Source organism: Endozoicomonas sp. Z74 (assembly GCF_057680865.1).
The window spans coordinates 57,672-102,540 of the sequence record NZ_JBLYZI010000006.1; the positions used below are offsets into that span (position 1 = coordinate 57,672).

Sequence of the window (44,869 nt, forward strand, 5' to 3'; positions counted from 1 at the left end):
GGTGACTTTTCAGAGGGGATATGCCCTGGATCACGTCAGACAGCCGGGCCTGCTGGCGCGCCATCTGGGCCTGCAGCTGGCTCATTCCTTCCTCAAGAGCGGGCTGGCTCTGCTCAAGGGGCATGGCTCGCCAACCAATATAGCCACTGAGTCCCAGGGCGCCAACAGACAGGAGCAGGGCCATTACTGCCAGGCCGCGGCCAGGTCTGGCAGTGCGTTTTACTGCTTTTCTGGCTGATTTTGAAGAGGGCTCAGCATTACCACTGGCAACGTCGGGCTGACTTTTGGTGTCGCTTTTTATGTCGTTTTCAGCAATGAAATTCTGGTCTGGTTCGCTCACGATGGGGCCTTCCGAGCTTTTCAGGGTTATGCCTGCTTAAAGGCTGCCCGATATGTCCGATATGGGCTGCCTGCCCAGAGCCTTCAGCTGATGTTTTGCGTTCAGCTGTTCAAGAGCCATCAACATTGCGGGGTTGCTGGCACCATTGGCACTGTATACCTGCTGGAAACCCAGTGCCTTCGCCTGTTGAGCGACCCGGTCACTGGGGACTATCAGCCGGTGGCTTGCCCGGTGGGGTTCGGGTAGATAGTACCCGAGATTCTTTACTGTTTCTCCGCTACCACAGAGGATGACATTGATTGGTTTGCTTTCCAACTCCTTTACCAGGACATCAGAAGGGTATTCTGGCCGGTTGCGCTGGTATACGGAGAGGCTGTCGACGGTAGCCCCCCGATCCTGAAGGCGCTCTTTCAGTAGAGTCCGGCCCCCGGCACCTTTAAGGATAAGAATGCGTTCCCCCTCAATATGGATCAGTTCTTCCAGTTCAAGCAGAGCTTCGCTGTCGACCCCTGAAGTGGGTGGAGTGGCCTGTATGTGGTAATGCTGGAGTTCTGTGGCGGTACTGCTGCCTATGGCATACCAGGCCTTTCTGGCCATAAGGTTGATGGGGAGCTGTGGCCAGTAATGGTCAATTCGGTCCAGGCCCAGTCTGGCAGCCGGGCGGCTGGTGACGATGACACGGTCATAACGGTCCAGGGAGAGCAGGCAGTCCTTCATGGTCTGGGTTTCAGCCAGGGGCTGAATCACCAGCATGGGTTTGACCCATGTCTGGCCACCGGCCTGCCGGATGGCATCCGCCAGCTCCTGAGCCTGAGGCTCAGGCCGGGTGATCAGGGCATAGACAGAGGCCAGGGTCATAGGTGTTTTTTCTCAAGTCTTCGTCGTTCAAGCGTTCAGTCGTGCATTAGAGCAGCCAGAATTTTATCCGCTCCCTGGGAGAGGAGTGACTCCGCCACTTCAATACCCGCCCGTTCAAAATCCGATGCCGGGCAGGTGATGTCGCTGCGATAAATAGTGGTGCCATCGGGATTGCCCACCAGTCCCCTGAGATGGAGGCTCTCCCCCTGCAGTTCAGCATAGCCGGCAATGGGAACCTGGCAGCCGCCGTTGAGTCGTTTGTTCATGGCTCGCTCCGCCCCCACGACAATGGCTGTTTGTTCATGGTGGAGAGGCGTGATGAGTGCACGGGTCTCAGGGTCATCGCTTCTCAGCTCAATGCCAACGGCTCCCTGACCTGCAGCAGGCAGGCTGATGCGGGTACTCAGGGCAGAACGGATGCGGTCTTTCATGCCCAGGCGTATCAGGCCAGCGGAGGCCAGGATGATGGCGTCATACTGGCCGTTATCCAGCTTTGCCAGCCGGGTATTGACGTTGCCCCGGAGAAACTCAATGGTCAGGTCAGGCCGCTGTTCCAGTATCTGGCACTGTCTTCTGAGGCTTGAGGTACCCACAACCGCTCCGGCGGGAAGCTCATCCAGACCATTGAAGGTGTTGGAGACAAAGGCGTCCCTCGGGTTTTCCCTGGGGCAGATAACCCCCAGCTCCAGCCCTTCAGGAAAGGCCATGGGGACATCCTTCATGGAGTGAACGGCAATGTCCGCACGGTTTTCCAGTAGCGCATTTTCAAGCTCTTTAACGAACAGCCCCTTGCCGCCGATTTTTGCCAGCGGGGCATCCAGAATTCGGTCTCCCTGACTGGTCATGGTCACCAGCTCAACCTGAATCCCCGGGTGGTGGTGCTCCAGCTGCTGCTTGACGTACTCAGCCTGCCAGAGGGCAAGCGCACTTTTACGGGTGGCGATTCGAACGGTTTTCACTGGAAAGACGGCTTCTCTATTTTCTGGGTAACAGCAAAGGCATTTCTCAGTGCGGATAATACGACAGTCCGTTTGAATTCAACAGCTTTCAATGGGCTGCTCAGTGCCTATCAGTGAAAAGACCGGGTCCGCAAGATTTTCCCGTCACCGGGGATTATTTCCATATTAATTCAATGGGTTGCTCCTATTACTCTGGTTTTGCCTTGAACAGGAAAGGCAATTATCCAAAACCAACAGGAGTGAAACCATGAAATCCATTAATCACAACATGCCCAAGCAAACCCGCAGCCTGAAGCGTGAAGAGCGCCAGGAAGTTCTGGTACGTGGCGCTGCCGACGGCGGTGTTCAGGCTTCCGGATGGCTGGATGTCCTTGGCAAGGCTGCCAAGGGAGCCCTGGGTGCGGTTATGGGCTAAGGCTTCGTCAGACATGCCGTCCCGGTGACGGCATGTCTGTTTACCAACTGGAGCCATAACCATGACCCAGACCCAGCCCACTTTTCAAGCGTGGAACAGTGGCAGCTGCCTGCCCGGCCTGCCAGAGCTGAAATCAAGAACCACAGGTCATCCCGCCATCCGTGTTGCCGTTATTGATACGGGCATTGACAGCCATCACCCATTGTTGAGCCATCATGCCCTGCCAGAGGAAGTGCAACCGGGAGAGCATGGCACTCACATTGCCAGTGTGATAGCGGGTCAGGGGGAAGCCGAAGGGCAGTACTACCAGGGTATTGCTCCGGATATCACCCTGATTTCTATCCCTGTCTATCAGTGCCATCCGGGGGGCCAGCCAAGGCCATGCAGTAAAGAAACCCTGGCCAGGGCCATTCATCAGGCCTGTGATGATGATGCTCATCTGATTAATGTCAGTGGCGGTGATGTAACACGCTGGCCAAACCTGCCCGGGGTGCTTACAGAGGCCGTAGGGAGGGCGGTGGATGAAAACCGTCTGGTGGTCGCCGCAACGGGCAACAACGGTGCGGAAGTGTTACACACTCCAGCCTGCCTGCCCCAGGTTCTGGCGGTGGGGGCGGCTGACTGGGACAGTGTTCCCCTGCCTTTCAGTAATTATGCCCCTGACTACCAGGCCCAGGCTGTTCTTGCTCCTGGCACTGACATACCTGGCGCAGGCTCTGGTGGCGTCATTGTCAGACAGTGTGGAACCAGTTTTGCGACCCCGGTAGTCACCGGTATTGCCGCACTTCTTCTGTCCCTGCAACACCAGTCGGGGCAGCCACTGAACCCTCTGTGGATCAGAGAGAAAATTCTTGCCTCCGCAGAGCCTGCTCATCCGGAAGAACGCATTCCATCCAACAAGGTCCTGGCAGGGCGAATCAATGTTGTTGAACTTAACCGGCAATTTGAGAGCAGCCTTCACCAGGTGAATGATAAACCCATAACGGATACCATCATGACAGACAACACACACCCTTCAACCGTCAACCCGTCAGAGGTTCATGCCCAGACTCTGGCAGAGCCGGTGGCCGTCGAGCCTCAGGCTGTTACACCGGCTTCGGCGGTCAGTCTTTCAGACGCCCCTGTGGCACAGGCCGTTGCTCCTGCGTCAATACCCACCGCGGTGCAACCTGTCACAGCGGTTTTACCCTCAGCAGCGCCTGTTGCCCAGGCAAACACACCGGCGGCAATGCCACCCGTCGCAACGGTTTCACCCCAGCAGGCTTCCCAGTCTTATCCCGCTTCAGTGAGTAACCCTCGTGGCGACCACGCTCTGGTCTACTGCCTGGGAAGTGTCGGGTTTGATTTTCAGATTGAGGCCCGGATGGACTATTTCATTCAGCGTCTGGCGAGCTATCAGGAAGGTTCACTGGATGAGAGAATGTTCCGCTATGTGGTTGAGAATGATGAGTGGGACAACTCAGAACTGCTGACCTGGACCGTCAAAGTGGATGGCACTCCAGTCTATGCGATCCGGCCTATCGGCAGTGGCCGCAGAGACCTGTATAAATTGCTGGTCAGCTGCCTTTATTACCAACTGCCACCGGAAAAAAGACCGGACATCGGCAAGGACTTTTTTACCATTCAGCAAATCTCGATTGCCCAGAAGCACGGGCTGACCAAAGACGGTAATGGTCAGATCAACATTGAGTGCATCCGGGAAAAGGATCGCTTTGATTATCACCGTTTTGTTGAGGAAGAGGTTAAGCTGCACCAGCTGGCGGAATTTTCCGGATTGCTGGTGGATCAGGTTGCCGTGGCAGGGGTTGTGGCAGGTGAAGCCAAACTTTACAACGGTACGGTTGTCCCCTTGTTGGAAGTGGCGATTTCCGGTGTTTGCCCATGGAATAAATCCGGTCTTATTGAACAACAGTCTCAGGCTGCTATGTCCAGCACGGCCTTTACCGACTACGTCAAACGCACTTCTGGCAGCCAGGGCGGCAGTGATGACCGGAATGAAACCATCCGGGAAATGGTGCACGATTCCATTGAGCGGGCTTTGGAGAAGGTGTATCACGAGTTCAAGAATAACGGGGTGACCGATGACGAGAGAGCCATCAACTATGTGGGCACCAATATTCTGACCCTGGTGGATTCTTTTGTGGATGTGTTTGAAGTGGTTGAGGAAAACGGGAAAATCAGTACCCGTTATGAATTTGAAAATGCCGTCGTCGAACACAGTAAGGTCCAGCGTCCCACCAGTCTTTTGAAAGATGTGGTTTTAAGGTTCTTTGAGCCGGGTAATCTGGATCGTGCCTATAAGTGCTATCGCTTCACGGTTGATGTGTCTGATGTGAACCCTGTCATTGTTGAAGGCAAGCCGAAGGTCTTTTATGAGAGCAGGGGGCGGTAATTAATCCGTGTCATTGATTGGTTAAGGGCACTCGTAATTCCCGGTTGGGTAAAATGGTTTGAACATACGATTCTGGTTGTTCAAAGTTTTGTTTTACTCTCCTGTGATTGCGGGTGCTTTTTTACGTATTGATCATGGGTTTATGAGTGGAATCGACTTTATCTGATGTTTATGTGGGACCGACAATGGAGGGGATATGAGTGTTATCAGAAAAACTGAGCAATACAGGGGGAGGGATTGAGAGAGTTAATGTCCGTGCACAAACAGCATCCTGATGATTATCCAAAAGTATTTAATCACGATATTGCACACACTGACGGTTTATTCCATGAAGGCTGCGTTGCTCCGAATATTGCCAATCTGCCGCAGGCACAACTGGTATTTCTGGGCCAGGTCGCTTCTTGAAACACCCGATGCCGCTTCTGAAACAATGCGCAGATTTCGTTGCTGGCGAACAAAGTGTGAATGAACGGGTATTTCAAGGGTCAAGCCTGCGAATTCAGAGCAGAGGATTTTAAGAGCCTGATCCGACAGGGTACCCCGTAAACCGGAACGTAAATGATTTTTCGCAATATACTTACTCCTGCCACCGTATTTCTTGGTTAAAATGAACGCCTGCTCAATTCCAATCAACTCAACCAGCTCTCTCAGAGTTCTTGGGAAGCGCTCGATACAAATATCCTTAAACTCACTCTCAAACATCAATCTGTCCTCTTTGACGGCTGTGCAGGTTGAAACTAGCTTGAGCACTCTCTGTCATTAATGAGGAAAAAACTCCCTATTAAACGACATGTGACATTTAAAATATATGGACTGTGCGACCGTGGCTCGATGTTTGGCAGGAGGGTGGCAGGTCAGTTAGAAGTAGTCCCTTACATCATGGTAAATGACGATAAAATTCCTGCTTCGTTCTTTTGTTCGATGACGGGCCAGGCAGAAGGAGTGAGTTTTTTGCGATGAGGGAGAGCTGGAGCAACAGCTGTCGGGCTCATACTTGCAAGCATAAGCCCGGCTGGCTGTCAGAGTGACTGCATGATTTTCTTTATATGTGATACATGTCGTCTGCTGATGGAAAGGGGCTGATCCACTTCCCTTAAGTGGATAAAGCAGTGTCCCTTGTCGTCCCGTGAGAGACTTTCTATGGCATCCCTGCGCACCAGCGCGTTGCGGTGAATCCGGACAAAGTGCTGTCCATGGTTCTGTTCAAGGGCTTTCAGGGGGTCATCAATCAGCACTTCGCCGTTCCGGTGGTGAACGGTGACGTATTTGCTGTCCGCCATAAAATAAAGAATGTCATTGATGGGAACCAGCTCTATGCCCCGAAGGGTTTTGGCGGTGATGTGAGCCTGGGGTTTTTCCGTAGAGGTTTCTTCCAGGCTGGCCAGCTGCAGCCGGTTCACTTTGCTGGCCCGGGTCAGGGCCTGACTGAGATCTTCCTGGCGAATGGGTTTAAGGAGATAACCCACCGCCTGGGCATCAAAGGCTTCCAGGGCATGATTGTCAAAAGCGGTACAGAAAATAACCGCAGGGGGCTTTTCCATCTGACTGATCTGACTGGCAGCGTCCAGCCCTCCCATGCCCGGCATGCGAATGTCCATCAGAACAATATCCGGCTGGTGCTGTCGGCACAGCTCTACAGCGTCCCGGCCATTGGAGGCTTCATGCTCCAGGGCCTGGAATGGGGCCATCTGGCCGATCAGGTATCGCAGTCTTTCCCTGGCCAGGGGTTCGTCGTCACAGATCAACACATTCATGGGGCCGGTCATGGTCGTAGTCATGGTGATGGTCAAAAGTCCCTGTTTTCTGTTATGCCTGTGTTCCCGCTAAGGGCTCTCAGTTCTGCAGGGATAAACAACCCTGGCATTAAACGTTCTGACGCCCGTTTGCTCCTGAATGTCCGTGGTGAGCTCTGCCTGGTTTCCATACAGCATGGCCAGGCGCGACCGGATGTTGTTCAGGGCAATCTGATTCCCTTTTGAAATGGTCTCTGTTATTGGCATCGGGTTTTCGACGGAAATCTGAATAGTGCGATCAATGATTCTGATGGTAATTGAGATGCAGCCACCGGCTTCCAGGGGTTGTATACCGTGGTATACCGCGTTTTCAACCAGTGGTTGAAGGGTAAATGGTGGAATGTTGAGTTGGCCGGGCAGCTCATCAATTTGCCAGTGAAGTTGCAGCCGGTCTCCCAATCGTTGCTGCTCAATGCGCAGGTAGCTTTTGCTGAGCTGAATCTCCTGCTGCAGGGGAACCAGTGCGCTGTTGTTCTGCAGGCTGGCCCGGAACAGGTCAGACAGGTCTTCTACGGCCTGTTCGGCCCTGGTGGGACTGATCTGGATCAGGCTGGCGATGATGTTCATGCTGTTGAACAGAAAGTGGGGCCGGATATGGGCCTGCAGGGAGTCCAGCCGGGCATTATGGATGACATGTTGCTGGGTATAGACTTCATGCTGGATGTAAAAATACCTCAACAGCATGGAAGCAATGATCAGTGAGGCCAGCAGGTTGCGACTCACCTGTTGCCAGTCGGGGATAAAGTGGACCGGAGACATGAGCATCTGGGAAAGCAGCGTCAATGCCAGGGTGATGACCTGTACTCCAAGCAGTGAGAGAGTGACTGACTGCCATAAAGGCCGCTTTTTCAGTTGTGGCCGGGCCAGATAAAGAAAGGCGCTGCTGGACAGGACAATCCACTGGACAAACAGGGAGAGCATGGCCAGGCGGGTCCAGCTGAAATCCATGTCACCGGGCAATGCCAGCACCTGCACCAGGACGAACAGTTCTGAGATCAGAACCAGCATAAATACCGCCTGACCAGAAGCCAGGTTGGGTAGAAAGTAGTCGTCTTTTTCGGAGTCAGTGCCGTGAGTGTTTTGGGTCATGCTTCAGGTAAGGTGCTTCTTCATGTTGACTGCTTCTGTTTACCAGGCTGCATTGATGGTTGTCGGCGGAAGGCTCCGGGTTTATATGCGTAGCTGTTTCCAGCGATGCATTCGTGGAGGTACACCGATATAATGCCGGATTCTATTCGGTCGCCACGACGAACCCAAATTAATTGTACGTTCGTCTTTGAATAATGAGAACTCACGCATTCATGGGAGCAATGAGATGTCGGTAAAGAACAGTAATCAGCAATGGGGTGGGCGTTTCAGCGAAGGTGTGGATGCCTTTGTCGCCCGTTTCACTGCCTCCATTGATTTTGACCGACGTCTCTACCGCCATGATATTCAGGGCTCCATGGCCCATGCCCGGATGCTGCAGCAATCCGGCATCCTCAATGATGAAGAATTGAGTGCTATCCTGTCGGGCCTGGAGGGTATTCTGGAAGATGTGGAGCAGGGGCGGATTGACTGGTCGGTGGAGCTGGAAGATATCCACATGAACATTGAGGCCCGCCTGACAGACCGGATTGGTGATGCTGGCAAGAAATTGCACACCGGCCGTTCCCGGAATGATCAGGTAGCTACGGACATCCGTCTCTGGTTGAGGGATGAGATAGATGCCCTCGCTGCTGAGTTGCAGCGCCTTCAGAAGGGTTTGCTGGACGTTGCTGAGCGAGAAGCCGACACGATCATGCCCGGTTTTACTCATCTTCAGACGGCCCAGCCCGTGACCTTTGGCCACCATCTGATGGCCTGGTATGAAATGCTGGTGCGGGACAGTGAACGCCTGCAGGATTGTCGCAAGCGGGTCAATGTCAGCCCGCTGGGCGCTGCCGCTCTGGCGGGAACCACCTATCCCATCAATCGGGAATTGACTGCCCAGGCGCTGGAGTTTGACCGACCCACCCGTAACTCTCTGGATTCTGTCAGTGACCGGGATTTTGCCATTGAGTTCTGTGGTGTGGGTGCTCTGATCATGACTCACCTTTCCCGCATGTCTGAAGAGCTGGTGTTGTGGACGTCGGCCCAGTTCAACTTTATTGAACTGCCTGATCGATTCTGCACCGGCTCCTCCATCATGCCCCAGAAGAAAAACCCGGATGTTCCTGAACTGGTGCGGGGGAAAACCGGTCGGGTGAATGGTCACCTGATTTCGCTGTTGACCCTGATGAAATCCCAGCCCCTGGCCTATAACAAGGACAATCAGGAAGATAAAGAGCCACTGTTTGATACGGTCGATACCCTGAAGGACTGCCTGCGGGCCTTCGGGGATATGGTGCCTCATATTGAATCCCGGAAAGAGAATATGAGGGAAGCGGCCCGCCGTGGATTCAGTACCGCCACCGACCTTGCGGACTATCTGGTATGCCGGGGCATGCCGTTCAGAAATGCCCATGAGGTGGTGGGTAAGGCTGTGGCTTTTGGGATTGAGCAGGGACGGGATCTGTCGGAAATGACCCTGGAAGAGCTGAAGGTCTTTTCAGAGTCCATTGAGCAGGATGTCTTTGATGTGCTGACCCTTGAGGGATCGGTCAGCGCCCGGAACCACCTGGGAGGCACTGCGCCGGAACAGGTTCGCCAGGCGGTTCGCCTTGCCCGCAAGGCAATGTCCGCTTAACAGCGAATGATTGCCCGTTATTAAGAGCCCCCCGATTCTGAGAGTTGTTGTTTAAGCAAATGAGCGTGCTGTTACACCAGATTGTTTTGCATCAGGCTGAACAGACCCCGTCCTCCAGGGCGCTGGGCTGTCGTGATCAGTGGTTTGACTACCAGAGTGTGTCCCGCCAGATCCGATCGGTGGCCGCGGGACTGCAGAAGCTGGGTTTATCAAGGCATGAGCGGGTGGCGGTATACCTGCCGAAAATTCCCGAGGCCGTGTTCAGCTTTTTTGGTGCTACGGCGGCGGGGGGAGTGATGGTGCCGGTTAATCCGGTTTTGAAGTCGCCCCAGGTGCTTCATATTCTGCAGGACTGCAATGTCCGGGTGCTGATCACCAATCGTGCCCGGTATCGACAGCTGGCGGATGACATTCAACGGTGCCGCGATCTGTTGCATGTCATTCTGGTGGATGGTGTCACTGAGGGGACGCTCTCCTGGACGGGGTTTATCCAGCCTTATGGCTACTGGCAGCCTTCCCCGGCCATTGATTCGGACATGGCCGCCATTCTTTATACCTCTGGCAGCACCGGAAAGCCCAAAGGGGTAGTGCTCTCTCATCGAAATATGGTGGCGGGTGCCAACAGTGTTGCAAAGTATCTGGGAAATACGGCAGAAGACCGGCTGCTGTGCGTGCTTCCTTTCAGCTTTGACTATGGGTTCAGCCAGTTAACCACCGCCTTTTCTGTGGGGGGCAGCTGTTATCTGCTGGAATACCTTCTGCCCAGGGATGTGATAAAGGCAGTGGATGAACAACAGATTACCGGCCTGGGGCTGGTGCCTCCGCTCTGGGTACAGCTGGCGGAACTGAATTGGCCGGATCCGGCAACCGGGTGTGGGGACAGTCTGCGCTATTTCACCAATACCGGAGGAGCGATGCCCACCAGCACGTTGTCGGTGTTAAGAAAGCGTTTCAGAAATGCGGAGCCCTACCTGATGTATGGTCTGACGGAGGCGTTCCGGTCCTGCTTTCTGCCCCCGGATCAGGTGGATAAACGCCCGGGGTCGTTTGGCAAGGCGATTCCCAATGCGGATATCATGGTGATCAATGAGCGGGGTAAGCAGTGTGCACCCAATGAACCTGGCGAGCTAGTTCATCGGGGAGCGCTGGTCAGTATGGGTTATTGGAATGACCCTGAGCGGACGGCAGAACGGTTCCGGCCTGCTCCCTGTTCGATTCCCGAGATTCCCAATAAAGAGCTGGCGGTCTGGTCCGGTGATATGGTTCGCCGTGACGAAGAGGGGTATCTCTATTTTATTGGCCGTCGGGATGACATGATCAAAACTTCCGGTTATCGGGTCAGCCCAACGGAGGTTGAAGAGGTGGTTTACTCTTCCGGTCTGGTCACTGAAGTCGCCGCCATTGGTGTTCCCCATCCCCGCCTGGGGCAGGCCATTGTTCTGGTGGTGGTTGGCTGTGACTGCGAATGTGCCATTGACGAGTCTTCTCTGATTCGGCATTGCCAGCAATGTCTGCCTGCCTATATGGTGCCTGCCCGGGTGGTTCAGCAACCCGCCCTGACCCGCAATCCCAATGGCAAGATCGATCGAAAACCTCTGGTGGAGGAATATCGGTCACTGTTTCTTGAGCCGGCTGCAGAAGGGAATTCGGTAAGAGCCACTGAGAGGGCCACCGTATGAGCATTAAACACGACCGGCTGAACACCCTTCAGATCCGGGATAACCAGTTACTGATCGCAGGTCGAACCGCCAGTGAACTGGTTACCATGGCCGGTGGTTCTCCCTGTTATGTGTATGACCGCTCTGCACTGACCGAAAGGGCAGAACAGTTACGGCAGCAGATGCCGGATCAACTGCAACTTCACTACGCCATCAAGGCCAATCCCATGCCTGCAGTGGTGGATCATATGGCCCGGCTGGTGGATGGGCTGGATGTGGCTTCTCACCAGGAGATGCTGGTGGCCCTTGGCAGCGGAGTCTCTCCGGACAATATCAGCTTTGCCGGTCCTGCCAAAGGCATTGATGAACTTAAGGCGGCAGTTGTCGCAGGTATTACGATTAACGTTGAGTCACCCCTGGAGCTGGAGCGGCTATATCAGTGTCATTTCGATCTGGGCATCAAGCCCCGGGTGGCCTTTCGGGTGAACCCGGATTTTGAGCTGAAAGCTTCCGGAATGAAAATGGCCGGTGGACCCAAGCAGTTTGGCATTGATGCGGAACAAATGCCGGACATCCTGAACGCTCTGGATGGCACAAAAGTGGCGTTTCAGGGGTTCCACATTTTTTCCGGTTCCCAGAACCTGAAAGCGGATGCCCTGATCGACTGCCACCAGAAAACTTTTGATCTGGCTGAGAGGCTGGCGGAGCTCACACCCGGCTCAGTGCAGCATATTAATATTGGCGGAGGGCTGGGAATTCCCTACTTTCCCGGAGAGCAGACACTGGAACTGGCCGGTATTTCAGAAAACCTTCACCGGCTGCTCGAGCAAAGATCGGCCGGATTGAAGAACTGCCGATTTATCATGGAGCTGGGCCGCTATCTGGTGGGCGAAGCCGGTTACTATATCTGTCAGGTGACGGATAAGAAAAGCTCCCGGGGACAGACTTTCCTGATGACCAATGGCGGCTTGCACCACCATCTTTCAAATTCCGGTAATTTTGGCCAGGTGATTCGTAAAAACTACCCCGTGGTGCTGGCGAATCGAATAGAGGCTGAGAGCAAAGAAGTGGTGGAAATCGTTGGCCCACTCTGTACCCCCCTGGATATTGTCGGGGCAAAGCTGGAGCTGCCTGTGGCCCAGGTGGGCGATTTTGTTGCCGTATTGCAGTCCGGAGCCTATGGGGCCACGGCCAGTCCCCAGGCTTTTCTGGGTCATCCGGAGGTCCGGGAGCTATTGATATAGCGTTGTCGTTTAATGGCGGGGCTATCATCCCATCCATCATGCTGATAGTTACTGTCAGGGCGATGGGGTTGTGGCCGTTGCAGCCGGGAACAGTTTCCTGAGAAAGGATATTGCCAGGAGTTTTGTTCTGCCGCTTTCCTGACTTTCACTGGGTTGGGAAGAAAGCTCTACTGCCAATGTTTTCATTTTTTGTATAAAGGCATTTTCAAGGGAGGGGGATAGCCCGGCAGGTGGTTTGTGCATAAGAGTAAAGTAGAGATTCATACCTTCCATAAAGGTATTTTCTTGGTGGATGAAATTGCGAACAGTGTCTGTATCGACTTGTGCTGAGGTTGAATGCCTGTTTTCACTGTCCTGCCACAGGGCGTCCAATAACCACTGGGGAGAGGCTTGAGTCAGCAGATTCCGGTCTTCGGCTTCCAGCCTGTCATAGCAGGCAAGGCTTTCCACATGAGGGATATCTGCCCCGACATTATTCAGGTATTGATAAAGCCGGTTTGATGAGCCGTATTGCCTGAGCAACATGAATTCTTTTTGGTTCAGCGCAATGTTGACATTCAGTTTATCTGCCATTTGCTGTAAGGCTTCATGGTGCTCTTCCGGCATTGAAAGGTCGTTCGGAAGTACTCTCATCAGTGTCTCTTCTGGCCAGCCCCAATCGGGTAAACGGCTTGAGTCCATTTGATGCTGTAACTGGGATTGTGAATACTTGCTGATCAGTCTATAAAGCGCTTTGAACTGCTGATCAACCGTTCTAATGGAATTGTACAGTTCAATGGCCAGGCTGGATGATTCCTGGGATTCTACCTGTACCATCTCAACCATTAGAGTGAGATCCTGGTCATTGAAATCCCTCCATTGCTTTCCGCTGTTTTTGACCTTAAGTATTAACTCTGTAGAGTGGCTCATAGCCTCTTCTGCAAGTTTTGCCGCCTGAGACGTTAACTCCTTCAGGTTTGGTCTTTCCGATTTTCTTACTGCCCTGATATATTGCCTGAGCTGCTTCAGAGAAGCATTACGCTCTTCGTCAAGTTGATCTGCCATGGCCTCTTCAGTTGTCAGAGTAGGTTTAGGAGCCTGTGGGTAAACAGGTACTTCAACAGAAGGCTGATCTGGAAACCATTGAATGATCAACTTGGCTAGAAAATACATTCCAGGAATTAAATGCATGTTGCCATTTGTTATTTCAGTGTCAAAACGATCGTAAAGCCGCTTGATACTGTCGTATCCGGTACTCAGAGCCAGGTCATAGTCAGTCACTTCAGGAGTGATTTCTGCACATCTGGAAAGGGAAGACATGGCTGTTTCCAGAGAAATGGGGGATATTTTTTCTTCTTGAAGGTGGCCATTTATAATGAGCAGGCAGAGGCGGACAGGTGCAATAGGGGAATCAGAACTAATGGCAGATTGAACGAGCTCCAGCCCCCTTGCAGTATCCACCCGGCAACCATAGCCCAGTGTGAGAAAGAGGCCAAGGTAGAGGTTGCGTTCGTCGCTGTCTGGCATGAAAGAAGGGGCAAGGTAACGGTAGCATCGGAGTTTATCGTATTCCCCTGAAAGGGTATCTGTAATCACACAGTGTGCTATTGCATAAGTAGCAGGCAGGTGCATCCCTGCCTGGGCCTTATAGAGGTCTATGCTGGAGAAAACATCCGTGGTTTCAAGTTTATGATGCAGTAGCAGCATTGATTGTTCATACATTTCAGAGAAACGATGAAGCTTTGCTTTAGCAAAGGTATCCAATGCGGATTGCCATTGACCACATTGGAGAAAAGCGGTTGTAACACAGATATTGTCAGGAGGTCTATTTTCTTTTGTTTTTTTCAAGGCTTCCTGTACCAGGAGGTCAACACTTTCTGGACTTTTATGGGAGTAAAGTAACAAGCTGTCGATTAATCTTTTGTCAACAGATTGACCATATGTTTGATGCAGGTATTTGTTGACAGCGCTTTGATCGACGATCCCGAAATGGATGGCATACATAACCAGCCTGTAGATGGTTTCAATACTGGTAGAGTGATGTTTTAAAGTATGCCTGACATGGGTCTCGGGGCTATCATCAAGGATGAATTTCAGTAAGAAAATTTCCAGGCAGGATGAAGAGTGCCATGGTTGTCCCATTAGCCGGTCTTTTCTGAAAGCCAGTTCTTTTGTCAGAATTCCTGACCTTTTGGCCTCGACACACCACGGTGACAAGGTTTTTATTTCAAAGAGGTTTTCTAAAAGGATTGAGAACTGTTCTTCTGGTGCATTTTCATTAATGGATAGCTTAATAAACATTGCCTCTGATCCCTGAAATTGAATGTCCTTCATTTTCAGTTCTTTCTGAGCTTCTATCAGGCTTCTTGTTGCCATTTCTAACTCAAGTTGATATTTGTTGAAGTCGTTCTCATTTATAAATTTTTCCAGAGCCTGGTCAGAGGCCTCTATTAACTTCCAGGTGAATTTGAACTGATTGTTTTTGATTTTCTGTTCAGCGGATTCAAATAAGTGGGTGAGAAACGGATGGAGGTGCTTTAAGTTGCATTGGTAGCATGGTTTTCTGAGCGGGGAATCGGGAGTAAAGTGCATGTTGTCATGGGGAATATACAACTTTATAGATTCCGCCAGGGCTTGATCTAACATTACTATCAGGGTGAGGTCATCTACCCTTTGCTTATCAGAGCACTCAGTGATTAAATCCAGAGTGTCTCTAGTAATTAGGGGCGGGGCCTTATGAGGGGATTCTGGTGGTGTGTAAGAGAGCGATTTATCCTGTGCTGAGCTATGGACGTCATGATCTGGTTTTTTTTGAGTCTGTTTCTTTAGTCTCTCCCCAATTTCATCCACCATTTTGTCGTGTATTGTTAAAGCCTGATCTGAAGGGAGCTCTGGATACCAGCTGGTCCGTTGGCCCTTAAATAACCTCTGCTCAGTTTGTACATCTACTGCCTCTCCTTCTGCTAACTTCAGTAAGCTACTTATTCTGTCTTTTTCCTCTCTGAGGGTTTCAAAAGCCAGTTTTTCGCTTCTGGCATGTTCTTCCAGGGCCATCTGGTGTAATTTTCTGGCTTTTTCAGGGGTAATCCACGATTCTGACTGTTGCCATAATAGAAGTGCTTTGTATGCCAGCCTGCTGTGCAGGGCAGGATTACTGTCTTCCTTTAGTTTTTCTGCCAAGTTGAGCAACAGCCGGTAAGCCATTTCTGTTGGTATAGGATGATGATGCTCTGTAACGAGCCTGTCCAGCTGGTGGTAGCCTTTTGAGGAAGCTGTTTTTGGGTATGCTCTATTTCGGGCTTCGAGCAGAGGTGCTATTTGTTTTCTTGCTTCTTTAATATTGGTCTTTTCCAGGTTAACCCACTCAGCAGCATACATCTGAGCTTCATCGATCTTTCCATACCGTACCATTATTTTGACTAAGGCCTGGTAATGCTCCTGGAGCCAGAAGTCCCTGGATGGAATGGCTTGAGATTGTTTTAGCATATCAATCGCCATTGTGTGTGCTTTTTCAGGGAGGTAATGGGACTCGAGGTATTTTGAGAAATGAGTATAGAAGTATTGAAATACAGGGGTTTGAGCCCATTTCCATAATTTTTGGGCATTGTGACCGGTCTTTATCATTAGCCAGAGTGCGGGTGAGCCTGATAGCGTCCTTGCGTGGTGATCTAGCGCGGTCATGACATAGAGAGTTTCTATCTCATTGTTTCTCTTGGCTTCATTAATCAGATGGTCTGGGGCTTCCCTGCTGTGCATGGTTTGAGCAAAATGCCAGAGTACGAGGAGTGAAGAGCTGAGCGAATATTGATAGTTTCTCAATAAGTCAATGATTTCCTTTTCCAGTATTACTGGTTTTTTTGATAGATGCTCCCAGTATTGGCCTACTTTTTTTGGAGGTAGCCTTAATAACAGTTGCGTAATAACGGCATCGATATATCCACTGTGGCATAAGTGTATCAGTAGATTAGGTAAGTAATTGTTAATGGGGGAGGAAGGGATTTGTTGGCTGCTTTGCCACATTAGATAGAGGAGTTCTGGAAAAGCGACTGCCTTCTCAGGCAATAATGAGGTTGTTAATAGGGTTTCGTATAGTTTCTTAAGTGCTGGTGCTATGTTATTGGATAAATAAAGTTCCAATAGTGTTTTCTGAGCCTCTAAAAAACCTTGTTGTGCCAACTCTTCCAGAGTATCTACAGCACTGTTTATTCTTTCTTTTGCTATTTCGGTTTTTTCATCAGGCATGAAGTGAGTGCTTTTTTTGAGCCATACAGCTTTCCAGTACTCGATTTTTTTCTGACGGGAAGAGTGAAGTTTTCTAGAGAGAGCATTCAGGGAATCAAAAAAAACAGTCTCCTGTGTTTGGCTGTCACGAACTTCAGGATCCATGACATATACCCATGGGGCCAGTGCGATGACTTCCTCTTTTTCAGATTTCATAAACCATTGAGAAAGTGCTTCTCTGGTCTCTTTTGTTGAACTTATTACCAGGTCAGCCAACTTATTTACTGCAGTATTATACAGATTTTCATCTTCTGAGCCGGTATCAACTCGCAATCGGTACTCTACACCCTGAGTTTGTATGTCGAGTAACATGGCTTCTGCTTCGCTTACCAGAAAATCGGGATGATAAAAAAGCAGTTCACGGATCAGTAGGAAACGAGCTTCTTCATTACCAGCATTGGCCGCCAATCTCAGGCATTGAATCCGGAGGTTCTGAAATTCAGACTGACCTTTCGATGCCTGAGCAATATGCATTAGGGATTGGATGAATTCTCTCCGTGTCCCCATAGGTAGTTCGAAAATAAGGTCAGGACTGGTTTGCAGCAGGTTGAGGAATGTTTTTTTTCGATCAGGGCTTTCGGATAAGAGCCCGGTTATCTGTTCAGAAGTCCACCTTGGCGTTTTTTCTCCATCAGTGATTGGGTATTCGTTCAATGCGTTATCTAACGCTTGCATACTTTCTTCTTCAAGATAATCATCAGCATCGGATGACGAGTGAATATCCGCCTCCGCCTCCTGCTCTGTGCGGTAGTCCGCTGAATCCTGATAAGAGTGTTGAAGGTGAGATTCAGTATTGAGCTGGGCTGCTTCACCAGGATCCATCATGTACATGGCTACAGGAGGCAGGATTTTAAACTCATTTCTCATGATTTTTTCATGCAGTTTCCTGAACTGGCTTTTAATCAGCGGTGACCATGCACTGTAGCGAGTGGTGCTCGGTGATGATGGCGATTCATGGGGAGGCGGTGGCGGTGGGGAGGGGAAGTGCGAGTATAGCTGGTTCAGTGTGCTTTTTATCCCGGTATTAGCGGCATATCCGGTTATCCATTGCAGAGTATTCATCATCTCGTGGATGTCTTCTTGTTTCCATAGCTTCTGCAGTGAACGGTCGCTGGCTATAAATTCATCCAGCTGAGAAAGGTGTTCAAGTTCATTGGGTTTGTCCGTAAGAAACAGAAAGCCTGCATTTTTCTGCGGGTTCTGGATTGCATCTGAATAAACCAGCCATAAGGCGTGTTCTTCAGGAGTGAAGTCCAGAGCAATGGATCCATGGGAGGACTGAATCATGGGGGTTGGAACTGGAGTCAGAGAGTGAACCATTGCTTCACCATTTTGCTCCAGCACGCTTTCAAGGTTTCGGGTGACTGTATGAATATGGGTCGGTGAAAAAATACTGTAGAGGTTATTTTCAGGGGGAGGAATGCACCATGCGGCCAGTAATTCAAGATCCCATTGACCCTCAGTGGCTGAATTTAATTCAATGCTTGCTAAAGGCTGGTAAAATGCTCCATCATTTTTCAGGATATGTAGTTGTTTTTTCTTGTCGTTTGAATGGACTTGTAAATAAATGCTCGATAGTTCATTTCTTCTCATCAGGCTGTGCAGCTCTCCCCAGCCATGAACAGTGTGATCGTTCTGGGAAATGCTGGTAACGTATATAGCATTGATCTTTAACAGGGGGGCGGTGTTTTCAGGAAATAACAATTGAAAATAAAAATGATTTGCCAGCCATGGATGGGCTGAATAAACCGGCATTGTGCCTTTTCTTCTGTGACATAACATAGCGTCTATAGACGTTAGCCATGATTCGAAAGTACTTGGGATCTGTTGGGCCAGCTGCACTAACAGGTAAAACTGGAGGGCGCTGGAAAGGGCGGATGATACTGTGGATACGGTGTTTTTCAGTAGCAAAGCCATGGAAGGAAAAAGGTGGGCAGCACACCCTGCGCAAATCGCAGAGAATTCGGGAGCATTGCCAACCAGCAACATTATGAGTGTGGAGATACTGGCATTTCTAGTGGTCAGGAAAAGCTCTTCATAACTCATATTTTCCAGGATATGTATTTTATTATTGAACGGAATAATGAGCCCTGCATTCGATGATGCCATCGGAGGAACTGGGGGTTGACCCGTATTGGAGCCCGGAGAAACAGGAATTGGCATACTTCTGGAAGCCATGGACAAAGCCAGGCATCCAACGATGAAGGCAAATGAAGCGAGCTTCATCCAGATAGGGAGACTACTGGCTGAGGCTATACAGGTAATCATGTTGCTTGTGTTGTTAGCGTTTTTGAACAAATGCCCAAAGCGACAGAAAACATTTTTTACCGTCCTCATGAAGGTAAAACGAAGAAGTAAGCTGTTTTTTCGCGGTAGGAAAGTATAGTGAAAATGCAGGACAGTAGTGAGGCAAAAGAAGCCCTGATGAAAAAGAATTCACAGGGCTGAGCAATTCTGAATATATGTGCTTTATTTTAAAAGACTTGATTCTGGCAAGTCCTGCTTTACAGAACTGCCTGCTCCCGAGCGCTTACAACATAATCCAGTACGCTGCCGAGCGTTTCAAACAGAGACGCATCAAGGTCATCGTCGTGTACGGAGATATGGAAGGTTTCCTCCAGGGCCGTGATCAGGCCAATCACCGCCATGGAGTCAAACTCGGGGAGTGCGCCCAGCAGTTCAGTGCTTTCGTTGAAATCACGGGTGTCCAGTTTCAGCAGATCCGCCAGGATGGCATTCAATTGTTCAAGTGGGCTCATTGATCATCCCAATGGTGCAAAACCGGGAACTGTAGGCATTTTCTGTGGTGCCTGCAAGTTGCAAATGCCCTGTATTCATCGCGAAGACAGGCATTCTTCCAGGTTTTTCCAGACAAATTCCGGTGTCATTGGTGCAAATAACTCCGGATCCGTGGCGGCATATTCGCCTTCGGGACACTGTTTCAGGGTCAGGTGTTTTTGACCGACTCCGTAGGCTCCAATCTTGTCCGGACTGGTTGGCCCATACAGGGAGACGGCTGGAACTTCCAGGGCTGCGGTTAAGTGACCCAGGCCGGTATCCACGGCTACAGCGGCGCTGGCCTGGCTGATAACACCCGAGACTTCGGCCAGTGATAGCCTGGGTAGAACCCTTGCATTTTTGGCGGCCCCGGCAATTTTCTCTGCTCTGGCTTTTTCGGCTTCATTGCCCCAGGGCAGCACTACAGAATAACCGGCTTCACTGGCGTATTGTGCCAGCTTGCACCAGTAATTTTCTGGCCAGTGCTTGGTGGGCCAGGTGGTACCGTGGATAAAAACAACATAGGGTGCCTGTTTGACAAGGTCCTTTCTGAACGGCTGCTTATCCAGCTGGAAATGGCCTGGCCCATCGGGCAGAGAGTAGCCCAGGGACAGAGCGAAAAGCTGCCTGACCCGTTCGACGGCATGCTGGTTCCAGCTGACGGCCTGGGGATGATGGTAAAAGTGGCTGGAAAAGGGTTCCCGGGCGGAATGTTTATCCAGTCCGTACCTTGGCCCCTTTGCTTTTCGTGCCAGCAAAGCACTTTTAATCAGGCCTTGTGCATCGATCACGGCGTCGTATGACTGAGCGCCCATTAGCTTCTTGAATCGCTGCCATTCCCCAGACTTCCAGGTCTGGAGCAGGGACTTCCGCCAGCGGCGAATGGCCACGGGAATAACCCGGTCAACGGCCGGGTGCCAGGCAGGTATTTCTGCAAAGCCTTCCTCCACCACCCAGTCAAAACGAATACCGGGAATGGCTCTGGCGGCATCGGTCAGGGCCGGAAGGGTGTGAATGACGTCCCCCATGGATGAGGTTTTCACAACAAGGACTTTTTTCAAGGGCTGTCTATTGCCATGGGGGCTTGTCTGAGTTGTGGCAGTGGGAGTGGTCAATGCTGATCCCCCGTCGTCTGTTCCAGGGGGATAGTGGGTTCGTCAGGGCCGTTTTTATCTTCCGTCAGGCGGGAGATGGCTGCCAGTACCTTGTCAGGGTCCAGCTGCTTCATACAGTTCATATGCCCCAGGGGACACTCTCTTTTGAAACAGGGGCTGCAGGCCAGCCCCAGCCAGAGGGTCTCACTGTTGTCGTTCATGGGAGGGGTATGGCTGGCACTGGTGGAACCATAGACTGCAACGAGGGGACGGTTGAGCGCAGCCGCAATATGCATCAGGCCGGAGTCGTTACTGACCACAGCATTGGCTCTGGAAAGCAGGTCTACGGCATCGGCCAGAGAGGTCTCGCCGGCCAGATTGTGGCACCGGTTTTTAAGGGCATTAGGCAGGCACTCCGTGATCTCAGTGGTGATGCTGCGATCCTTTTCCGATCCGAACAGCCAGACCTGCCAACCCTCCTCCAGTAGTGTTCTGGCGACTTCTGCAAAATACCCGGCGGGCCACTGTTTTGAAGGGCCGAACTCTGCTCCCGGGCACAGGGCCAGAACCGGTGCGACGGTGTCCAGATTGTAACGGCGGAGGGCTTTGTCCACCGAAGCTTCGCTAACCTGGAGGGCGGGCTTTGGTAATGGAGAGGGCAGAGGGGAGCCCTTTGGATAAGCGAGGGCGACAAAACGTTCCACCATCAGCGGATAACGACGTTTGTCCAATAAACGAATGTCGTTTAATAGCCCATAACGCATTTCACCCCGCCAGCCAATACGGTGTTTGATCTTTGCCCAGAAGGGGATCAGTGCCGATTTGAACGAGTTGGGCAGGGTAATGGCATGGGTATAGTATTCGGCCTGCAGTGAGCGACCGAGCTGCTTGCGGGTGCCGAGCCCGAGCTTGCCATGACCCAGGGGCATTTCAATCCCACGCCTGACTTCCGGCATGCGCTCTATAATGGGCAGGCTCCACGCAGGAGCCAGTACGTCAATGATGGCATCGGGATGCTGTGTTTTGAGAGCTGTAAACAGGGTCTGCGCCATCACCATGTCCCCCACCCACGAGGGACCGACGATCAGATATTTCATCTCGTCAGAAGTTCCTTACCTATTCCGGGAAATACCTTTTTGGTCACCCGGGTGGATGAAGCCGGTATTTCTTTACCCATGGCTTTTTGCGGCTCATGGCAGTTAAACCGGTGAATTATACGCGGTTAGCGGAGCTGATCGGAAGAGTCGTCTCTTCAGGTGGAGCGGGAAAGGCCGTTTTTATGCCTGGGAGCATAAAAACGGTGGGCAGGAAGCCTGTCGCAAGTCCGACAGGCTTCAAGGGCATCAGGCTTCAGGGATGGCTTTCAGGGTGGCGACCAGGAAGTCCCAGAACCGGGCCACACTCTGAATATGGACTTTTTCGTCCGGAGAGTGCGGGAAGCAGATGGTGGGGCCGAAGGAGATCATGTCCCACTGCGGGTACTTGCTGCCCAGCAGTCCGCACTCAAGGCCTGCATGCACCACTTTGACTCCTGGCACCTGGCCGAACAGATCGTTATACACGTTTTTCATAATGGCCAGGATGTTGGAGTCAGAATCCGGCTGCCAGCCCGGGTAGCTGTCTTCAAACAGTACTTCCGCCTCCAGCATGCCGAACAGTCCAGCCACTGCATCACGCAGGGCGTCGTTACAGCTGTCCACGAGACTTCTGGGCAGTACCTGTACGTGGATATTGCCCTCACCAATGGTCAGTACGCCGATATTGAGAGAGGTTTCCACCACGCCTTCAATGGATTCGCTCATGCGCTGAGCACCATTCGGGCAGGCGTTCAGGGCTGCCAGCCATTGCTTCTGAGTGTGCTCTGGCATCAGGCTGGAAGCGGTCTCCTCATCGCTCATGGTCAGGGTAAGGCCCGGCTCAGCAATGCTCAGCTCGTTGGTAAATTCCTGGCTGCACTGGTCAATAATACGGGCGCAGGCTTCCTGGGAAGCTTCTGGAAGAGCAATCACCGCTGATGCTTCACGGGGAATGGCGTTGGCCAGGGAACCTCCGCTCAGGCTGGCGAGGCGGACGCCTTCTGATTCCAGGCGCTGCAGAGCCCGAACCATCAGTTTGATGGCGTTGCCCCGGCCAAGATGAATGTCGCAACCTGAATGACCGCCACGCAAGCCGGACAGGCTCAGTTTCTTGTAGACAATGTTTGAAAGAGAGGCAGTTGTTTCAGCTTGATACTGGCCGTTAATTTTAATGAATACACCACCGGCACAGCCTACATAGAGCTCACCTTCTTCTTCGGTGTCCATGTTCAGCAGAATGCTGCCGTTCAGCAGGCCGGACTCCAAGCCCTGGGCTCCGGTCATGCCCGCTTCTTCATTGGTGGTAAAGAGCGCCTCAACGGGACCGTGCTGAAGGTCTTTAGCCGCCAGTACGGCCATGGCAGCGGCCATGCCAATGCCGTTATCAGCCCCCAGAGTAGTGCCTTCAGCGGTGACCCAGTCGCCATCTACATAGGCTTTGATCGGGTCCGTAGGGAAGTCATGTACTGTCTCATTGTTTTTCTGGGGCACCATGTCCATATGACCCTGCAATACGACGCCGGCACGTTTTTCCATGCCAGGTGTAGCTTCCTTGCGGATAATGATGTTACCCACAGAGTCTTCCTGCCACTCCAGGTCATGGGCTTTGGCAAAACCAATCAGATGTTCCCGGATCTGATCTTCATGAAAAGAGGGGTGGGGTATATCGCAGATAGCCGCAAAATGCTGCCAGAGGGCCTGGGGCTGCAGTTGGTGAATAGCGCTCATTTAAGACTCCAGTGCTCGTGTTATGGACTGCATAACCTGCGGGTGTTGCAGTTGAGGCTATAGTGGGGACGTTAAGGGGAAACATCAATGACAGGAGGGCTGTTTGTTGATCTGGGTCGGGTTGTGACGAACGGATTGAAGGTTCTGGCAACGCTCTGTTTTCTGGGGCTTCAGAAGATATCGGGTCTTCGTCGTGTATCGTTTATCCCGTAAAAGTGTAAAAGGCAAAAAAACAACTACAGTAGGTTGTCAGTGAATGATTGACTGAAGAGGTTCCTTCAAATGTCGCGGCTGTCGAATACAGTAGTAGGTTGTTTTGTATTAGCGGTATGCAGCGCCGCTTTTTCCGGTGAGTATACCGGGCCGGTAGATGAGGTAAGGACCTGTCACAGCATTGCTGAGATCAAGGAAGAGATAAACTCAAAACGTGATCACCTCCATATTGCCCTTGGTAACACGGAGGAGAGTAGGCTATGTGTTGTTGTGTTAGAGGGTTTTTTGATCCAACAGCAAAAATCGTTTGGAGACAACTATTTTCTGTTCAATGAGTATGCGGACGGGGCGCCGAGTGGACAAGCGCAGCTGCGCCTGGATTCTTCAACATTAATATCCAACTTATCCTCAGACCTCAGTGATAAGGATAAAGTTATTATCTCGGGTTACGTAGTGCCCACTGCTGTTAAAACGGGTATGTTGTTTGTTGGGAATGGTGGCATTGGTTTGATGAACGTGGATTACCATCCATTTGATGCGCATTCCAGCGGTTTTTATATTCATGTTCAAAAACTTGCGTTTCATCAAGAATCCGCTGCTAAAGAGGATGTCCCCAAGGATCCATTACAAAGCCATACCTCTGGTTCTGCTGAGCAGCAGCCTGTATTTGATGATAAGCCAATGGGTCCAGGGATCAAGGATGACCTGTAAAGGATTTGACGGATAGGCATGTGCCTCAGGATATGGGTACATGGGGGGGGAGGATCTCAGTCACAGCCAATCAACGGCAGCGCTGAGATCACAGGATTAATAGCAGCCCATTATTACGGATGACAGGGGCTTAACCATTCCTGTCGGGCATCCCGTTGGCCACGGACCTGATCAAAGTACATGGATTGCAACTTTTCTGTGACAGGGCCGCGTCGGCCTGAGCCAATGGTGCGGCCGTCGTGTTGTCGGATTGGCATCACTTCAGCGGCGGTTCCGGTAAAGAAAGCTTCTTCTGCAATATAAACTTCATCGCGGGTGATGCGTTTTTCCCGAACCTCCAGACCCAGCTCCTGGGCAAACTGGATAATGGTGTCCCGGGTAATCCCTTCCAGGCAGGAGGTGAGTTCCGGTGTGTAAAGGATGCCATCGTCTTTTACAATGAAGATATTTTCGCCACTGCCTTCGGCCACATAGCCTTCGTTATCAAGCAACAGGGCCTCTTCACAGCCACTGTCCAGAGCCTCACGCAGGGCCAGCATGGAGTTCATGTAGTTGCCGTTAGCCTTGGCCTTGCACATGGTGATATTGACATGATGCCTTGTGTACGACGACGTCCTTATTTTAATGCCCTGCTCCAGAGCTTCCGGGGACATATAGGATGGCCAGTCCCAGGCGGCGACGATGGTGTGAACTTTAAGGCCTTCTGCCCTCAGGCCCATACCTTCTGACCCGAGGAAACACATGGGTCTGAGATAAGCTTCACTGAGGTTATTTTCCCTGACCACTTGCTTCTGGGCTTCGTTCAGGGTTTCCCGGCTATAGGGGATTTCCATGCCCAGAATATGGGCGCTGCGGAACAGCCGGTTAGTGTGTTCGTTCAGGCGAAAAATGGCAGGCCCCTGGGGCGTGTTATAGGCCCGGACGCCCTCAAAAACACCCATCCCATAGTGCAGGGTATGGGTCAGTACATGGGTTTTGGCTTCGCGCCAGGGAACCAGTTCACCGTCAAACCAGATAACGCCATCTCGATCGGCGAAGGACATAGGGGAAAACTCCAGGTTCAAATTGTTTTATGGTTTCTTTTGGTGGTGGCAGTGTCTCTTCGAGTGCCGCTGTGGGCTGTTTTCTCAAATGCCCATTGCGAAAGTCAAAGGAATGACTGCCTTTCCAGTTTCTGGCTCTCCTTGAGCCCTGTTCTGCCAGAGGTTCACTCTGCTGCCCGCACAGTATATGTCAGTTTTCCGCACCTGTGATGGGGTGCCGGGAGTGCTTCTGTTTGTGTTGTCCAGTTCTGGAGTAAGTAAACCGAACGGTATTTCTGGCCGGATTCAAGCCAGTGAATCATTTAGCCGGGGTGAGGCATTGGCGGGCAGCAGCTACCGGCTTCTACTCCTCAGCAAGGGCTATTGGAGCATAAACTGGCAGATGCTGAAAGGGGGGCAAGAAATGTCCGTATTATGTTCAAAGACTGTCGATTACTGTGCAGGAAAACCCTTGTGTATGCACGTCTTGTTCTATTCAATGCCTATGCTGCTCTGCTTCAGCTACAGGGAGTGAATTCGCAATTTGTCTGTCTTTGTTAGCTTTGCTTAATGCTCTTTCAGGTGACTGAAGAAGTCATTTTAGTTCTGGGTGTTACTTGCCGAGGTGACGAAGTATAGGTGTAATGGACCATCTGGTATAGATGAACCCTCCAGCATTAGCTGCCATACTTATCACTAGAAGAGCATAAACTCCACCTAAATTTGTGCTCTCAACATTGCTGTCTGCTTTTGTTGTGGCATCACCACTAAATGGATGATCTGGCTCAAAGTCAAAGTGCCCGGTAAAGGCAACACGGGGATCAATATGATTGCCGCAGTAGTTAGCCATTGTCATATTGTAAGAGGCGCTGTTTGCAAGGTGCTGAATATTAACCATGCAAATACCTGCTATGCCCCCTGACTTGAAGAATGCGTCGGCAGTAACAACAGGCTTTTGTTGGTAATTTAAATAATTTTCACTCCATATGCCTGTTACCGGTTGATCGATTTCATAAGTCTTTTTCAGTTTCTGAAGGTGTTGGCTACCACTGTTCATCTCAAAACTAATATTTGAGGGTTTTCCCTTGGGACCAGTACTAATCCAGGCGAGATAGTTTTCTTCCACGTCGGATGTTGCATCGGTGCTGAAAACTGTCTCGCGAACATAGCTCTGGTGAGACCCAAGTATCTTTATAAGCATTCGAGGTTTTGTGTTACCACTTTTCAGGGAAAGCTCTCCATGTTCAAAGTCACCCGCTCCACCCTTTAGCCTCAAGGCTGCCTGGCCTTCTTTTCGATCCCCACCGATGGTGATGATATTGTTCATTAAAGAGAAGGAGCCTTCTTCCCCTTGCCTTTCAGTGATCACAGGCTGCTCAATGTTGACAGCATACATAACCCGGTCGCCATCGAGATAACTATGTGATAACCGTTGCCGTATACTACTGTGGGAGTCTTCAGGAATTTCCCCTCCCTCGGCCAGTACCAGATAATCCAACTTTTCTGTACCAACCAAGTGAAGCCAAGACCCCTCAAACTGCTTAACACTATGGCTGCAGACTAAGGAGCTGCCCTGTGGTCTTTTATTAATGAAGGTTTGAAAGTTCGGTCCATCAATTTTTACCCCAATCAGGCGAGAGTTTTCTTTCCATTCAACCACTTCAAAATGAGAACCTGAAGATGTGTAGCTACCAGTAGGTTTTAGCTCTATAAATTCACCGGGTGTACTGGTCATTACAGTGACATTAGCAGGTAACATTAATGTTGTTTCTAATTGATATTCTCCAGGTTTGGCAAGAACCAGATGAGGGGCTTCCCTGGGTGTTGATAATGCAGCTTTTAGCTCTGAATAATCATTTACCTGGGTTATTTGATCGTGCTCAAATTCGGAGCAGACAGCCTTGAGTTTCGCATATTTTGGATCTGAAAAAAGGGTTGAGCAGTTAATGGGAGAGGGGGTTGTAGCAGCTAGAACAGACCCGTGGATAAAAATCAGTGAAAAAATAAAGGGGAGTAAATAGTTTGGGTTTCGAATGAATCGCACAAAGTACATAGTATCACCTCCAGAGGGTGTTTTTTTGTATGTGCTTGAAAAGGCGGTGGAATGATAGTGAACAAACAGAATGGTTACCTAGATTGATTTGCTATCAATGATCCTTTTTTTTGATTCACTCTGCTTTCCCAGCGGCCAGCTTTTCTGGCATTACTCCAGTAATTGTTTCGGCAATAGAAATGCCAAAGCACCAAAAGTAGTGCTTTGGCTGCAATAAGATGCCGGCAGCAAGGCATCAATTGGCGTTCATCCACGCCTGCCAGATGGCCATGACCTGCTGGCGAAGTACTTCCGCAGTGGCAGCAGGTACTATGGGCGGTTGATTTTGCAGGGCTCTCTGGTGAATGCTGAGGCGAAAGGTTTTGTAGGCATCCCTCAGCTGCTGTCCGGCTTCATGATTCAGCAGGCCCACGGTTTCCAGCGCTTCGGAAGTCCTGATGTTATCGGTCCACTGAACCAGTGAGGGGTGTTCGCTGGCATAGCGCAATACCGCATATTGAATCAGAAATTCAATGTCGACAATGCCACCAGTGTCGTGTTTCAGATGGAACTGATCCGTTTCACCAGGTTTGCTGCCAAGGTGGCCACGCATTTTTTCGCGCATTTCCGTAACATCCCTGAGCAGTTGCTCCGCATCCCGTTCCTGGCACAGTACTTTGGCTCTCAGAGCGTCAAACTGGCTGGCCAGAGTTTTGTCTCCAGCCACCACCCTGGCCCGGACCAGTGCCTGATGTTCCCAGGTCCAGGCCTCCTGTTGCTGGTATTTTTCAAAGGCGCTGAAGGAGCTGACCAGCAGGCCTTTGGAGCCGGAGGGGCGAAGACGCATGTCCGCATCATACAGGGTTCCGGAGGGTGTCTGGGTGGTCAGAATATGGATGATTCTCTGTCCAAGGCGGGCGTAGAAGGTACTGCTGTCGATGGTCCTGGGGCCTGTGGTTTCGCTGTTGATGGCGCCATTATGAACAAACACCAGGTCCAGGTCGGAACCGGGTCCCAGTTCAATGCCGCCCAGCTTGCCATAACCCAGTATGATGAACCCGGGATCACAGGGCTTGCCTTCCGGGTTTCCGGGTTCGCCGTATTTCTCAGTGAGGTTACGCCAGGCAATGGCCACGACGGCTTCAAGAATCACTTCGGCGATCCAGGTCAGGTAGTCGCTTTCTTTCATCAGAGGCAGTTTGCCGGAGACCTGGGCGGCGGTGACCCGGAGAATGTGCGCCATTTTAAAATGGCGCAGGGCTTCCATCTGGTTTTCCAGATCGTCTTCCGGGATATGCGCCAGTTGTTGTCTGAGTTCGTCCGCCAGTTCATCCCGAAGCGGTGGGTTGTACAGGTCTCCCAGATTGAGGAACTCGTCCAGCAGCGCCGGATGGCGGGCGATCTGGTCGGCAATCCATGGGCTGGCAATGCAGAGCTGGCTGAGGTGTTCCAGGGCTGCCGGGTTTTCCATTAACAATACCAGATAGGCGGTCCGGCGCAGGACGGCTTCCACCAGGGGAAGCAAGCGAACCAGCAGAATATCCGGCTCTGCCGAATTGGACACTACCTCCAGCAACTGGGGCAGAAAACGATCCAGTCGCTCACGACTCTGGCGCCGGACCCGGGTGATGGCTTTGCCATCGCGCAGGGCGAGCAGTCGGTTCCGGGAGGCCGCTGGGTTAGAAAACCCGGACTGAAGCAATAACTGGTGCTCTTCTTCTTCGTTCAGCTGGCTCAGCCAGAAAGCCAGCCATTGGTCGGTCTCCTGTTCTGGCGGGTTTTGATCATCTGGGTCGGCAATGACCGCTTCAAAGTGGCGGATAACGTTCTGCTTATGGGACTCAAGGGTATCCAATAATCCCTGCCAGTCTGGATGGGCCATGCTGGCCGCTACTCTGGCCTGGGTCAGGGCATCTTTGGGCAGATCCTGGGTCTGCCGGTCGGCAATGGCCTGAAGGGCATGCTCCAGGTTGCGCAAATACTCATAAGCTTCCCGCAGTTCCGTCGCGTCTTCCCGGGAGAAGTAGTCGTTGCTGGAGAGGGTGTTGAGCACTTTGAGCAGGTTTCTTTCCTGAAGGCTTCGGTCCCGGCCACCGTGAATTAACTGGAAAGACTGGACAATAAACTCGATTTCCCGAATACCGCCTGGGCCCAGCTTGATGTTGGTTTCCATCCCTTTACGTTTGACTTCCCTCTGAATCAATCGCTTCATCTCTCTCAGGGCGCTGATGGAGCCAAAGTCAATATATCGTCGATAGACAAAGGGGCGCAGCAGGTTAAGGAGTTCGTTACCTGACTGGAGGTCGCCCGCTATCACGCGAGCTTTGAGCATGGCGTAACGCTCCCAGTCCCGTCCCTGATCCTGGTAATACTGCTCCATGGCAGCAAAGCTCATGGCTAGGGCACCGCTGTTGCCATAGGGTCTGAGCCGCATATCCACTCTAAACACAAAACCTTCGGCATTCTGGCAATCCAGCACCCGGATCAGCCGCTGGCCAAGACGGATAAAGAACTCCTGGTTGGTCAGCGGCCGCCTTCCTCCCTGTGTCTCTCCCTGGGCGGGGTAGGTGAACATCAGGTCGATATCCGAAGAGAGGTTCAGGTCACAGGCCCCCAGTTTTCCCATCCCCAGAACCACCATTTTCTGGGGAGTCGGATTGTCATCAGGGTTGCTGCTCGAATGGATAGTGCCATAGGGAGTACCCAGGGTTTTACAGCTGTCCTTATATAGCCACTCCAGGGCAAGGTCGACACAGGCATCTGCCATAGCCGACATATCCGCAGTGGTTTCAGACATACTGGCCTGGCGGTTCAGGTCGCGCCAGATAATCCGGAGCATTTCCCGGTTACGATATCGCCGCAGGGACTGTATCAGCTGTTCTTCAGTGTCGATGGGTTCGAAGATCTCTGCCAGTCGTTGACGGTGGCTCTGTGCCTGTGCAGCGAGCAGATCAAAGCCCAGGAAGAGATCCAGCAGCCATTGCGGGTGGCGGGCACATTGCTGGGCGGCAAAATCACTGCCACTCCAGCATTGAATCAGTGCGTCCAGAAACCGGTGGTCAACCTTGTTGGCATGGGGTTCCCAGAGAGCGTGGACATCCTGGTCGCTATTGAAGTAGTGCTGCCAGTGTGTTGCAACCACTGCCTGGACCGGTTCAGGCAACCCGGAGGTGGACAGTTGCTGGCTGAATTGCGCCTGGAGTGGCTCCATATTGCGGACTCTCTGCTTTTGTTTATTGAGATCGTTTGAATAGATCAAGGTCCCCTGGCAGCCTGCCACAGGCTCCGGGCGACAGTTGTTTCCTATTATAACGACCAAACAGAGAAAAATGACCGCTTTGTAGTGGCTGCACTTGAATGGGTAGTAAAGAGATGCTGGCCCTTTTGCCCCTGACTATACTTGCTCTGCTTTATTGATCCATTCTGCAGAGTGGCGGGTATATGCTGTTTTTCCGTCTGCTGGGGTATCTGCCCTTTTTCCTGATCTACTGGCTGGCCTGGCTCAGTTATCTCTTTCTGTATTATGTACTGGGCTACCGGAAGGCGGTGGTGGAGCAGAATCTCCGGCAGGCTTTTCCACAGAAGAGTCAGGCTGAGATCCGCAGGCTGGGCAGGGCCTTTTACCGTCATCTGGCCAATCTCGCTTTTGAAATCATCAAGGCCAGGACCATGAGTGCCGCGGAGTTCCGGCGTCGCTGCTCTGTGGTTGGAGCCGAACAATTGCTGGAGAGTACCCGCCATCGCCAGCAGTCCATCATTGTTCTCACTATTCACCAGGGGAACTGGGAATGGGTGCTCCATGGCGTTTCGCTCCAGCTGGAGCTACCGATTGATCCGGTATACAAGCCGCTTCACCACCGTGGCTGGGATCAGTTTGTCCGGGAGGTTCGTGGGCGTTTTCATTCAAGGCCCCTGGCCATGGCCGAGGCGGGGCGTGATATTCTGCGGCGCAGAGATGAGTTCCGGCTGTTTGTCATGTTGGCGGATCAGTCCCCCATTGCCGGAGAGAGCAGCTACTGGTGCCAGTACCTTAACAAAGAAGCGGCCTTTCACACAGGGGCTGAGAAAATGGCCCTGTTGACCGGCTTTCCGGTTTTTTTTGCCCAGTGTCGGCGTCTCAAAAAGGGTTACTACCAGCTGGAATTCAAAGAACTGGCAACGCCACCTTATGACCCAGGCCATCATAATTCCCTGGATAATCATTCTCATAACAAAATGTCACACGAAATCCTGGACACTTATGTGAGAATGGCCGAGGCGGCGATTCGTGAGCAGCCGGAAACCTTCCTGTGGAGCAACCGTCGCTGGAAGCGTTGCCGACAGGAAGAGGAAGAGACTACGGCCTCTCTGGTTTCGGAAAACTCAATGGCCGATTCTCCATGATTAAACGATCAGAACAGACCCCTGCCGATGGGTGAAAGCAAGTGGTTGTTAGGGGTGTATTGATCGACTGTGTGAATTGCTGTCGTTTTTGTCTGCACCCCTACTGAAGCAGGGTGTAGAACGTGTAAAAATACTACACGTAAGTACTGGTACTCATTGCGGGAATTGCTTATCTTGTAGTTATATTACATTTGATTAATATCAATTTTTTTTTAATCTTGGGCTGTTAGATGGAAATGATGCGGCAGCGGTTGGTATCTGTGGTGATCAAGGGTTAATGGTTTGATCATTGATGGTAACCTTGTCCGTTATGATTTTCCGGTGGTAGCCCGATACGTTCTGGCGTAAAGGGTTAGCGGTGCACATCCTGCCATGACGGAGTTTGCTGGCAGTCTGTCGGACTTACGACAATTTCGGCCTAAAATCCAGAAAGAACGGCCAAATCTTTCGATGAATTCGATTAAATAGGTCCACTATTCGCACGAATCCATCGAAAGATTTGACTCGTTCTACTGAATTTTATGCTCGAAAGCATAAGCCCGACAGGCTGCTAGATGATCCTGAAACCATACCTGCCGATTTTTGCAGGCAGGACCTCAGGGCCGAACTCCCGCAGGCTGATGACTGGCTGATCTATTCCGACCTTCATGTCTGGAACCTGTGATCTGAGCACTGGTGGGGATTGTTTTGCATTCCGCCGGGGCTTCGGTTTTTAGCGCCTGACACAGCTCTTCTGATTTCGGAGCCGATTTTTATGCATGACATCGACCCTATAGAAACCCGGGAATGGCTGGAAGCACTGGATTCCGTTCTGGAGCAGGAAGGTGAGGACCGTGCCCATTTCCTGCTGACCCGGCTGTCCCAGCATGCCCGTGCCAAGGGCACTCAGCTGCCTTACGCAATTACTACCCCATACCGCAATACCATTCCGCCGGAGAAAGAAGCGCGGATGCCCGGTGACCTGTTCATGGAGCGTCGTATTCGTTCTCTGGTTCGCTGGAACGCGCTGGCCATGGTAATGCGTGCCAACAAGAAAGACAGCAGCCTGGGCGGCCATATTTCCTCTTTCGCTTCCAGTGCCACCCTGTACGACATTGGTTACAACTACTTTTTCCATGGTCATGAAAATGACCGTGAAGGCGACCTGGTCTATTACCAGGGCCATGTGGCGCCGGGTATCTACTCCCGGGCTTTCCTGGAAGGTCGTCTGAATGAAGATCAGCTGGACAATTTCCGCCAGGAAGTGGATGGCAATGGCCTCCCCTCCTACCCACACCCCAAGCTGATGCCTGACTTCTGGCAGTTCCCCACGGTTTCCATGGGGCTTGGACCGCTCCAGGCTATCTATCAGGCCCACTTTATGAAGTACCTGATCAACCGTGGCATGGCTCCGGAGCAGAATCGCAAGATCTGGGCTTTCCTGGGTGACGGTGAAATGGATGAGCCGGAATCCCTGGGGGCGATCTCCCTGGCGGGCCGTGAGAAGCTGGATAACCTGGTGTTTGTGGTGAACTGTAACCTGCAGCGCCTGGATGGACCGGTGCGTGGTAACGGCAAAATCATGCAGGAACTGGAAGGGGTCTTCCGGGGTGCAGGCTGGAACGTTATCAAGGTGGTCTGGGGACGTCACTGGGATCCTCTGCTGGCCCAGGACAAGAACGGCAAACTGCAGGAGGTCATGGACCGGGCTGTGGACGGTGATTACCAGAACTGCAAAGCCAAAGGCGGCGCCTGGACCCGTGACAACTTCTTTGGTCGTGACCCGGAAGCGCTGAAGCTGGTTGAGCACCTGTCCGATGACGATATCTGGCGCCTGAACCGCGGTGGTCATGACCCTTACAAAGTTTACGCTGCCTACCATGAGGCGGTTAACCACACTGGCCAGCCAACGGTGATTCTGGCAAAAACCGTTAAAGGCTACGGCACCGGAGCCACCGGTGAAGCGGCCAACGTCAGCCACAACGTCAAGAAGCTCCCTGTGGATGACCTGAAGCACTTCCGGGATCGCTTTGACCTGCCCATCAAGGATGAGGACATTGAGACCCTCCCTTACTTCAAGCCCGATGCCGACAGCCCGGAAATGATCTACATGCGCAAGCATCGTGAGAAACTGGGTGGCTTTATTCCCCAGCGTCGCCGGGAGACAGACGTCAAACTGGAAATTCCGAGCCTGAAGGCATTTGAAGCGGTGACCAAGGGCAGTGGTGAGCGTGAAATTTCCACCACCATGGCCTATGTCCGTATCCTGGGTGCACTGGCCAAGGACAAGAGCCTTGGCAAGCACATCGTGCCGATCATTCCTGATGAAGCCCGGACCTTCGGTATGGAAGGTATGTTCCGCCAGCTGGGTATTTATTCTGCGGAAGGCCAGAACTACGAGCCGGTCGACTCTGACCAGGTGATGTTCTACAAGGAGTCCAAGCAGGGCCAGATTCTGGAAGCCGGTATTAACGAAGCAGGCGCCCATGCGGCGTGGATTGCTGCAGCGACCTCTTACAGCAATCACAACGTGCCGATGATTCCGTTCTATGCTTTCTACTCCATGTTCGGTTTCCAGCGGACCGGTGACCTGGCCTGGGCGGCGGGTGATATTCAGGCCCGTGGTTTCCTGATTGGTGCCACTGCCGGGCGGACCACCCTGAACGGTGAAGGTCTCCAGCACCAGGACGGTCACAGCCACATTCTGGCGGCTACTGTGCCAAACTGCATCAGCTACGACCCCACCTACGGTTACGAGATGGCCGTGGTCATCCAGAATGGTCTGCAGCGGATGTATGGCGACGGTGAGAATGTCTGGTACTACATTACCGCCATGAACGAAAACTATCGCCAGCCTGCCCTGCCTGAAGGGGAGGAGGTGATTGAGGGAATCATCAAGGGACTGTACAACCTTGAAGAAAACTCCCGTGATAAGGGACCAAAAGTTCAGCTGATGGGTTGTGGCACCATTCTTGAAGAAGTACGTGCTGCCGCCGAAATTCTCCGTGATCAGTTTAATGTTGAATCGGACGTGTGGAGCGCTACCAGCTTTAATGAACTGGCCCGTGACGGCCAGAATACCAAGCGCCACAACATGCTGAACCCTGAAGCGGAACCACAGCTGAGCTGGGTTGAGCAGCAGCTGGCGGGCCGCAAAGGACCGGTGATTGCCGCTTCTGACTACATGAGCCTGTACGCCAACCAGATCCGGGAATTCGTACCAGGTACTTATGTGGCGCTTGGTACCGACGGCTTTGGCCGTTCTGATACCCGTGAGCAGCTGCGTCGTTTCTTTGAAGTGGACCGCTACTTTATTGTGGTGGCTGCCCTGAATGCGCTGGTCAAGGACGGTGAGCTGGATGCCTCTGTGGTCAGTGAAGCCATCAAGAAGTTTGATATTGATCCAACCAGGGCTAACCCTCTGTACTGCTGAGTTTGGACCTTAACATTGAATAGTTGATTCCGGTCCTTGCTGCTGGGGGCGCAAGCCCCAGTGAGAAAGCAGGCGTACTGGATTTAATGCTGAAAGGTATTAGGAATGAGTGACGAAATCATCAAGGTCCCAGACATCGGCAGTGGTGAGGCAGAGGTTATTGAAATCTGCGTCAACCCCGGTGACTCGGTGGCGGCTGAAGATTCCCTGATCGTCCTGGAATCGGACAAAGCGACCATGGAAGTACCTGCGCCCCGGGATGGCGTAGTGACAGAAGTGCTCCTGAAAGTAGGCGACAGTGTTAGTGAAGGCGCAGAAATGGTGAAAATGGCGGCAGCGGCCAGTGCCGAAGCGCCAGCTGCCCAGCCAGAACCCGCTCCCCAGTCGGCTACTCCTGCTGCGGCCCCTGCTGCAGCACCTGCCCCGGCAGCGGCCAGTCGTATTGAGCCGGTGACCGTGCCGGACATTGGCGCAGAAAATGTTCCCGTTATCGAAGTTTGTGTCAGTGTCGGTGATACCGTTGCGGAAGAAGACTCCCTGATTGTCCTGGAATCGGACAAAGCGACCATGGAAGTGCCTTCTCCGGTTGCCGGTGTGGTGAAAGCCATTCATGTCAAGGACGGTGATGCCCTGAATCAGGGCGACCTGATTATTGATGTGGAAGTCAGTGGTGCAGGTGCCCCTGCAGCCGAGCCTGTGGCAGAAGCTGCTCCCGCTCAGGCCCCTGCGCCTGCCGCGTCTGCATCGGTTGCAGCAGCGTCTGGTCCTCGCATTGAAAAAGTAACGGTTCCGGATATCGGTGCGGAAAATGTGCCGGTGATCGAAGTCTGCGTCAGTGTGGGTGAGAGCATCGAAGAGGAAGGTTCCCTGATCGTCCTGGAGTCTGACAAGGCGACCATGGAGGTTCCATCACCTTTCTCCGGTGTGGTCAAAGCGGTTGCGGTGAAAGAAGGGGATACCCTGAGCCAGGGTGACCTGATTCTGGATATTGAAGTCAGCGGCGGTGCTCCTGCAGCTCCTGCTCCAGCACCCGCAGCAGCCCCTGCACCAGCAGCTTCCCAGCAACAGCCTGCCTCTCGCGCCCCGTCAGCGCCTCCGCCGAGGGCGGAAGCCAATCCGGTTGAGCTGGAAAGAACCAATCGGAATTATCATGCGGGTCCTGCGGTTCGTAAGCTGGCCCGTGAGTTTGGTGTAGATCTGGCTGCGGTTCCGGGCTCTGGTCCCCGTCGGCGTATTCTCAAGGAAGATGTCCAGAAATACGTCAAGTCTCGCCTGAGTGAAAAACCAAAAGCGGCAGCAGCCACTTCCGGACTGGGTATTCCCCAGATGCCGGAAATTGACTTCAGCAAGTGGGGCGATATTGAGGAAGTTGCCCAAAACCGCCTGCGTAAAGTGGCGGCCCAGAACTTCCAGCGCTCCTGGCTGAATGTGCCCCATGTGACTCAGTTTGATGAGTGTGACATCACAGAGATGGAAGCATTCCGCAAAGCCCAGAAGGCAATGGCGGAAGCCCGTGGCACCAAGCTGACCCCTCTGCCCTTTATTCTCAAGGCGGTGGCCTATGTGCTGAAAGAACTGCCCCAGTTCTGTACTTCCCTGAGTCCTGACGGTGAGAAGCTGATCTACAAGAAGTACATTAACATTGGTGTGGCGGTGGACACTCCGGATGGATTGTTGGTGCCCGTCATCAAGAACGTGGACAGAAAGAGTCTGTGGGAGCTGTCTGCAGAGTGTATTGAACTGGCTGGCAAGGCCCGTGACAAGAAGCTCAAGCCGGACGAAATGCAGGGTGGCTGTTTCACGATCTCCAGCCTCGGCTCTATTGGTGGCACGGCATTCACTCCGATTGTGAATGCACCGGAAGTGGCCATTCTTGGTCTTTCCAAGGCTTCCATGAAGCCGGTCTGGAACGGCAAGGAGTTTGAGCCCAAGCTGATGCTGCCTCTGTCCCTGTCCTATGACCACAGGGCAATTAATGGTGCAGACGCTGCACGCTTTACCACTATGCTGGGCGGCCTGCTGTCGGATATTCGTAAGCTGCTGCTCTAAAGAGTGGTTTTGATATCACTCCCGTTGGCTTCCTTTCTGGGGGTCAACGGCGTATTTTTTTCTCTGTCAGTTCCAGAATTTTTCGCCTGATTTCCAGCAGTTCCTGTGCGCTTAGAAGACTGGCGTCTTCCCAGTCATCAGGAATGCTTTTCTTGATCTGCCTCATCAGGATTTTGGCTTCTGGTCGCCTGCCAGCCTCTTCCTCCAGCCACTCAAGCCAGCGAAGGTCGATGGTGGCTTCGTGTAAATCCAGAAGCCTGCGGTGGATGTTCATAACCGCGGGGCACTTTTCTGCAGAAGGGTAAAGATAGATCACATCATCTTCCCTGCCATCGGTTGGGTCAAAAGGGTCCGCAGTGGGCATGCGCCCGTGCCACTGCAGGTATCCCTGGGCTCCCGAGCGCCACAGATACGCTCCGGCGGCGGTTCTTGGGGCAGGCATGTTATACAGCCATACGGTACTGGATTGCTTCAGATTGTTGATTTTGGTTTCCGTGAGCCCGAAACCGTGATTCACCAGTAAGAGATCGACGTCATCGTTGAGAGAGCGCTGGCGCATGGTGTTCATATGGCCGGCGGTTTTAAATGCCAGGGGCGCTTTTCTGAGCAGTTCTGCAGACTGTTCAATAGCGGTGAAGGTTTCCGGTGTGGGTTCATCAAAAACAGACCAGTAAATGTCGGGCAGTTGCTGATTTTTCAGGGAATAGCCCAGTTGCTGCAGGTCAACGCTGGCTTCTTTTTCGCTTTTGAGATTCAGCAGACGCTTAAAGGGGGCATAGGCCAGCACCGGCTGGTGAAAGCCGTACCGTTTTATCTGTTTTATCTGGCGAAGAAACTGTCTTCTGTTTTTATCATTGTCCGGTGTGGCCAGGGCGGGAGCTACGGTGGAAAAACCATGGCTGCTGAGCAGGGCCAGGTCACAGGCTGTGGCGATGGAGACCTGGCTGTTGAACGTACTGAACCAGTGGTAGAAGGGAGCCGGTTCAAGGTAGAGCCCGACCGGTCGCTTCAGCCGCGGCAGAGTGATGGGGAGCACCCTGATGGTATATTCCTGAAGATAAAGTTTGTCATGGCTGAGCACTTGAAGGTTACCGGTGTATTCGCCCATGGGAGCACTCACAGGGATGTTCACCTGGACGGATAGCCTTCTTGGGCGTTTTCGGGACAGGCGCAGGGTGCCAAGATCCGATCTGAGGTAGCTGTCGTCGAGAATCAGTGAGCTGGCGTTGGGTTCGGGACGCTCATAGCGCCAGTGTCCGTAGCGGGTGGTGACGGACAATGAATCGCCTTCAGGGGAGCGGGGCTGGCTAGCCATTACAACAGGACTGTTATCATCCACAGGGGTCCTGATTTCAAACATCAGGTTGAGCAGTGTCCCTCTTGCTGAAAGGTATACGCCCTGGTTATCAGCCACCTGGTGGCTTATGTCCTCTATGGAGAATGTTCTGGGAGGGTGGTAAAGGTCGCTGGTCACCGGCCAGGTGTTGAGGAACCGGTTTTTGCGCTGCTCCTCAATATTGCTGGCGAACTCACCGTCCACCGGTTCCAGGATCAGGGCGGAAATATATCGGGCTTCACGTTCCCCCCTTAACTGAATGTTGAGGCTTCCGCCGCTGATGTCCACGGTTTTGTTGATCATTCCGCTGCGCCTTTTACCGATCAGCTCCCAGGAGTCACCGTCCAGCCCTCCCTCTTTTCGGGAGCCGGCCAGATACACCTGGCGAACCCACTGCTCCCGGGTAAAAGACTCATCCAGGAGCATGGTTTTTCCGGCGATGATCTTACGGTTGAGAGAATGAGGGAGGTATTCCCATTCTCCCTGATCTTCAATCCAGAGCGTCAATTTCCACCGACCGTTCAGCCAGGGAACAGTAATAGAGTCGATTCCCTGAATACCGTCCTGAATCAGGGCATCACCGGACACCCTTACCCGCTCACTCATTTTCCCTTTCAGGTAAGGGCTTTCTCTGGTGATGGCCTGAAATCCGCTATAGAGAGGACTGTCGCTCTGGCCAAAATCCAGCGCCAGGGTCTGATCAGGGATATCCTGGCCAGTGTGGATCCTGACTTCCCTGAGTTCCAGGCTGGAGCGCGGGGTGTCGGTGAAAATATGCATTTTGGAATAGGGTTGCTCCAGCGGCGCTCCACCGGAGGTTTTCAGCCCAGTCAAAGGCAACACCAAAGAGAATGGGCCCGGAGCAACCGTAAACTCTTTGTTTAACCGGGTGTAGTAACTGGAAGACCGACTGTTATCGATACGGATGATCATCAGCTGCAGGTTGTCGGACTTGTTTTCTCCAGAGATAAGCAGTTCAGAGCCAAGTTGAAAGGAGGGGAAGGTATCCAGTTTGTGGGTGAATGGGAGGGTTATTCGTTTATCCAGAATAGTATCATCTCCACAGCTTACCGGGATGGTTAACCCGTTGAGGGATAGAATCAGTATTGTATAAAGGGGCAATTTCTGCCGGTCTTCCCATTGCAAACGGGTGGCTTTGACTTTAAAGAACATGAGTACCATATCAATCATATTACTCAAGCCTGGCGAAAAAGTTATCTGGTTATTGCTTCTGTATCGACTTCTCGAAGAGATAGATGAACTGGCTGTTGGTCTGCCGAATGAGGCCATGAAATACTTTTCTCAAAGTTTTTATTGCCATCGACTCAGACTGTCTATTTTATAAATGCCTTAAGTTTTTTGATTGACCGTTAATAGTGGCGGTTATCTTTTTTTGAGAAGAGCGTTATGAAGAAATTGGTGTCGGCTTGTTGTACTTTTATCCTTATTTGGACGTTTTGTCTACAGAGTGTGTACTCTGTCGAGTGGAAACGTGTTGATACGGTTGATACAGAAAATGTTTATATCTCTTCCTTTGAACGGTTAAATGTTTTTTTATCAGAGAATGGGTTGAACGTTGTTACCACCAGTAGTCGTTATGGGCTTCACTCAAGATCGGCTCTTTCTCTGGCAATGATTATGAGTCGAACAACAAAGGAAGGAACTCGCAGTTGGTATGAGTTTATTAGAAATAGATTGGTCAGGAATAGCACGTTACAGGGAAGCTATTCATCGCCTATGTATACAAATCCGGTAATGGTGTATGACCTCTCCTCATAGGCATCTCTGGCTTCAGTGGTTAGTAATTACCTGTCTTCAAGGTTATGGGAATATCTATCAAGTGAACAGTACTACCCGTCTTTGATGCAGGAATTGGCTACTTTAAGAGAGGTTGATGAACGTTATGCAGGCACTGTTTCTTTTATGCTTCATTATCTGAATTCACTGAGTAACCCAATACAGCGCCCCTTGATAGTGGACAACATTCGTGCAGATATAGAAGCTTATTTTGACCAGCTTGATGCTGTTGAGGCTGGTATCCTTTTTGTCATAGCCACTGAAATACCCATTATGATTCTGGATGTTCAGGAAGCAAATGTTGCTGCTATAAGGATAGGTAGAGTAGCTGGGGTTTTGCGGGTTTTCCCTGTTGTTTTTTTACCTTATGCTCAACTGCCAGAACTATTAGAAGAATGCCGTGAATCTTCAACAAGGGTATTTGTTACTGAAAATGGCAACGATCTGCTGCCTGTAGTTGGCAATAATACCCTCTGTTGCTTAAATAAAGAGGCAAGAAAGTCTGGTAATCCGGGTAATCGAGTACAAAGCCGGTATACACCCATTCGTAAGAAAGTAGATAGAGAGTATCTATATAAAAAGTGGAAAAACACAGTAGATAAGCTTGATAGAAGTAAGGCCTTTCACAATCGAAACTCATTCTGGAAGAGTGGGCTGGCAATCTCGACACCGCTATGGTTGGTGCTGTCTTATAAATACCTGCTACCCCAGAAAGCGCAAGATGATATATGGAAGGGCGTTTGCGGGAAAAGCCATTCAAGGCATCAGTGCCTGTCTCGGTGGATGGTTGCTGTTCAAGAGAGTTGTTACGGAGCTTTAGAGGCAGGCTATGAAACCCTGTGTGCACAAATGGAGTTCAAAGCCTGTATGACAAAGTATCAGGAGTACTGCGGCAAGGCAGCTAAATCTGGCTATCAAAGTCTCTGCGGCGAAATGAGCCTCAGAGACTGTTTTAAATATTATCGAAGAAAATCAAGCTCTTGAGCTCAGGTACTTTCTTCAACCCAACGCAACCAGAAAATTCTTCAGAGTGATGATCACAATCAGAATCACCATCAGGGAGAAGTCCAGCCCGCCCAGGGGAGGGATCACTTTCCGTACCTTGCTGGTCAGGGGTTCGGTCAACTGATGCAGCAGCATCAATCCCGGATTGTAGCTCTGGGGAGCCACCCAGCTGGCGATGGCGATGATGATCAGGCTGAACATATAGATGTTCAGAAACTCCGTGGCCAGCTCAATCAGGCTTTTTATCAGAACACCTGCAAAGGGAAGCTGTCCGGGGGACACTCCCGCGATCATGTAGAGCCCATAAATGAGCAATATCTGTAAAACCAGGGCCAGAATCAGTGAGGCCATATCGATGCCGCCGTAGCCGGGAATCACCTTGCGGATGGGGTTCAGCAGGGGAGAAGTGGCTTTGACGATGGCCTGGGAGATGGGGTTGTAAAAATCCGCCTTCACCAGTTGCAGTAGAAAGCGAATCAGCACTGCCATAATGTACAACCCACCCAGGGTCTGGACCAGAAAGCTGAAACTTGAAGCAAATGCAGACATAGCGTTCTATCGGTTACCTTTAGTCATCACTGAAAGCCAGGGCGATCAGCTGTAGCGGTTATTGGGCTCTGCTCTGAGTAGCGCTGTTATGCATAATACAATAAAGACTATTCCGTGCGCGTCAATCCTGCGCAAAAGCCACGCAATTTTTGGCTTATTTTTGGGTTTAAAAGCCGTTTGCTTCCCTGCTCTTCATGGCACCATTGCCCGGCTGTTGCCCTGCATGCCCTTGCCAGTAAATCCTCAGCACTGACCCGGCAAAGCGACGCTGGGTTCGAAGAATTTGAGCGACTGCACAGTCACGGTGTGTTTGTTATCTCATTAATCAGGACGTTTTATACCCACTCTGGTCGGTGAGGCAGGTCAATAGAGTGCCCGGTTTTTACATGGTACTATGGCGCAGTTTATGCAGGTGTTACAGCGTGTACAAGAGATTTTGCCCCCTGATGAGTCTTGAAAATGGCAGGCCGGGCGGTAGCGTATCGGTTTTGTGTGCGACTTCAGACAGACACTGTTTTTCCACCACAAGCGAAAGCATCGGTTAAGAGTCGAAGGTGTCAGTTCTTTCATTGTGCACATACCCATTGATGTACGCACAATGAAAGAACTGACACTGAACCTCCTAACGATGAGTAATATTAAAAATATATTATGCAAAATGGTAGAATTAACTTTTACATCAAGCAGTTAGAACTGCATGTAAATTTCGTAATATATCTCATTTTGAATTAATAAGTACGGTATTGGGTGGATATCTCTTAGTTTGAGTTTTTTGCCCCTAATATTCGATATTGCTCAGTTTGAGATCTAATAGCTGTTAGCTGCTCACAGAAAACTGCAATATCGAGTAAAATGAGTATTTTTTAGATAATGGAATCCGACATGACCGATTCGCAAGATATGAAATCAATTCTTGAGTTAAGCCTTGCACGGCAGTTAGGATGGATTCAGGCAGCAGACACTAGGGTTAGCTTCATTCTGCCACTTACTACAGCTATGCTTGCTGTTCTTGCAGCACTGATACCTAAAAATATCTGTTTATGGACAACCCCCACTATGCTTTTTCCTTTTTCAGCATGTGGATTGTTAGTCTTGAGCCTTATTTTTATTGCGTGTGCATCCTTCCCAAGGACTGAAGGCCCTGAAGGATCAAATATATTTTTTGGTGGAATTGCCTCAAAAGATCTTTCTAATTTTGAGCATCAAATTAAAACCCAAACTGAAGAAGAATATATTAATGATTTGATTGCGCAATGTCACAGAAATGCTCAGATAGCTGATAGAAAATACCACTGGGTAAAACAATCAATAAAATGTATATTTCTATCATTACCTTTATGGTCAATTGCAATTTTTATGTTGTTTAGTTTGGGAAAGTAAATGTCATTAAGTGATGATTTAAAATCAGATGTAACCAATATTGTGAATAAAGAATGGGACTTAAGAAAAGGGCAAAAAGTTCCTAACACAGAAGACGTCAAGCTAGCAGGTGGAGCTGTAGAATTAGACGCTACATTTCTATATGCTGACCTAGCAAATTCTTCAAAAATGGCAAAAGAACTTGATCGACGTGTAGCGGCGAAGATAATGAAGTCATTTTTGTCAACAGCCTCACGATTAATAAGGTTCTTTGACGGTACAGTAGTTAGCTTTGATGGTGATCGTGTAATGGGTATTTTCCTAGGCGGTTCTAAAAATACAAATGCTGCCAAATGTGCTCTAAAAATCAACGGTGTAGTCACGCATGTTATCAAACCCGAGTTTGAGAAGAAATATACTTCTGTAAAAAATGCCAGCTTCAAAATAAGCCATGGTGTAGGTATAGACACTGGTACAATAATGGGGGTTCGAGGCGGCGCTCGCGGTGCAAATGACTTAATTTGGATTGGTCGCTCTGCAAACCTAGCTGCAAAACTAAGTGACATCAGAAATGGTTATTATAAAACACATGTAAGTGCTTCAGTTTATAACCAAATAAATGACTCCTTCAAAACTGACTCTAGTGGTAATAGTATGTGGAACCGAATCACATGGAGTTATTTGGGTGAAAATATAACGGTTTATAAATCAAGCTACTATACCGAGGTGTAGGCCGCAGCTAACAAAAAAATCCAGGTGACGCCTACGGCGCACCTGATTTAGGCGTTAGCTGTACAATCAACAAAGGAGTGAATTCCAAATGTATGGACTCTATCAAGAACAAAAAACAGGTCTTCCCAGTAAATTTGAAAGATTTAGGCAAGAGATAGAGCTAACTGAAAAGCAGAAAGAGAAAATAATTTCTTCTCACAGAAACCTACGAGAGAATAACCTTCAAACTCTTTCATATGTAACAGAGTCATTTCTTACTGGATCGTATAAAAAGAGTACTATGATTAGGCCACCAAATGATGTGGATATTTTCCTTGTAATAAATCAAACAACATATCATTCAACACCGAATGCTGTACTGAACAAGTTAAAGCGTGACTTGGCAAGGTGGTATCCAAATAGCAAAATACGTCAAGACAAACCCTGCATTGTGTTAGATTTTAATCATTGTAAGTTTGAGCTTACACCTGCGATACGCGAATCGAGCATTTGGGGCGGTCATACCTATTACATTCCTGAGTTGGGTGGTAATGATTGGCAAAATGTAGAAGACCCGAGAAAGCTTGAACAGAAACTCTCATCTAAGAATAGAGAGTTAAATGGAATGCTTACTCCACTCATAAAAATGATGAAAATTTGGAAAGCAAACAACAATATAAAAAACATCAAGTCCTATGAAATGGAGGAGCGTGCCATAGACTCAATCTATAGGGTGTCTAGTTACAGGGATGGAGTTGAACAGCTTCTGAAAATTTATGATTGGCCCGATAGCAACAGAATCTTTCATGACCCAATTCGCTCAATGACTGACCAAGAGTTTGCTTCATACTGTAGGAGTACCCCCCTGTGTCAGGATAGATGTCGCCTCTTTTGACTCATGACTCTCTTCAATGGAGAGATGATTAAAAGAGGCAGTTATGGCTCGCTACTCCAAAGAAATGAAAGAGGCCGTCATCCAGAAGATGAT

At 50.9% G+C, this 44,869-nt stretch carries 30 protein-coding genes (1 of these 30 running past the window's edge); 14 read left to right on the plus strand and 16 right to left on the minus strand.

Features of this window, described 5'->3' with window-relative positions; genetic code table 11:
- The 3 genes in view from ACNRUY_RS02890 to hemC are tightly spaced (at most 36 nt apart) and all read right to left on the minus strand, a layout consistent with a single transcriptional unit that may run on beyond the window.
- Positions 1–340, minus strand: partial view of a uroporphyrinogen-III C-methyltransferase gene (locus ACNRUY_RS02890; RefSeq protein ID WP_488110137.1) — the 5' end (the start) only. It extends 1,043 nt beyond the left edge of the window; the window shows 340 of its 1,383 coding nt (coding positions 1–340); it begins with the start codon at positions 338–340; the stop codon falls past the left edge of the window.
- Between the two features lie 36 nt (positions 341–376).
- The gene (locus tag ACNRUY_RS02895; RefSeq protein ID WP_488110138.1) at positions 377–1,198 is read right to left on the minus strand and encodes a uroporphyrinogen-III synthase; all 822 of its coding nucleotides are present in this window, start codon (positions 1,196–1,198) and stop codon (positions 377–379) included.
- Positions 1,199–1,233: 35 nt separating this feature from the next.
- On the minus strand, positions 1,234–2,157 hold the full coding sequence (hemC, locus tag ACNRUY_RS02900) for a hydroxymethylbilane synthase (protein ID WP_488110139.1): 924 nt from the start codon (positions 2,155–2,157) through the stop codon (positions 1,234–1,236).
- A 247-nt stretch (positions 2,158–2,404) separates the two neighbouring features.
- On the opposite strand from hemC, the gene ACNRUY_RS02905 reads away from it, so the two are divergent.
- Together ACNRUY_RS02905 and ACNRUY_RS02910 are read left to right on the plus strand one after the other, a co-directional pair.
- Entirely contained in the window at positions 2,405–2,572 is a 168-nt protein-coding gene (locus ACNRUY_RS02905; RefSeq protein ID WP_488110140.1) for a hypothetical protein, read from the plus strand.
- A gap of 61 nt (positions 2,573–2,633) precedes the next feature.
- Positions 2,634–4,964, plus strand: coding sequence for a S8 family serine peptidase (locus ACNRUY_RS02910; RefSeq protein WP_488110141.1), 2,331 nt, complete (start codon positions 2,634–2,636; stop codon positions 4,962–4,964).
- A 321-nt stretch (positions 4,965–5,285) separates the two neighbouring features.
- Here ACNRUY_RS02910 and ACNRUY_RS02915 read toward each other — a convergent pair whose 3' ends face one another.
- The 3 genes from ACNRUY_RS02915 to ACNRUY_RS02925 form a co-directional block, all read right to left on the minus strand.
- Positions 5,286–5,666: a hypothetical protein gene (locus ACNRUY_RS02915; protein WP_488110142.1), complete on the minus strand. Its 381-nt coding sequence runs from the start codon at positions 5,664–5,666 to the stop codon at positions 5,286–5,288.
- Between the two features lie 317 nt (positions 5,667–5,983).
- Positions 5,984–6,754 carry a LytR/AlgR family response regulator transcription factor gene (locus tag ACNRUY_RS02920; protein WP_488110143.1) on the minus strand — a complete coding sequence of 257 codons (771 nt, stop codon included), beginning with the start codon at positions 6,752–6,754 and terminating at the stop codon, positions 5,984–5,986.
- Positions 6,755–6,787: 33 nt separating this feature from the next.
- On the minus strand, positions 6,788–7,846 hold the full coding sequence (locus tag ACNRUY_RS02925) for a sensor histidine kinase (RefSeq protein WP_488110144.1): 1,059 nt from the start codon (positions 7,844–7,846) through the stop codon (positions 6,788–6,790).
- A gap of 226 nt (positions 7,847–8,072) precedes the next feature.
- On the opposite strand from ACNRUY_RS02925, the gene argH reads away from it, so the two are divergent.
- The 3 genes from argH to ACNRUY_RS02940 are packed head-to-tail and all read left to right on the plus strand — an operon-like array spanning position 8,073 to position 12,366.
- Positions 8,073–9,464, plus strand: a complete 1,392-nt coding sequence (argH, locus tag ACNRUY_RS02930; protein WP_488110145.1) for an argininosuccinate lyase — start codon at positions 8,073–8,075, stop codon at positions 9,462–9,464.
- Positions 9,465–9,523: 59 nt separating this feature from the next.
- Positions 9,524–11,143 carry an acyl-CoA ligase (AMP-forming), exosortase A system-associated gene (locus tag ACNRUY_RS02935; protein WP_488110146.1) on the plus strand — a complete coding sequence of 540 codons (1,620 nt, stop codon included), beginning with the start codon at positions 9,524–9,526 and terminating at the stop codon, positions 11,141–11,143.
- The gene (locus ACNRUY_RS02940; protein WP_488110147.1) at positions 11,140–12,366 is read left to right on the plus strand and encodes a pyridoxal-dependent decarboxylase, exosortase A system-associated; all 1,227 of its coding nucleotides are present in this window, start codon (positions 11,140–11,142) and stop codon (positions 12,364–12,366) included. Before ACNRUY_RS02935 ends, ACNRUY_RS02940 begins: the two co-directional genes overlap by 4 nt.
- 54 nt (positions 12,367–12,420) lie before the next feature.
- Here the strand turns inward: ACNRUY_RS02940 and ACNRUY_RS02945 are convergent, their stop codons facing one another.
- The 5 genes from ACNRUY_RS02945 to ACNRUY_RS02965 all read right to left on the minus strand — a co-directional run bounded on the left by ACNRUY_RS02945 (position 12,421) and on the right by ACNRUY_RS02965 (position 23,302).
- Positions 12,421–18,804 carry a hypothetical protein gene (locus ACNRUY_RS02945; protein ID WP_488110148.1) on the minus strand — a complete coding sequence of 2,128 codons (6,384 nt, stop codon included), beginning with the start codon at positions 18,802–18,804 and terminating at the stop codon, positions 12,421–12,423.
- A 326-nt stretch (positions 18,805–19,130) separates the two neighbouring features.
- Complete coding sequence (locus ACNRUY_RS02950; protein WP_488110149.1) at positions 19,131–19,385, minus strand: acyl carrier protein; 255 nt, start codon at positions 19,383–19,385, stop codon at positions 19,131–19,133.
- A 75-nt stretch (positions 19,386–19,460) separates the two neighbouring features.
- Complete coding sequence (gene waaC, locus ACNRUY_RS02955) at positions 19,461–20,519, minus strand: lipopolysaccharide heptosyltransferase I (protein WP_488110150.1); 1,059 nt, start codon at positions 20,517–20,519, stop codon at positions 19,461–19,463.
- Complete coding sequence (gene waaF / locus ACNRUY_RS02960) at positions 20,516–21,595, minus strand: lipopolysaccharide heptosyltransferase II (protein ID WP_488110151.1); 1,080 nt, start codon at positions 21,593–21,595, stop codon at positions 20,516–20,518. The genes waaC and waaF overlap by 4 nt, the downstream gene beginning before the upstream one ends.
- A gap of 246 nt (positions 21,596–21,841) precedes the next feature.
- A complete protein-coding gene (locus ACNRUY_RS02965; protein WP_488110152.1) occupies positions 21,842–23,302 on the minus strand; it encodes an aminoacyl-histidine dipeptidase in 1,461 nt (486 codons plus the stop codon).
- An 87-nt stretch (positions 23,303–23,389) separates the two neighbouring features.
- On the opposite strand from ACNRUY_RS02965, the gene ACNRUY_RS02970 reads away from it, so the two are divergent.
- Positions 23,390–23,515, plus strand: coding sequence for a hypothetical protein (locus ACNRUY_RS02970; RefSeq protein ID WP_488110153.1), 126 nt, complete (start codon positions 23,390–23,392; stop codon positions 23,513–23,515).
- 69 nt (positions 23,516–23,584) lie between these two features.
- Complete coding sequence (locus tag ACNRUY_RS02975; protein WP_488110154.1) at positions 23,585–24,226, plus strand: hypothetical protein; 642 nt, start codon at positions 23,585–23,587, stop codon at positions 24,224–24,226.
- Positions 24,227–24,339: 113 nt separating this feature from the next.
- Here ACNRUY_RS02975 and ACNRUY_RS02980 read toward each other — a convergent pair whose 3' ends face one another.
- The 3 genes from ACNRUY_RS02980 to glnE all read right to left on the minus strand — a co-directional run bounded on the left by ACNRUY_RS02980 (position 24,340) and on the right by glnE (position 30,539).
- Positions 24,340–25,269 (minus strand): branched-chain amino acid transaminase, encoded by a 930-nt coding sequence (locus ACNRUY_RS02980; RefSeq protein ID WP_488110155.1) that lies wholly within the window; start codon positions 25,267–25,269, stop codon positions 24,340–24,342.
- Between the two features lie 592 nt (positions 25,270–25,861).
- Positions 25,862–27,301, minus strand: coding sequence for a hypothetical protein (locus ACNRUY_RS02985; RefSeq protein ID WP_488110156.1), 1,440 nt, complete (start codon positions 27,299–27,301; stop codon positions 25,862–25,864).
- Between the two features lie 235 nt (positions 27,302–27,536).
- Positions 27,537–30,539 (minus strand): bifunctional [glutamate--ammonia ligase]-adenylyl-L-tyrosine phosphorylase/[glutamate--ammonia-ligase] adenylyltransferase, encoded by a 3,003-nt coding sequence (glnE, locus tag ACNRUY_RS02990; protein WP_488110157.1) that lies wholly within the window; start codon positions 30,537–30,539, stop codon positions 27,537–27,539.
- 182 nt (positions 30,540–30,721) lie between these two features.
- Here glnE and ACNRUY_RS02995 point away from each other — a divergent pair, with 182 nt between their 5' ends.
- From ACNRUY_RS02995 to aceF, 3 genes are all read left to right on the plus strand, one after another.
- The gene (locus ACNRUY_RS02995; protein ID WP_488110158.1) at positions 30,722–31,663 is read left to right on the plus strand and encodes a lysophospholipid acyltransferase family protein; all 942 of its coding nucleotides are present in this window, start codon (positions 30,722–30,724) and stop codon (positions 31,661–31,663) included.
- A gap of 754 nt (positions 31,664–32,417) precedes the next feature.
- The gene (aceE, locus tag ACNRUY_RS03000) at positions 32,418–35,075 is read left to right on the plus strand and encodes a pyruvate dehydrogenase (acetyl-transferring), homodimeric type (protein WP_488110159.1); all 2,658 of its coding nucleotides are present in this window, start codon (positions 32,418–32,420) and stop codon (positions 35,073–35,075) included.
- A 105-nt stretch (positions 35,076–35,180) separates the two neighbouring features.
- Positions 35,181–37,124 carry a dihydrolipoyllysine-residue acetyltransferase gene (aceF, locus tag ACNRUY_RS03005; RefSeq protein ID WP_488110160.1) on the plus strand — a complete coding sequence of 648 codons (1,944 nt, stop codon included), beginning with the start codon at positions 35,181–35,183 and terminating at the stop codon, positions 37,122–37,124.
- A 43-nt stretch (positions 37,125–37,167) separates the two neighbouring features.
- On the opposite strand, the gene ACNRUY_RS03010 is transcribed toward aceF, so the two are convergent.
- Entirely contained in the window at positions 37,168–39,651 is a 2,484-nt protein-coding gene (locus tag ACNRUY_RS03010) for a hypothetical protein (protein WP_488110161.1), read from the minus strand.
- 669 nt (positions 39,652–40,320) lie between these two features.
- Between ACNRUY_RS03010 and ACNRUY_RS03015 the strand changes: the two genes are divergently transcribed.
- Complete coding sequence (locus ACNRUY_RS03015; RefSeq protein ID WP_488110162.1) at positions 40,321–41,241, plus strand: hypothetical protein; 921 nt, start codon at positions 40,321–40,323, stop codon at positions 41,239–41,241.
- Positions 41,242–41,256: 15 nt separating this feature from the next.
- On the opposite strand, the gene ACNRUY_RS03020 is transcribed toward ACNRUY_RS03015, so the two are convergent.
- Positions 41,257–41,811 (minus strand): YggT family protein, encoded by a 555-nt coding sequence (locus ACNRUY_RS03020; protein ID WP_488110163.1) that lies wholly within the window; start codon positions 41,809–41,811, stop codon positions 41,257–41,259.
- Between the two features lie 882 nt (positions 41,812–42,693).
- Between ACNRUY_RS03020 and ACNRUY_RS03025 the strand changes: the two genes are divergently transcribed.
- The 3 genes from ACNRUY_RS03025 (at position 42,694) to ACNRUY_RS03035 (ending at position 44,776) form a co-directional block, all read left to right on the plus strand.
- Positions 42,694–43,191: a Pycsar system effector family protein gene (locus ACNRUY_RS03025; protein WP_488110164.1), complete on the plus strand. Its 498-nt coding sequence runs from the start codon at positions 42,694–42,696 to the stop codon at positions 43,189–43,191.
- A complete protein-coding gene (locus tag ACNRUY_RS03030) occupies positions 43,192–43,902 on the plus strand; it encodes an adenylate/guanylate cyclase domain-containing protein (protein ID WP_488110165.1) in 711 nt (236 codons plus the stop codon).
- An 88-nt stretch (positions 43,903–43,990) separates the two neighbouring features.
- Complete coding sequence (locus ACNRUY_RS03035; protein ID WP_488110166.1) at positions 43,991–44,776, plus strand: SMODS domain-containing nucleotidyltransferase; 786 nt, start codon at positions 43,991–43,993, stop codon at positions 44,774–44,776.
- The last annotated feature ends 93 nt before the right edge of the window (positions 44,777–44,869 follow it).

What these genes read in the sequence shown, in the direction of transcription:
- ACNRUY_RS02895 (WP_488110138.1), bottom strand. Translation starts at nt 1,198, where the DNA reads ATGACCCTGGCCTCTGTCTATGCCCTGATCACCCGGCCTGAGCCTCAG.
- ACNRUY_RS02905 (WP_488110140.1), top strand. Translation starts at nt 2,405, where the DNA reads ATGAAATCCATTAATCACAACATGCCCAAGCAAACCCGCAGCCTGAAG.
- ACNRUY_RS02910 (WP_488110141.1), top strand. Translation starts at nt 2,634, where the DNA reads ATGACCCAGACCCAGCCCACTTTTCAAGCGTGGAACAGTGGCAGCTGC.
- ACNRUY_RS02915 (WP_488110142.1), bottom strand. Translation starts at nt 5,666, where the DNA reads ATGTTTGAGAGTGAGTTTAAGGATATTTGTATCGAGCGCTTCCCAAGA.
- ACNRUY_RS02925 (WP_488110144.1), bottom strand. Translation starts at nt 7,846, where the DNA reads ATGACCCAAAACACTCACGGCACTGACTCCGAAAAAGACGACTACTTT.
- argH (WP_488110145.1), top strand. Translation starts at nt 8,073, where the DNA reads ATGTCGGTAAAGAACAGTAATCAGCAATGGGGTGGGCGTTTCAGCGAA.
- ACNRUY_RS02935 (WP_488110146.1), top strand. Translation starts at nt 9,524, where the DNA reads ATGAGCGTGCTGTTACACCAGATTGTTTTGCATCAGGCTGAACAGACC.
- ACNRUY_RS02940 (WP_488110147.1), top strand. Translation starts at nt 11,140, where the DNA reads ATGAGCATTAAACACGACCGGCTGAACACCCTTCAGATCCGGGATAAC.
- ACNRUY_RS02945 (WP_488110148.1), bottom strand. Translation starts at nt 18,804, where the DNA reads ATGGCTTCCAGAAGTATGCCAATTCCTGTTTCTCCGGGCTCCAATACG.
- ACNRUY_RS02950 (WP_488110149.1), bottom strand. Translation starts at nt 19,385, where the DNA reads ATGAGCCCACTTGAACAATTGAATGCCATCCTGGCGGATCTGCTGAAA.
- waaF (WP_488110151.1), bottom strand. Translation starts at nt 21,595, where the DNA reads ATGAAATATCTGATCGTCGGTCCCTCGTGGGTGGGGGACATGGTGATG.
- ACNRUY_RS02965 (WP_488110152.1), bottom strand. Translation starts at nt 23,302, where the DNA reads ATGAGCGCTATTCACCAACTGCAGCCCCAGGCCCTCTGGCAGCATTTT.
- ACNRUY_RS02970 (WP_488110153.1), top strand. Translation starts at nt 23,390, where the DNA reads ATGACAGGAGGGCTGTTTGTTGATCTGGGTCGGGTTGTGACGAACGGA.
- ACNRUY_RS02975 (WP_488110154.1), top strand. Translation starts at nt 23,585, where the DNA reads ATGTCGCGGCTGTCGAATACAGTAGTAGGTTGTTTTGTATTAGCGGTA.
- ACNRUY_RS02980 (WP_488110155.1), bottom strand. Translation starts at nt 25,269, where the DNA reads ATGTCCTTCGCCGATCGAGATGGCGTTATCTGGTTTGACGGTGAACTG.
- ACNRUY_RS02985 (WP_488110156.1), bottom strand. Translation starts at nt 27,301, where the DNA reads ATGTACTTTGTGCGATTCATTCGAAACCCAAACTATTTACTCCCCTTT.
- ACNRUY_RS02995 (WP_488110158.1), top strand. Translation starts at nt 30,722, where the DNA reads ATGCTGTTTTTCCGTCTGCTGGGGTATCTGCCCTTTTTCCTGATCTAC.
- aceE (WP_488110159.1), top strand. Translation starts at nt 32,418, where the DNA reads ATGCATGACATCGACCCTATAGAAACCCGGGAATGGCTGGAAGCACTG.
- aceF (WP_488110160.1), top strand. Translation starts at nt 35,181, where the DNA reads ATGAGTGACGAAATCATCAAGGTCCCAGACATCGGCAGTGGTGAGGCA.
- ACNRUY_RS03010 (WP_488110161.1), bottom strand. Translation starts at nt 39,651, where the DNA reads ATGATTGATATGGTACTCATGTTCTTTAAAGTCAAAGCCACCCGTTTG.
- ACNRUY_RS03020 (WP_488110163.1), bottom strand. Translation starts at nt 41,811, where the DNA reads ATGTCTGCATTTGCTTCAAGTTTCAGCTTTCTGGTCCAGACCCTGGGT.
- ACNRUY_RS03025 (WP_488110164.1), top strand. Translation starts at nt 42,694, where the DNA reads ATGACCGATTCGCAAGATATGAAATCAATTCTTGAGTTAAGCCTTGCA.
- ACNRUY_RS03030 (WP_488110165.1), top strand. Translation starts at nt 43,192, where the DNA reads ATGTCATTAAGTGATGATTTAAAATCAGATGTAACCAATATTGTGAAT.
- ACNRUY_RS03035 (WP_488110166.1), top strand. Translation starts at nt 43,991, where the DNA reads ATGTATGGACTCTATCAAGAACAAAAAACAGGTCTTCCCAGTAAATTT.